45 protein-coding genes and 1 pseudogene are annotated in these 50,468 nt (G+C 35.5%); 23 read left to right on the top strand and 23 right to left on the bottom strand.

Annotated features, from left to right (window positions below; translation table 11 throughout):
- The 4 genes from I2F23_RS08220 to I2F23_RS08235 form a co-directional block, all read left to right on the top strand.
- Nucleotides 1–1,580: TonB-dependent siderophore receptor (locus tag I2F23_RS08220; RefSeq protein WP_195772116.1), on the top strand; the 1,580-nt coding region annotated here is incomplete at its 5' end.
- Between the two features lie 208 nt (nucleotides 1,581–1,788).
- On the top strand, nucleotides 1,789–3,909 hold the full coding sequence (locus tag I2F23_RS08225) for a TonB-dependent siderophore receptor (RefSeq protein WP_195772117.1): 2,121 nt from the start codon (nucleotides 1,789–1,791) through the stop codon (nucleotides 3,907–3,909).
- A 16-nt stretch (nucleotides 3,910–3,925) separates the two neighbouring features.
- Nucleotides 3,926–4,210, top strand: coding sequence for a hypothetical protein (locus I2F23_RS08230; protein ID WP_195772118.1), 285 nt, complete (start codon nucleotides 3,926–3,928; stop codon nucleotides 4,208–4,210).
- 6 nt (nucleotides 4,211–4,216) lie between these two features.
- Entirely contained in the window at nucleotides 4,217–5,752 is a 1,536-nt protein-coding gene (locus tag I2F23_RS08235; RefSeq protein ID WP_195772119.1) for a PepSY-associated TM helix domain-containing protein, read from the top strand.
- 290 nt (nucleotides 5,753–6,042) lie between these two features.
- Here the strand turns inward: I2F23_RS08235 and I2F23_RS08240 are convergent, their stop codons facing one another.
- The 3 genes from I2F23_RS08240 to I2F23_RS08250 all read right to left on the bottom strand — a co-directional run bounded on the left by I2F23_RS08240 (nucleotide 6,043) and on the right by I2F23_RS08250 (nucleotide 9,848).
- Nucleotides 6,043–8,301 carry an ATP-binding cassette domain-containing protein gene (locus I2F23_RS08240; RefSeq protein ID WP_195772120.1) on the bottom strand — a complete coding sequence of 753 codons (2,259 nt, stop codon included), beginning with the start codon at nucleotides 8,299–8,301 and terminating at the stop codon, nucleotides 6,043–6,045.
- A gap of 182 nt (nucleotides 8,302–8,483) precedes the next feature.
- Complete coding sequence (locus I2F23_RS08245; protein WP_195772158.1) at nucleotides 8,484–9,134, bottom strand: YitT family protein; 651 nt, start codon at nucleotides 9,132–9,134, stop codon at nucleotides 8,484–8,486.
- A 228-nt stretch (nucleotides 9,135–9,362) separates the two neighbouring features.
- A complete protein-coding gene (locus tag I2F23_RS08250) occupies nucleotides 9,363–9,848 on the bottom strand; it encodes an Lrp/AsnC family transcriptional regulator (RefSeq protein WP_195772121.1) in 486 nt (161 codons plus the stop codon).
- A gap of 229 nt (nucleotides 9,849–10,077) precedes the next feature.
- On the opposite strand from I2F23_RS08250, the gene I2F23_RS08255 reads away from it, so the two are divergent.
- Nucleotides 10,078–11,472: an amino acid permease gene (locus I2F23_RS08255; RefSeq protein WP_195772122.1), complete on the top strand. Its 1,395-nt coding sequence runs from the start codon at nucleotides 10,078–10,080 to the stop codon at nucleotides 11,470–11,472.
- Between the two features lie 45 nt (nucleotides 11,473–11,517).
- On the opposite strand, the gene I2F23_RS08260 is transcribed toward I2F23_RS08255, so the two are convergent.
- Nucleotides 11,518–12,147, bottom strand: a complete 630-nt coding sequence (locus I2F23_RS08260) for an alpha/beta hydrolase (RefSeq protein WP_195772123.1) — start codon at nucleotides 12,145–12,147, stop codon at nucleotides 11,518–11,520.
- Between the two features lie 127 nt (nucleotides 12,148–12,274).
- Between I2F23_RS08260 and yaaA the strand changes: the two genes are divergently transcribed.
- On the top strand, nucleotides 12,275–13,051 hold the full coding sequence (gene yaaA, locus I2F23_RS08265) for a peroxide stress protein YaaA (RefSeq protein WP_195772124.1): 777 nt from the start codon (nucleotides 12,275–12,277) through the stop codon (nucleotides 13,049–13,051).
- Between the two features lie 42 nt (nucleotides 13,052–13,093).
- On the opposite strand, the gene phrB is transcribed toward yaaA, so the two are convergent.
- From phrB to I2F23_RS08285, 4 genes are all read right to left on the bottom strand, one after another.
- Complete coding sequence (gene phrB, locus I2F23_RS08270) at nucleotides 13,094–14,509, bottom strand: deoxyribodipyrimidine photo-lyase (RefSeq protein WP_195772125.1); 1,416 nt, start codon at nucleotides 14,507–14,509, stop codon at nucleotides 13,094–13,096.
- A gap of 96 nt (nucleotides 14,510–14,605) precedes the next feature.
- Nucleotides 14,606–15,088: an FKBP-type peptidyl-prolyl cis-trans isomerase gene (locus I2F23_RS08275; protein ID WP_195772126.1), complete on the bottom strand. Its 483-nt coding sequence runs from the start codon at nucleotides 15,086–15,088 to the stop codon at nucleotides 14,606–14,608.
- Nucleotides 15,089–15,306: 218 nt separating this feature from the next.
- Complete coding sequence (locus I2F23_RS08280; protein ID WP_195772127.1) at nucleotides 15,307–16,596, bottom strand: NAD(P)/FAD-dependent oxidoreductase; 1,290 nt, start codon at nucleotides 16,594–16,596, stop codon at nucleotides 15,307–15,309.
- A gap of 91 nt (nucleotides 16,597–16,687) precedes the next feature.
- Complete coding sequence (locus I2F23_RS08285; protein WP_195772128.1) at nucleotides 16,688–17,986, bottom strand: D-alanyl-D-alanine carboxypeptidase family protein; 1,299 nt, start codon at nucleotides 17,984–17,986, stop codon at nucleotides 16,688–16,690.
- A gap of 167 nt (nucleotides 17,987–18,153) precedes the next feature.
- Between I2F23_RS08285 and I2F23_RS08290 the strand changes: the two genes are divergently transcribed.
- On the top strand, nucleotides 18,154–19,854 hold the full coding sequence (locus tag I2F23_RS08290) for a M61 family metallopeptidase (RefSeq protein WP_195772129.1): 1,701 nt from the start codon (nucleotides 18,154–18,156) through the stop codon (nucleotides 19,852–19,854).
- A 30-nt stretch (nucleotides 19,855–19,884) separates the two neighbouring features.
- On the opposite strand, the gene uraH is transcribed toward I2F23_RS08290, so the two are convergent.
- Nucleotides 19,885–20,289 carry a hydroxyisourate hydrolase gene (gene uraH / locus I2F23_RS08295; protein WP_195772130.1) on the bottom strand — a complete coding sequence of 135 codons (405 nt, stop codon included), beginning with the start codon at nucleotides 20,287–20,289 and terminating at the stop codon, nucleotides 19,885–19,887.
- 93 nt (nucleotides 20,290–20,382) lie between these two features.
- Nucleotides 20,383–21,135 (bottom strand): pseudouridine synthase, encoded by a 753-nt coding sequence (locus I2F23_RS08300; RefSeq protein ID WP_195772131.1) that lies wholly within the window; start codon nucleotides 21,133–21,135, stop codon nucleotides 20,383–20,385.
- 177 nt (nucleotides 21,136–21,312) lie between these two features.
- Between I2F23_RS08300 and icd the strand changes: the two genes are divergently transcribed.
- The 5 genes from icd to I2F23_RS08325 all read left to right on the top strand — a co-directional run bounded on the left by icd (nucleotide 21,313) and on the right by I2F23_RS08325 (nucleotide 27,501).
- Nucleotides 21,313–22,569, top strand: coding sequence for an NADP-dependent isocitrate dehydrogenase (gene icd / locus I2F23_RS08305; RefSeq protein WP_195772132.1), 1,257 nt, complete (start codon nucleotides 21,313–21,315; stop codon nucleotides 22,567–22,569).
- Between the two features lie 269 nt (nucleotides 22,570–22,838).
- Nucleotides 22,839–24,233, top strand: a complete 1,395-nt coding sequence (locus I2F23_RS08310) for an L-cystine transporter (RefSeq protein WP_195772133.1) — start codon at nucleotides 22,839–22,841, stop codon at nucleotides 24,231–24,233.
- A 64-nt stretch (nucleotides 24,234–24,297) separates the two neighbouring features.
- Entirely contained in the window at nucleotides 24,298–25,113 is an 816-nt protein-coding gene (locus I2F23_RS08315) for a PhzF family phenazine biosynthesis protein (protein ID WP_195772134.1), read from the top strand.
- An 18-nt stretch (nucleotides 25,114–25,131) separates the two neighbouring features.
- Nucleotides 25,132–25,614 carry a peptide deformylase gene (gene def / locus I2F23_RS08320; protein WP_195772135.1) on the top strand — a complete coding sequence of 161 codons (483 nt, stop codon included), beginning with the start codon at nucleotides 25,132–25,134 and terminating at the stop codon, nucleotides 25,612–25,614.
- 264 nt (nucleotides 25,615–25,878) lie between these two features.
- Complete coding sequence (locus tag I2F23_RS08325; RefSeq protein WP_195772136.1) at nucleotides 25,879–27,501, top strand: inorganic phosphate transporter; 1,623 nt, start codon at nucleotides 25,879–25,881, stop codon at nucleotides 27,499–27,501.
- Nucleotides 27,502–27,524: 23 nt separating this feature from the next.
- Here I2F23_RS08325 and I2F23_RS08330 read toward each other — a convergent pair whose 3' ends face one another.
- Nucleotides 27,525–29,009, bottom strand: a complete 1,485-nt coding sequence (locus I2F23_RS08330; protein WP_195772137.1) for a hypothetical protein — start codon at nucleotides 29,007–29,009, stop codon at nucleotides 27,525–27,527.
- Nucleotides 29,010–29,092: 83 nt separating this feature from the next.
- Complete coding sequence (locus tag I2F23_RS08335) at nucleotides 29,093–29,710, bottom strand: rhomboid family intramembrane serine protease (protein WP_195772138.1); 618 nt, start codon at nucleotides 29,708–29,710, stop codon at nucleotides 29,093–29,095.
- Between the two features lie 154 nt (nucleotides 29,711–29,864).
- Here I2F23_RS08335 and nfuA point away from each other — a divergent pair, with 154 nt between their 5' ends.
- Nucleotides 29,865–30,503: a Fe-S biogenesis protein NfuA gene (gene nfuA / locus I2F23_RS08340; protein ID WP_195772159.1), complete on the top strand. Its 639-nt coding sequence runs from the start codon at nucleotides 29,865–29,867 to the stop codon at nucleotides 30,501–30,503.
- 25 nt (nucleotides 30,504–30,528) lie between these two features.
- Here the strand turns inward: nfuA and I2F23_RS08345 are convergent, their stop codons facing one another.
- The gene (locus I2F23_RS08345) at nucleotides 30,529–31,545 is read right to left on the bottom strand and encodes a hypothetical protein (protein ID WP_195772139.1); all 1,017 of its coding nucleotides are present in this window, start codon (nucleotides 31,543–31,545) and stop codon (nucleotides 30,529–30,531) included.
- Nucleotides 31,546–31,708: 163 nt separating this feature from the next.
- On the opposite strand from I2F23_RS08345, the gene I2F23_RS08350 reads away from it, so the two are divergent.
- Nucleotides 31,709–32,323 carry a carbonic anhydrase gene (locus I2F23_RS08350; protein WP_195772140.1) on the top strand — a complete coding sequence of 205 codons (615 nt, stop codon included), beginning with the start codon at nucleotides 31,709–31,711 and terminating at the stop codon, nucleotides 32,321–32,323.
- 26 nt (nucleotides 32,324–32,349) lie between these two features.
- Here the strand turns inward: I2F23_RS08350 and I2F23_RS08355 are convergent, their stop codons facing one another.
- Nucleotides 32,350–33,144, bottom strand: coding sequence for a rhomboid family intramembrane serine protease (locus I2F23_RS08355; protein WP_195772141.1), 795 nt, complete (start codon nucleotides 33,142–33,144; stop codon nucleotides 32,350–32,352).
- A 74-nt stretch (nucleotides 33,145–33,218) separates the two neighbouring features.
- On the opposite strand from I2F23_RS08355, the gene mtgA reads away from it, so the two are divergent.
- Nucleotides 33,219–33,890 carry a monofunctional biosynthetic peptidoglycan transglycosylase gene (gene mtgA / locus I2F23_RS08360; RefSeq protein ID WP_195772142.1) on the top strand — a complete coding sequence of 224 codons (672 nt, stop codon included), beginning with the start codon at nucleotides 33,219–33,221 and terminating at the stop codon, nucleotides 33,888–33,890.
- A 115-nt stretch (nucleotides 33,891–34,005) separates the two neighbouring features.
- Nucleotides 34,006–36,105: a polyphosphate kinase 1 gene (gene ppk1 / locus I2F23_RS08365; protein WP_195772143.1), complete on the top strand. Its 2,100-nt coding sequence runs from the start codon at nucleotides 34,006–34,008 to the stop codon at nucleotides 36,103–36,105.
- Between the two features lie 46 nt (nucleotides 36,106–36,151).
- Here ppk1 and I2F23_RS08370 read toward each other — a convergent pair whose 3' ends face one another.
- The 6 genes and pseudogenes from I2F23_RS08370 to I2F23_RS08395 form a co-directional block, all read right to left on the bottom strand.
- A complete protein-coding gene (locus I2F23_RS08370; RefSeq protein ID WP_195772144.1) occupies nucleotides 36,152–37,048 on the bottom strand; it encodes a LysR substrate-binding domain-containing protein in 897 nt (298 codons plus the stop codon).
- A 17-nt stretch (nucleotides 37,049–37,065) separates the two neighbouring features.
- Complete coding sequence (gene cuyB / locus I2F23_RS08375) at nucleotides 37,066–37,758, bottom strand: cysteate racemase (RefSeq protein ID WP_195772145.1); 693 nt, start codon at nucleotides 37,756–37,758, stop codon at nucleotides 37,066–37,068.
- A gap of 183 nt (nucleotides 37,759–37,941) precedes the next feature.
- Nucleotides 37,942–39,036: an ABC transporter permease gene (locus I2F23_RS08380; RefSeq protein ID WP_195772146.1), complete on the bottom strand. Its 1,095-nt coding sequence runs from the start codon at nucleotides 39,034–39,036 to the stop codon at nucleotides 37,942–37,944.
- Nucleotides 39,033–40,152 (bottom strand): annotated as a pseudogene (locus I2F23_RS08385) (ABC transporter permease). Before I2F23_RS08385 ends, I2F23_RS08380 begins: the two are co-directional and overlap by 4 nt.
- Entirely contained in the window at nucleotides 40,152–41,219 is a 1,068-nt protein-coding gene (locus tag I2F23_RS08390; RefSeq protein ID WP_195772147.1) for an HlyD family secretion protein, read from the bottom strand. The pseudogene I2F23_RS08385 and the gene I2F23_RS08390 overlap by 1 nt, the downstream one beginning before the upstream one ends.
- 18 nt (nucleotides 41,220–41,237) lie before the next feature.
- Complete coding sequence (locus I2F23_RS08395; protein ID WP_195773993.1) at nucleotides 41,238–42,722, bottom strand: TolC family protein; 1,485 nt, start codon at nucleotides 42,720–42,722, stop codon at nucleotides 41,238–41,240.
- 194 nt (nucleotides 42,723–42,916) lie between these two features.
- Between I2F23_RS08395 and thiE the strand changes: the two genes are divergently transcribed.
- Both thiE and hemL read left to right on the top strand, forming a co-directional pair.
- On the top strand, nucleotides 42,917–43,540 hold the full coding sequence (gene thiE / locus I2F23_RS08400) for a thiamine phosphate synthase (RefSeq protein WP_195772149.1): 624 nt from the start codon (nucleotides 42,917–42,919) through the stop codon (nucleotides 43,538–43,540).
- 7 nt (nucleotides 43,541–43,547) lie between these two features.
- A complete protein-coding gene (gene hemL / locus I2F23_RS08405; RefSeq protein ID WP_195772150.1) occupies nucleotides 43,548–44,843 on the top strand; it encodes a glutamate-1-semialdehyde 2,1-aminomutase in 1,296 nt (431 codons plus the stop codon).
- Nucleotides 44,844–44,897: 54 nt separating this feature from the next.
- Here hemL and I2F23_RS08410 read toward each other — a convergent pair whose 3' ends face one another.
- Nucleotides 44,898–45,701 (bottom strand): YdcF family protein, encoded by an 804-nt coding sequence (locus I2F23_RS08410; RefSeq protein WP_195772151.1) that lies wholly within the window; start codon nucleotides 45,699–45,701, stop codon nucleotides 44,898–44,900.
- Between the two features lie 101 nt (nucleotides 45,702–45,802).
- Between I2F23_RS08410 and I2F23_RS08415 the strand changes: the two genes are divergently transcribed.
- Both I2F23_RS08415 and I2F23_RS08420 read left to right on the top strand, forming a co-directional pair.
- Nucleotides 45,803–46,741, top strand: coding sequence for a patatin-like phospholipase family protein (locus I2F23_RS08415; RefSeq protein ID WP_407648012.1), 939 nt, complete (start codon nucleotides 45,803–45,805; stop codon nucleotides 46,739–46,741).
- Nucleotides 46,742–46,804: 63 nt separating this feature from the next.
- On the top strand, nucleotides 46,805–47,512 hold the full coding sequence (locus I2F23_RS08420; protein ID WP_195772153.1) for a glycosyltransferase family 2 protein: 708 nt from the start codon (nucleotides 46,805–46,807) through the stop codon (nucleotides 47,510–47,512).
- A 21-nt stretch (nucleotides 47,513–47,533) separates the two neighbouring features.
- Here I2F23_RS08420 and I2F23_RS08425 read toward each other — a convergent pair whose 3' ends face one another.
- A complete protein-coding gene (locus I2F23_RS08425) occupies nucleotides 47,534–48,019 on the bottom strand; it encodes a hypothetical protein (RefSeq protein ID WP_195772154.1) in 486 nt (161 codons plus the stop codon).
- A 333-nt stretch (nucleotides 48,020–48,352) separates the two neighbouring features.
- On the opposite strand from I2F23_RS08425, the gene I2F23_RS08430 reads away from it, so the two are divergent.
- Complete coding sequence (locus tag I2F23_RS08430; protein WP_195772155.1) at nucleotides 48,353–48,874, top strand: acyl-CoA thioesterase; 522 nt, start codon at nucleotides 48,353–48,355, stop codon at nucleotides 48,872–48,874.
- Between the two features lie 55 nt (nucleotides 48,875–48,929).
- Here the strand turns inward: I2F23_RS08430 and I2F23_RS08435 are convergent, their stop codons facing one another.
- Nucleotides 48,930–49,187, bottom strand: a complete 258-nt coding sequence (locus I2F23_RS08435) for a hypothetical protein (protein ID WP_195772156.1) — start codon at nucleotides 49,185–49,187, stop codon at nucleotides 48,930–48,932.
- Nucleotides 49,188–49,532: 345 nt separating this feature from the next.
- Between I2F23_RS08435 and I2F23_RS08440 the strand changes: the two genes are divergently transcribed.
- Together I2F23_RS08440 and I2F23_RS08445 are read left to right on the top strand one after the other, a co-directional pair.
- Nucleotides 49,533–49,865, top strand: a complete 333-nt coding sequence (locus I2F23_RS08440) for an FKBP-type peptidyl-prolyl cis-trans isomerase (RefSeq protein ID WP_195772157.1) — start codon at nucleotides 49,533–49,535, stop codon at nucleotides 49,863–49,865.
- A gap of 405 nt (nucleotides 49,866–50,270) precedes the next feature.
- A partial coding sequence (locus I2F23_RS08445) for a hypothetical protein (RefSeq protein WP_195772160.1) occupies nucleotides 50,271–50,468 on the top strand: 198 nt, incomplete at its 3' end.

A 50,468-nucleotide genomic window follows, 5' to 3' on the forward strand; every position in this document is an offset into this window, starting at 1 on the left:
ATGTAAGATCAGAGTTTGATGTACAAAGCGCATTAAATAAAGAAGGTAATATTAGAGGTAGAGCCGTTGCAGCTTATGAGGAAGGAGATTCTTGGAAATCTTGGGGGAATTATAAAAAAGCAAATTTATATGGTGTAATTGATGGTGATATTAGTGATCAAACACATTTTTCCATAGGTGGTTTAGTCAGTCGAAATCGTAGTGATGGTTTAAGTGTCCATGGTTTGGATATGTATGGTTATGATTATTCATCTAATCCATATTCACCTAGTTTTAATGCAGCTCCACGTTGGGCATACAATCAGATTGATACGTTTAATATATTTTCTGAATTAGAGCATCATTTTAGTGAAAACTGGAAAATAAATTTACATTATGACTATTTAAAACAGAAGATAGATGCAATTTATGGAGTTATTGGAACATCTCCTAAATATAAAGCTGACTATGCTAATTTTGTATCTAATCATACTCAATCGAATCCTGAAGAAAGCTCTATAGATTTAGCATTAATCGGTTCATATCAATTATTTGGACGCCAGCATGAGTTAATGTTTGGGGCTAGCTATCAGAATATTGAAAATGATGCAAATACATATAAGGCGGTAGGAGCAGTTACTTCGGTAAAACCATCTTTATGGGATGGATATATTGCAGCACCTCAATTTATAAAAAATGGCGTACAGAATTTAAACTATAAGCAGACAGGTTATTATGTAGCCACAAGGCTAAATCCTTTAGATCATCTACATATTATTGTAGGAACAAGACTTTCTGATTATATTGCAGAATCTTATACAACATCCGCTGGTTATAATAAAACCAGTACTTATCATAAAATTATGCCTTATGCTGGTTTAACTTATGATCTTACAGATGATTTAACAGCATACGCCAGTTATACTGAAATATTCTTGCCACAGTCACAAAGAGACTATGCTTATAAACTATTAGCTCCTCAAGAAGGAAAGAGCTATGAGGCAGGTTTGAAAGCCGCCTTTTATGACAATAGACTCAATATAAGTGGTGCATATTTTCAATCTAAAATGGATCATGTTGCTTTACAATCTGGTAAATATGTAGCTTCTGATGCGCCAGTTGTTGAAGGATTAATAACAGCAGGATCTAATTATTATGCTTCTTCAAATGGCATAAAAACTCAAGGATTTGAGATAGAGCTAGGAGGAGAAGTTTTACCCAACCTAAACGTTCAAGCAGGGTATTCACATGCATCAAGTAAAAAAAGTGGACAGCGCGTAAATACACAGTTGCCAGTAGATCAGTTTAAATTATCTTCAACTTATCAGTTCTCAGGTATGCTTGATAAATTTACTGTGGGTTCAAGTATACGTTGGCAAAGCAAATTTTATTCTGTCGGTATTAATGACTTACAAAGCAAATTATATACACAAAAAGCGTATACAGTGTTAGATCTAATGGCAAAATATCAAATGACTCCCGATCTTTCTTTTACTCTAAATGTGGGTAATTTAACAAATACAAAATATCGCCTAAATTACTGGGCGAATACGTATGGGGACCCAACAAGCTACACGGGATCTCTAACGTATAAATTTTAAACTATAATACCTGTTTCCATATTGGAAGCAGATTTTTTTAATTGTGATTTAAACCTCAATTTTTATTAAATATATGATTTGATAAAATTTATGAGTAGATTTTTTTTATTTTTATTCCCGAATGTGTCTTGAAAATCCATAATTTAAACAAAAAATCTAGATATAATGATAATTATTTTCATTTGTTATAATTTTGGGTAATTTTCTGATGCAATTTATGAAGAAGCAACTGTGTGTTGCAATAGTTGGAATCTTATATATTCCATTGTCTCATGCAAATGATGCATCTTCTACAGATGTACTTTTGCCAACATTGGCGGTAAAAGCCAATAAAACATCGGCACAAGACAGTTCGGAAAAGACAAAAGCATATACAATTGAAAATACGAGTAGTGCAACCCATTTAAATTTATCTGTAAAAGAAACACCACAAACAATAAATGTGGTTACAAGACAACAATTAGATGACTTTAGTTTAAGAACAACTCGCGATATTTTAAATAATACACCGGGTGTTACGGTTACAGGCCTCGAAACTAATAGAACAACCTATACCGTTCATGGTTTTGATATTTCTAATATTTTATACGATGGTATGGGAATTCCTCAGGTCGATAGCTATAACTATAATAACTCTGATCCAGATAGTTATTTATTTGATCGTGTTGAAATTATTAAAGGCGCAGATGCACTCACGAATGGATTAGGCGATCCGGGTGCAACAATTAATTATGTACGTAAAAAACCAACCAAAGAATTTCAGGCCTCTGGTGGAATAAGTTATGGCTCATGGGATACTCAACGCTATGAAGCTGATATTTCTGGGTCACTTACCCAAGATGGTCGTGTACGTGCGCGTTTGGTCGGGTATGAAAAAGCAGGAAATTCGTATTTAGATAAATACTCAGAAGAAAAAAATGGCGTACAACTGATTGTAGATGCTGATCTTACAGATTCAACAACTGCTTCTCTAGGTTATTCAAGAACAAATCAATTAACCAATGGTTCACAGTGGGGTGCGCTACCACTGACTAACTCTGCGGGGCAACAATTAAGCTATGCACGTAGCTATAACTATGCTCCTTCATGGACTTATTATGATTGGTCAATTAACAACTATTTTGCCAGTATAGAACAAAAAATTGCTGGAGATTGGGTTGCTAAGTTTAATTATGATGAGCGTATTTCTAACCTTCAAAACCAAATGCTGTATTTGAGTGGCAATCCAAGTTCAACAGACAATACATCTGGTATTTATCTTTATCCTGAAATTTATAATCAGAAGTTTAGAGATCGCACTTTTAATTTAAATACCACGGGTACATATAGTTTGTTTGGTCGTAGACATGAAGCCAATATTGGTTATTCATGGTCGCAAAACGTCACGCAAAGCAATTATGCTTATGGCAGTAGTCTAGGTGAATATACGACAGATCTTGCAAGTTGGTCACCATCTGCGCAGACATGGGGCAATAGCTTTACTGCACCAACAACGGCTTTAATTTTACGCTCTTTATATGGTGCAACACGTTTACATTTAACGGATGATCTCAAAGTTCTATTAGGTGTGAATTATGCCGAAATTAATTCCCGAGGTAATTATACAAAAAATAAAACACTTCCTTATGCAGGTATTACTTATAACTTTACACCAACTTATACAGGATACGTAAGCTATAGCTCTATTTTTAGACCACAAACAGTTATTGATTCTTCTACAGGAAAAACAGCTGTACCTGTAGAAGGAAAAAGCTATGAAATGGGAGTTAAAAGTGCATGGTTAAACAATAAACTGACGGGTTATTTATCTATTTTTAGAACCGAACAGACTAATTTTGCTCTTTCACCAACATTTGATTTGTCAGACAATTTGTACCATTCACAACTTGGTACGGTGCGTTCTCAGGGTGTAGATATAGGGCTAGCAGGGAAAGTCACGGATGCACTTGAACTATCTGGCGGTTACACCAAATTTAGTTTGAAAAATCTAGCGAATGGAGTGAATCCACGTCAATATAATCCGACACAAACATTCAATATTCTAGCAACTTATACTATTCCGCAGTATCCAAAACTCAAAGTTGGTGGCAGTGTAAAATGGCAAAGTGCGATTCATGATCCTGAATCGGTTTCACATGCAGGCTTAATTACGCAAGATGCTTATGCACTGATTGGGTTAATGACCAGCTATGACGTCAATAAAAATCTCAGACTGCAATTAAATGTGAATAACATTACGAATGAAAAGTACCTGACGGGCTTGAAAGATGGTCAAGGCTATTATGGTGAACCGACGAATTATAACTTGTCGGTGAACTTCAAGTTTTAATGTGAGGTAAGTGGGTATGAAGGAACATGCAATGATGTATAGGCTAAGTATCACATGTCGTATATTTATTGCATGTATCTTGGGTTATGTGTGTACACGTTACGCCACATTACTTATTACAGTCGCTTTAGTTAATGTTATGCCACATGCTGAGTCTATTTTTTTAGCTGCAATGTTTGGCATTTTATTTTTTATTATTTTTTTTCTAAGTATTTTCATTTTTCAGTCAGTTAAGAAGACCATATTATGTAGTGTTGTTATTACATGCATACTCTATGGGCTTGCTCAAATTATTGTGTGATGCAGTATGTATAAATCAGTACGTCAATCAATGGCTTGGTTACACTCTTGGGTTGGATTACTCCTCGGTTGGTTGCTTTTTACAATTTTTCTTTTAGGAACATTGTCATATTATAAAGATAATATAAATTTATGGATGCAACCTGAGTTTAATCAGGCTCAGTTTACGCAAGAACAAGCCATACATACAGGATTACAATATGCCATAGCACAGGGTAGCGAAAACCAGTCTTGGTATATTCAAGTGGCATCGGATGATCATCCTGTTAACCAAATATTTATTCGAAAAAAAGTAGATGGTTTTATCTTTAAAACACTTCATCCCAAGACAGGAGAGGAAGTACAACTTGCATCTACACAAGGTGGCGAGTTTCTCTATAATTTTCATTTTCAGTTATTTGGTATTCCCATTATTATTGGGCGATTTATTGTCTGTTTTGCTGCATTTATTATGCTTATTGCCCTTATTTCAGGTGTAATTACGCATAAGAAAATATTTACCGACTTCTTTACATTACGTACCTTCAAATCTCAGCGTTCTTGGTTAGATTTTCATAATGTGGTTTCCGTCATTGCCTTACCATTTTTCCTTATGATTACTTTTACAGGGTTAGCGATATTTTTCTATTTATACTTACCGTCAGGTATTGAAAAATATTATGGAAAGAAAAAGTTAGATTTCTTTAATGAGTTGAATACACCGACAAGTCTCATTGTAAGTAAGGAAAATCCTAAGCCTTCAAATATGATAGGTATAGAAGAGATTCAGTCTAAAATTAATCAGATCTGGTCTGAGCGTCCTCCTATTGCAAGTATTGAAGTAAAGCAACCCTACACGATAGTCAGTCAGATTATTATTAAGCAAAAAGAAGATAAAAGTATTACTTTAACACCTGCACAAATCGTTTTATCTGGTGTGAACGGTGACGTACTTTCACAGACGATCCAAAAGAGTAGCGTACAAAAAATTTATGGTGGTATCTATAGTTTACATATGGCGCCTTTTGCTCAGCCCTTGGTACGTATTGCATTATTTATTTCAGGAATCTTGGGTTGTCTGATGATTGCATCGGGCTTATTACTTTGGAGTTTAAAACGCCAGTTAAAAAACAAGCACAATACCTTTCATTTTGGACACTACATGGTAAATCGTTTCAATGTGAGTGCGTTGGTTGGTTTGCCTGTTGCCATACTGGCTTATTTTTATAGTAATCGTCTTTATACATTGTCTCATATGAGTGCTCCAAATTTAGAAATATCTACGTTCTTTTATGTCTGGGCAATAACGTTGATCAGTGCATGTATTGTATCTGAGAAATATTTGTGGCAGGTATACCTCACTGTTTTTATCGTCCTTGCCATGTTTCTTCCTATTGTAAATATTGCATCATTAGTGCATGCAAGTTATATCAGTGGATGGTCTGATTATAGTCATTACGTTGGACTAGATTTAGTGGTGGTATTGATAGGATTTTTTGCATTATTTCTTTTAATGAAAATTAAATTAATTAAGCATCAAGTTTTTAAAAAGTACGCAAAATAGGAAAGAAAATTATATGACTATACTTATTGTATTTTTAGGAATATATATTGGTTTTTATTTTCTCTTTTTATTAAATCATAAAAAACAAAAACCATCATTTGCTTGGGTATATAAGTATCCTAAGGGATTTAAACTTATTTCGATTACCTTATTTCTTCTCTCTTTTTATTTACTTGTATTACGGTATGGTATTTCTGTGGCTTTTGTGAGTTGGTGGGTTTTTGCGACACCCACCATACTTTTACTTATTTTGCTTAACAATCCAATGCGAGCGAAATCACCAAAATAGTTTAGGTGTACTTCAGATATTGAGCGAGATATTGTCCTGTTAAAGATTTCGCTGTACGAATAAGATCTTTAGGATATCCTGAGAAAATGAGCTCTCCACCTTCACGGCCAGCAAATGGGCCAATATCTATAATCCAGTCTGCTTGTGTCATAATATCTAAATTATGTTCAATCGTAATTACGGTATTGCCCTGATCGACCATATAGTTAAGAAGTTCAATAAGTTTAAACGTATCTGAAGGGTGAAGCCCCGTACTTGGTTCATCGAGAATAATAATATGACCATTTTGTTTTAATTCTTTGGTAAGCTTTAAACGTTGTCTTTCACCACCAGATAATGTACTCAGACGTTGCCCAAGTGAAAGGTAATCTAGACCTAAATCAATTAAAAGCTGTAGTTTGTCTTGAATTTTTGTTTCTTGGAAAAAATGGGATGCTTCTTCAACAGTCATTTTCATAACTTCAGTAATATTCTTATTTTGATACTGGTATTTGAGCACCTCAGGTTTGTAACCTGTTCCATGGCAAACTTCACAAACAATTTCGATGTCATCTAAAAAAGCGAGTTCAACTTTTTCTATACCTAGACCTTTACAATGAGGGCATGCACCTTCGCTATTATAACTAAAGAGTTTCATGCTTACATGGTTGGCTTGTGCAAACTGATGTCTAATATGATCGGATAAATCGAGATAGGTGAGTAAATTTGAACGAATACTTGCCATGATCGCGGATTGATTAATTAATTTTGCTTCGGGATATTGTGCCAAGAGGACTTTACCAATAAGTGTACTTTTCCCTGAACCTGCAACACCTGTAACAACAGTCAGTACATTTTTAGGGATATTGACGGAAATATCTTTTAAATTAAACATATTGGCATGTTGAATAGAAATGACATCTTTAGAAACTCTTGGGTGTGCTTTTAAAGCTTTCTCTTGTGCAAAAAATTGACCAGTGAGGGTATTGGCATATTTGAGTTTTTTAAAACTACCTTCATAAACAATTTCTCCACCATGTATTCCAGATTTTGGCCCTACATCAATAATATGGTCAGCAATTTTAATTAAATCTGGATCATGTTCTACCAGTAAAATTGTATTTCCTTTATCTCTTAACTGCTTAATAATCTGAATAATATTTTCTAAGTCGTGGGGGTGAAGTCCAACACTTGGCTCGTCAAAAATATACATGAGATCGACCAAGCTATTTCCTAAATGTTTGACCATTTTCATGCGCTGGTTTTCACCACCTGACAAAGTTGTGGTGACTCTATCTAGACTGAGATAACTTAAGCCCACCAAAAGTAAATGCTGAAGTTTTTGTTTAATTTCATGAAGTAAAACATCGTATTTAGGTGCGTGAATATCATCTATAAATTGAATTAACTCTTGAATTGAAAGCGAGGTACATTCGGCAATATTTTTATGATGAATTTTACATTTTAAAGTCTGTTGTTTTAATCTTTGGCCATGACACAATGAGCAGGTTTTAGTGTCTATAATTTTATCGAGTCTTGCCTTATATCTGTTTTTTTCTTGTGCTTGACCCCTCATAAAGTTACGTTCAAAACGCGTGACTAACCCTTCATAAAGTGCCGTTTTTTTCCAGTCTTTTGTCGGATTTTTGGGTTTGTGTTGTGGCGCATATAAAAGTAAATCCCATTCATTTTTTGTATAATCTTTAAGTTTTTTATTTAAGTCAAAATAACCAGAATAGGCATATCTTTGCCACCGCCAAGCTTGAGGTTGATAGGTTGGAAACAAGATGGCATATTCATTGAGTGATTTTTCTTGGTCTAAAATTTTATAGATATCTAGGGTATTTTCTAAACCAGTTCCTTCGCATTGAGGACACATTCCATCTGGATGATTAAAAGAAAACACTTGAGAGTAACCAACAAATGGCTCTCCCAAACGAGAAAAAAGTAATCTTAAACTGGCATAAATATCTGTTGCAGTTCCTACTGTTGAACGGATACTTCCAGAGAGAGGCTTCTGATCAATAATGACAGGAACATTTAGATTTTCAATTTTATCGACATCGGCATGTCCCATATGCTTTAAACGATTTCTAGTAAAACTGTCTTGTGTCTCGTTAATCTGACGCTGTGCCTCGGCACCAATTGTTTCAAAAACAAGTGAAGACTTTCCTGAACCAGAAACACCTGTAAAAACAACAATTTGATGTTTAGGAATATTAAGTGAAATATTTTTTAAGTTATTTTGGCGAGCACCAAAGATATGAATCATTTTTTTCATAGTTCTATACGGCCAGCAAATTTATTATGATCGGTTTTTAAATATGTATTGTCGACTTTATATAAACATATTTGAGGCGTATTTTTATACAACGAATCTGTTAATTTATGCAAAATAGGTCATACTTACAACTAATTTATAGGTTGTATTACTATAAGTTAGTTGTAAGGATTGAATGTAAACTAAGCAATATAACGAGAAGGTTTATGGTTCATTGCAATGATAAAGTTCAAAACAATTGCACCAATAATTGAAATTCCAAGAAGATGCCAGTCTACGAAGAAAGCTGATGCAGCAAGAATAGAAATATCGATACCCATTTGTACTTTGCCTGCTGCAATTTTATACTGATTTTGTATAAAAAGAGCCAAAAGATTAATTCCTCCTAAGCTAGAGCGATGGCGAAATAGCATCAGAAAGCTAATACCCATAAGAATATTTGCAACGATTGTGGCATAAAATGGATTTAAGTCTTTAATATGAAAAAACTGAGGAGTAACTTCAGAGAATAAAGAGAGTAGACCTACGGCAATAAATGTTTTAACAACAAGAGCCACTCCCATTTTTTTATATGCAAAATAATAAAATGGAATATTAATTAAGAAAAATACGGTTCCAAATTTTAAACCCGTAATATAGTGAATGAGTAGAGACAAACCCGCTGTACCACCTGTCATAATTCCTGAAAACTGTAATAGGTTTAAAGCAAATGATAAAACAAATGTTCCCATAAGCATGGCAAGAATATCTTCAAACTTTGTATGCTCATCAATGGTTGATAATGGTGCATCTGTAGATGGAATATTTTGATTTGGATGAATTTCATTACTCATAATCAGCCCACTTTGAATAATAGGTAAATATAATTTTGCATATTTCATGCAAAAGTAATGCCATTTAGGGATAGTTATTCATTTTATAATAGTATTTGATTAAGTGTCCTTAGAGCTGGAAATCTGTAAATTTTATAGAAAATATTAAAATTAAGCGATGATCATGATTTATTTTGGTGCATATTAGATTATTTTGAACTATTATAGTGCAATATGGTGGTTTTTAACTTATGTATTGTGATTGTGCATAGTTTCATAGCGAATAGAATTTTCTTTTAATTTTTCTAATACAATAGATGTATTTAGATCACAAACACAGAACTCATTCGAAGAGAGTTTTGCGATTAATTGACTCATTTCATTAAAGTCTTTAACAGCAACTTTAAAAATAAAATCGTAGTGACCTGTTAATTTGTATATATCTTTGATGCTAGATGTTTTTTGTGCAAAATTAATGAAATTTTCATAATTCTCATGGTTATAGTTTGTAATTTTGACTTCAATAATACCCGTAATAGGCGTTGGATCTGCTACTGGGGATATTTGTGCATAGTATCCTGCAATAATATTTTTTTGTTCTAGTAATATTCGTCTACGAGAGCATTGAGATGTAGATAGACCAATAAGCTCAGCTAATTCTTGATTGGTTAGTCGGCCATTTTTTTGCAGATGGTGGACTATTTTACAATCATATTGGTCAAGATTGATGCTCATCGAAAACCTATTTGTAATATAGCGAAAAATTGCATTCTAGAAGATTTAAAAACCTCTTAGCAAATGATTTGATCCAAAAAGATATACTTATTTACGATTCTGTTTGTAAAATAATCAAAAAATGCTTTTTAATCCTATTTTTTAGCCACTTCAAGCAATAAATGATCATTTTTTGTCATTTTTGGCATGGTTATTGTATTTGTTAAGTAAATTAAATATGTGGGCGAATATGATGAAAAGTACTGAACATCATTTAAAAAAACGGCTAGCTAATCGGCATATTCAACTAATTGCTTTAGGTGGTGCAATTGGTACTGGTCTTTTTCTTGGAATTGGTCAAACCATTCAATTGGCAGGCCCATCTGTCATTCTTGGTTATGCCATTGCAGGCTTCATTGCTTTTTTAATCATGCGCCAACTGGGTGAAATGATAGTAGAAAATCCTGTGAGTGGATCTTTTAGTCAGTTTGCTTTTGACTATTGGGGTAAACTTCCTGGATTTATTTCGGGCTGGAATTATTGGATTTTATATATTCTGGTTGGAATGGCCGAGCTAAGTGCCATTGGCGTATTTATGAATTTCTGGTGGCCAGATTTTCCTAAATGGGCTTCTGCACTTATTTTCTTTACACTCATTAATGTCATTAATTTTGTGAGCGTTAAATTCTTCGGTGAGATGGAGTTTATTTTTTCTCTCATTAAAATTGTTGCTATTCTTTGTATGATTGTCTTTGGAATCTACTTATTGGTAAGTGGTGCAGGAGGCGAGCACGCAACAGTAACAAACTTGTGGGCATTGGGTGGGTTCTTCCCAAATGGTATGCATGGTCTGATTATGGCAATGGCAGCCATTATGTTCGCATTTGGTGGGTTAGAGTTATTAGGTATTTCAGCAGCAGAAACGGCTTCACCTGAAAAGACATTACCAAAAGCAATTAATCAAATTGTCTATCGTGTACTTATTTTTTACGTTGGTTCTATCGCTGTTTTATTAAGCTTGTACCCTTGGAATAAAGTTGCAGAGGGTGGTAGTCCGTTTGTTATGATCTTCCATTCACTAAATAGTGATCTAGTGGCAGGCATATTAAATTTTGTCGTACTTACAGCAGCAGTATCTGTTTACAACAGCTGTGTATATAGCAATAGCCGTATGCTGTTAGGATTGGCGAAACAAGGAAATGCCCCTAAAATATTAGGAAAGATTAATCGTCGTGGTATTCCAGTACAAGCTTTGGTTTTCTCATCGCTATGTACAGTGGGCTGTGTTGCAATTAATTATTTTGTTCCTGATCAGGCTTTTTCTTTACTGATGCTATTGGTTGTGGTTGCGATTATGATTAATTGGATGATGATTTCTCTAATTCATATTAAATTTCGTAAAGCAAAGGCTGCACAAAACTATACATGTAAGTTTCAGAGCTGGGGTTATCCATTTACGAACTATTTAACAATTGCTTTTATGGTAGGAATATTAGCCATTATGCTATTTTCTGATGGAATGCGTACAGCAGTAATTATGCTACCAATATGGCTGGTTGTATTATCTATTGCATATATAATAAAAGAGAAAAAGCAGAAAAGCGTTTCAAAAGAAGCAATTATTCATACAACGAATCATGATTAAAACACAAAAAAGACCAATCTTTAGATTGGTCTTTTTATATTTAAATTAAAGCTGAATGTAGCGTTGCATTGCTGTACGTATTTGTTTTAGGTAGCCTGTAAAAAAGTGGTTGGCACCTGGGAAAATCGTAATTGCATGTTTTTGCGGTTTCGCCCATACAATTGCATCTGAAAGTAAGGTTACTTCATCTGCCTCACCATGAATGAGCAGAATATCTCCACTAATTTCTGGTGTTTTATAATGTCTTAAGCCTTGAACGGTTGCTGTTGGTAGACCGCATAAAATAAGCTGTTCAGGTTTTAGAGGTAATTCTAATGCATGGTATGCTTTTGCCATAACATGTGCGCCAAAACTAAATCCACCCGCAAAGAAGCGTAGATTAGAGTATTGTTGGCGAGCATATTCAATCACTGACAAAATATCTTCTGTTTCACCAAACCCTTCATTGTGAGTGCCTTCACTTTGTCCTGAACCTCGAAAGCTTGGACGATAGACAACACAACCACGTTCTTTTAAAATTTGTGCCATAAGGGCAGGAACTTTGTGATGTGGTGTACCACCTTGTAAAGGGTGAGGATGACATACAACGGCAAATCCTTTTGCAGTACCTTCTGGATAGTCTACAAATACTTCGATTTTACCTATGGGGCCATCTAAAAAGATTGTATCTGTCATAAACTTTGTATGTGTGTTTGAAAGTAAACGCTTATGATACCGATAATTGTCATTAAAAACACAAATTAGCTTTCAAAATAACGTACTGTTATAGTTATATAAGAGAAAATAATCATTAAGGTATACTATGTTAGCGCTCGTTTCACCTGCAAAAACATTAGACTATGAAACTCCATTACCAACAGATCAGTTCACTCAACCTAGATTAATAGATCAGTCTGAGCAATTGATTGAAGTATGTCGTCAGCTTTCTGCATCGCAAATTGCAAGTTTAATGGGAGTGAGTGAGAAAATTGCTCAATTAAATGTTGCACGTTTTAATGATTGGCAAACTCACTTCGATTTTTCAAATGCACGTCAGGCTATTTTTGCATTTAAGGGTGATGTTTATACTGGGTTAGATGCTTATCACTTATCTGAAGCCGATCTTAACTTTGCACAAACGAATTTTAGAATGCTTTCGGGGCTGTATGGCTTATTACGTCCATTTGATTTAATGATGCCTTATCGCTTAGAAATGGGGACACGACTCAAAAATACACGTGGTTCTAACTTGTATCAATTTTGGGGCGATCATATTACGCAATTGATTAATCACGATCTTGAAGAATCTAATTCAAAGCTTTTATTAAATGCTGCATCGGATGAGTATTTTAAAGCAGTAAAAACAGAAAAAATAAATGCAGAAATTATTAAACCTGTATTTCTAGATCAAAAAAATGGTCAATATAAAGTAATTAGCTTTTATGCTAAAAAAGCCAGAGGTTTAATTACACGTTTTATGTTAGAGAATAAAATAGATCAAGCAGAAGGTTTAAAATCATTTAATGTCGATGGTTATTATTTCGATGCAGTGAACTCGAATCAGCATGAACTTGTATTTAAAAGAGATGAGCAGAAATAGTAAAGTGCGTGAGTAGGGCAAACGCTTTACTCACGCAATATTTTAAATATTTTTAAATGCAGCGAGTGCGCGTGCTCGACTAGACTTTAAATCTACAATAGGTCGCGGATAATTTTCTATATGTTCTTTTGGCGCATGAATTTGTTTATGATCTAGCTGTTTTAGCTCAGGTACCCATGTTCGAATATATTCACCTTGAGGATCAAAGCGTTGTGATTGGGTAACAGGGTTAAATATTCTGAAATAAGGAACAGCATCTGTTCCTGTGGAAGCTGACCACTGCCATCCACCATTGTTTGCTGCCAGATCCCCATCCAATAGGTGTTGCATAAACCACTTTTCACCAAGCCGCCAGTCAATCAGTAGGTTTTTACTGAGAAACATCGCACAAATCATGCGGACGCGATTATGCATCCAACCTGTCTGTTGCAATTGGCGCATACCTGCATCCACAATAGGAATACCAGTTTGTCCAGTTTGCCACTTCTTAAGGTCTTCTTCACTATTACGCCATTGAATCTTTTGCGTTTCTTTTTTAAAAGGAAGATGTTTGCAAATATGTGGAAAATCGACCATCACGTGTTGATAAAACTCTCTCCAGAGTAATTCATCTATCCATGTTTGTTGTCCTTTACTCTGAATAGAAAAGATATAGTCATTGTCTTTGAGTACTTCCTCTAAACATTGACGTACTGAAATGATACCGATATTTAAATAAGGCGAGAGTTGGCTTGTTCCATCTGTATTTGGTATATCTCTTGTTTGATCATAGTTGTTCATTTTAGATTTAACAAAATCTTTGAGTTTGTCCTGAGCAGTTTTTTCACCCACTTCAATTTTGAAGGCCGAATTTGATGTGTCATATTCAAACTGAGAAATAAGATCGTTCAGAGATTCGTTTTCTATATCTTTGATCACAATTGATTTTTGTTTTGATGGAGAAGGGTAAGCTCTAGGAATAGATATACTCAAGCGTTCGTAACATGTTTTTTTAAACGCAGTAAATACTTTGTATGCCTCACCTGATTTATTACGAATACTTTGTGTTGGAAAAAGTGTGCGATCTTCGAAAAGATGAATATTTTTTTTATATTTAGAGAGAGCTTCTTTGACTTGATCGTCTCTACGTTTCTCATTCGTTGCTAATTCTACATTTGCATAAATATCTTCAATTTCGAGCTTTTTACATAGTGAAGTAATGTATTCAGGAACATTACTCCAAGACTGAATCGTTTTTATAATAAGTGGAATATTTAGGTGCTTTAGATCTTCTTGAATTTCTTGAAGCTGTCTTAAATAAAAAAATATTTTACTAGGTGCATCATGGTGATGTTTCCACTGTTCTGGAGAGATAATAACTAAAGCAACACACTCTTCATTGTGTTGGGTGGCATGCCATAGCCCCACATTATCTTCTAATCTTAAGTCCTGACGAAACCAAAATAAATTTCTAGCCATTTGAGTATAATTATTTTTAAAAAGAATGCTGTCAGTTTATGCCTACTCATAAAAAAAAAGCAAAGCTTTCGCTTTGCTTTTTAACAAGAAACCAACTTAGTGTTGGTGACCGCCTGCACCGTGTACATGGCCGTGGTCAATTTCTTCTTGAGTTGCGTCACGTACGTCTGCAACTTCAACATCAAAAGTAAGATCTTGACCTGCTAGAGGGAAGTTTGCATCTACAAGTACTGTATCGCCTTCAACACCTTTTACAGTTACGATTTGTACGCCGTCATCTGTTTGTGCTTGGAATTGCATACCTGGCTCGATGTTTTCTACACCTTGGAACATTTGAGCAGGAACTTGTTGTACTAAATCTGGGTTGTATTCGCCATAACCTTCAGAAGCAGGAACAGTAATTTTGAATTTATCGCCAGCTGTTTTGCCTTCTAAAGCTTTTTCTAGACCAGGAATGATGTTACCTGCACCGTGCAAATATGTAAGTGGCTCACCTTGAGATTTATCAAGTGTTTCACCCTCAGCATTTGTTAGTGTGTAGTGGAATGAAACCACGTGGTTATTTGCAATAGCAGTCATATTGTCTATCCAATTTGTGTTTTAAGTAAATACTTCATCATAAAAAGTGAGGCAGTACAAGGTTTGTCTGCCTTTTCTTTGATGAGTTTGTATTGCTCATTTAATATAATAGTATGGGGCTGATTCATAAAAAATCAATGAAACAATGCTTTAAAAGTGTACAACCTATGTTTTTTAAAGCAATATTAAGAGCATAGGTTGCTTTTTCATCAATTATTTTAGTAAAGCTTAATCTTAGGACCTACACGGCGCGTCACAAAATCTTTGGTCATCATTAATCCAGCTTGCGTATAGCCATGAATATTGGCTTGATGGATACGGTATAAAGAAGCATACATTGAACGTGCAAGCGCACCATGTACTTTAACCTGTCCTAAAATTTGACCAATTGCTTTATGGCGACTTAATGAAACTAAAGAACCTTTGTCGGTAAAAGTGAACATAGGCAATTGAGAGCCACGTAATCGTGCAGCAAGGGCTTGGGTTAGGAAAGTCGCCTGTTGACTTGCAACTTGTGCTCTTGGCCCTAACGGTGGTTCTTTTGCATCGGGTTGGCAATGCGCACAATCACCAAAAGCAAAAATATTAGGATCAGTCATGGTTTGTAATGTTGCATAGACTTTCAGACGATTAATACGATCTTTTTCAAAGTCTGTAAACTGCTCAAGTACCTCTGGTGCTTTCACGCCAGCAGCCCATACTTTCATTGTTGCAGGGATAATTTTACCATCTGCAAAAACAATAGAATCGGAGGTAACTTCACTTACTTTATGATTGGTTAGTACTTCAATCCCCATTTTTTCTAATGTTTTTTGGGTTTGTGCAGAAATAGATTCTGAAAGTGCAGGAAGTATGCGTGGTGTAGCTTCAATGAGTGTAATTTTAACCAATTTAGGGTCTATTTTATTTAAACCATATTGATGAAAATTCTCTTTGGCATCAATAAGTTCTGCGGCAAGCTCTACACCTGTTGCTCCAGCACCAATAATGGCAATATTTAAAGCAGAGACGGTTTGATTATTTTGTGCATTTAAATAAAGATGGAAGAGGTCTTGTTGAAAAACTTCAGCTTGTTCTCTGTTATCTAAGAAGTAACAGTTATCTCTGACACCTTTAGTATTGAAGTCATTACAGCGAGATCCGATTGCCATAACGAGAGTATCGTACTCAATATCTGTATAGCCATCTTTGCAGTATTTTTCAGAAAGTTGTGGCGTGCTTATTTGAATATTTTTCTTTTCCCGATCAATTGTTTCAAATTGACCTAGAATGAATTGATAATGATGTTTTTTTGCATGAGCGAAATAGTTCGTTTCTTCAGCATGTGGATTGAGCGTACCCGCCGCAATTTCATGAAGAAGAGGCTTCCAAATATGAGATAAAGATCGATCAATTAAAGTGATCTGTGCTTTTTGGTGTTTACCAAGAGTATTTCCGAGTTGTGTTGCTAACTCTAAGCCCCCAGCTCCGCCACCAACGATAACAATACGGTGTAGCGACTTACTCATAACTTACGTTCGCCTTTATGCTTGAATGATAAAAGATGACATCTCATGTTTATTAATATGTCATCTTTTAATAAATGTAAACGATTACCGTTTATTTTATTGGATAAACGATAGCTTCCGTCGCATTATCAGAGAAAAATGGCAAAATATGCTTTAACCAATGAATAAAACGTTCAAATAAACTTGCACGTTCTAGCTCAACTTTTGCTGACAATGAAAAATCTTCAATTAGTTGATTATTTTGGAAAACTTTAACATTTGCAAGGTTCATTTCTTGATTTAATGGCGCAGTGAGTTGTTTTTGATCAAGTTGGACAGATAACTGAGTTTTTGTTTCTTGTGAAGGTGTAATTGTCTGACCATCAATTGTAATTAAGCCACTGGTATTGCTAAAGTTTTTCATATTAATAGGTGTGTTTGAGTCATATAATGATGTCGTGATAATCCTCGATTGATTGGCTTTAAGATTAAAAACATTTTGCTTGCCATTAATGACAGGAAGCTGAGCGATCATTTGATTCGCTTTAATAGCCACTTCATCACGTGTGTAGTTAAAAGCCATGTTCATGAGTTCGTAAGCGACTTGGGCACGTTTGTAAGCACTTTTTGTACCCATGACAACGACAATAAGGCGACGCTCAGGGAAATCTGGATTCATTGCTGGTCTATTTGCGGTGAGGGCAAGATTATAACCTGCTGCTGCAGTATAGCCTGTTTTTAGTCCATCTACGGTAGGATCTTGTTTTAGTAGAATATTCGTTGCATGGTGCGTACGACCATTCCATGAATAACTCGTTTGTTTGGAGTAAGAAAGGTACTGTGGGTATTGTTGAATGAGTGTGTTAGCAAGTTTGGCAAGATCTGCAGCTGACGCATAATGGCCATCCATAGTGATTCCTGCTGGATTCATAAAATGAGTATCTGTCATACCGAGTGCTTTGGCTTCGCTATTCATCATTTCTACAAAATGAGGGATATCTCCACCAAGTTTTTGTGCAAGTGTAACAGCAGCATCATTGGCGGACATGACAATAAGCCCGCTTAAAAGTTGGTCTACAGTAATTTGCTGACCTTGTCTAAGAAACATCTGAGATTCATCGGGTTGTACTACATGTACAATATCGGATGCGGTAATGGTATCTGTTGTTTTAAGCTTGCCTTCTTGAATGGCTTTTAATGTGAGATAGGCAACCATCATTTTTGTTAATGATGCTGGAGCACGCTGAGCATGACTATTATATTCTGCGATGGTTTGTTTGGACTGAGGATCGTAAATGATCCATGAAGCGGCCTCAACAGAGTCTGGATTAATTGTTAGGACACTGGCATGTGTAATTGTTGTACATAGTAATGCCAAGAAACTTGTGAGGACTAGGGTGAAACGTTTCAAAAGAGCCGCCTTAAGGATAAGCTAGAGGTCGAAAAATACTATATAAAACTTAAAATGAACTAAAATTTAAGGATGTATATAGAATCGGAGCGAAGTATGCGATCTTAGAATAAAAAAGTGCTAAGCTAAACCCTTGCTAAGCGAGATTAGGATTAGAATTCTGACTTATGTTGCACTATCAAATAGAGTTTGACGATTACCAACAGCACCTTATTCATGTAACCTTACGTTTTCTTGCGAATCCTTCACAAGTACTATGGTTGCCGACTTGGATTCCGGGAAGTTATTTGGTTCGCGAGTTTGCAAAGCATATCGAGTCGGTAAAAGCATATGATGAAGCGGGTCGTCTTCTAACAATAACAAAATTTGAAAAAAATAAATGGCGTTTACACAATACAGATCATGAACTTATTACAGTTGAATACGATGTCTATGCCTATGATTTATCTGTGCGTGGTGCATATGTAGATCAGCAACGTTTGTATGTGAATCCTGCGTGTGTATGTTTAGGTCTAGAGCAACAAGAAAATATTGCTTGTGAAGCTGAAGTTTTTGTGCCTGAAGCATTACAGCATTTTTCAATAGCGACGGGCTTGAAAACCAAAAGTCTAGTGGCAGGGCGGTATACGCTCTATGCAAAAGATTATATGCAGTTTATTGATAGTCCTTTTGAACTTGCAGTGCAAGATCGTTTTACATTTAATGTCGAGAATATTCCACATGAGTTTGTAATTTCAGGAAAGCACACAACCAATTTAACTCGCTTGCAACAAGATATTGAAAAAATTTGTCGAACTGAAATTCAAATGTTCGGTTCAGCACCATTTTCAAATTATGTATTTATGACGATTGCAACAGGTAGTAGTTATGGTGGATTAGAGCATCCTAATTCAACCAGTTTAATTACACCGCGAGATGATTTGCCCCAACTCAATGAACCTGAAGAACCATCGTCAGCATATCAACGCTTTTTAGGGCTTTGTAGTCATGAGTATTTTCACTCGTGGTTAGTTAAATATATTCGACCTGAAAATTTTGCTCATTACGATTTGAATAAAGAAGGTTATACGTCACTACTTTGGGTTTTTGAGGGCTTTACCTCGTATTATGACGACCTAATTTTGTTACGTAGTGGTGTTATCTCTAAGGCAAGTTATCTTAGTCTGCTTAAAGCACAGATTGATCGATATTTACAAAATCCAGGTCGCCGTATTCAATCGGTAACTGAATCAAGCTTTGATACATGGATTAAATTTTATAGACCTGATGAAAATACAAACAATGCAGGCACGAGTTACTATAACAAAGGTGCTTTGGTTGCACTGTGTTTGGACTTAAGTTTGAGAAATCATGGTTCTAGTTTAGATGCTTTAATGCGCTGTCTTTATGAAAATGCGCAACAAGGTAAACAAGTCAATGAAAAAACAATTTTTGAGTTATGTCAGAAATTGACAGGAGAGGACTGGACTGAGCGCTTAAGTTTTCTAATTCATACGACTGAAGAGCTGCCTATAGAGGAATTACTCTCTAGTATGGGGGGTTCTTATCAATTAAAGTCAGAGAAAAACTTACCTTTTGGTCTGAAAACAGTCGAGAAACCTGAAGGACTACTCATTCAGCAAGTTCGTCGAGAAAGCGCTGCTGCTCAAGCGGGTTTGTCTGCACATGATGTGATTATTGCGATTGATGGTATTAAAGCGACGGATCAGCAATTAACACGTTATGCTCAGAAAGAGAGTGATGTAGACATACATCTATTTAGAAGAGATGAGCTTCTTACACTTTCTTTAAAAAGTATAAATGTTGCACTCGATACGGTAGAGCTTAAAGTTATAGATGAACAAAAAATAAAGAATTGGCTGTCATAAGGAAAAAGAGGCATGAATATGCCTCTTTTTTTAATCTATAGCTTTATACGTTGAATAGCCATATTGGCTAATATTTAATGGAATTTGATAGTGGTCTGTACTGCCATCAATCACAAATATAACAGGAATTTCTGCATAAAAAGCACGCTGATTTTTGTTTTTAAACCAATCACCTGTTTTAAAGGTAACTTTATAAATTCCTTTATCTAGACTTGGTTTTGTATTCGGATAAAGTGTATCTAAACGTCCTTTTTCATCTGTTGTTCCTTCTCCAATTTTAACCCATGCGTTGTTTTGTTGTGCTTCTAATTCAACACTCATTTGGGTTGCAGGTGTACCTGTCTCGAGATTTGTAACTTGAACACCAATAGGTGCGATAGCAAAGGCAATATGAGAACAGATTAATCCTGTAACTAAAGTAATTTGTTTTTTCATTGTTATCCTCTTTATTGTACGACTTGATTCGTTATATATTTTGAAGAAAATATACAGAGATTCAAGTCGCTTATATGATGGTGCCAAGAGAAACTATTTTCTTGATCTACCTTTTTTTAGATTAGGTCGAGTGGTTCCATTGGTAATACGACGTGGTCTTTGCGCATCTGTTTTAAAAATTGCAACAAGAACTTCTTCACGTTTTTTATTTTGTTTTCTCTTTTTAGGATCTTCACGTTTACCTGAGGTTTTTTTAGGTGCCTTGAGCTTCTCTACGACTGCCTTATATTCAGGATAGAACAGTGGTTCTATAGCACGTTTTTCGCCCGGCATTAAGCCCAATTGAATGAGATCAATCGAACCAATTTGAGTGCGAATAAGGCGTAATGTTGGAAATCCAACAGCGGCAGTCATTCGACGTACTTGTCGATTACGTCCTTCAGAAATTTTAATTTCTACCCATGTAGTTGGAATACTTGCACGATAGCGAATAGGTGGATTTCTTTCCCATAACCATGTTGGCTCTTCGACTACCCTAACTTCGGCAGGTCGTGTAGGACCATCTTTAAGGACAACACCTGCTTTTAGTTTTTCAATAGCTTCTTGGCTTATTTCACCTTCAACTTGTGCTAAATATGTTTTATGCTGTTTATTTTTTGGATGTGTAATTAGCTGATTTAGGCCACCTTGGTCAGTAAGCAATAGTAGACCTTCTGAGTCATGATCGAGACGGCCAGATACACGTAAATCGGGATCCGTAATAAACTCAGCTAATGTAGGGTGTTTTTCATCCTCTCTAAACTGCGAGAGAACATTAAATGGTTTATTTAATACAGTAAGTTTCATGGGAAGATCTGCTTTAACAAATGTGACGTATTGTATTGATTTCTTAAATGTAGATTATTTCTAAGCTAAATAACATATAGTGTATATTTACTTTAGAATAGCTACACATTTAAAAAAATGAAAAATTGTCTGAAAGACAATAACGTAGTTCGCCAAATATAAAAGGGAGCCTGGCAAATGGGTTATGAAAAGATTGTTGTACCAACCAGTGGTGACAAGATTACCGTAAATGCAGACCGTTCATGGAATGTTCCGAATCATCCAATCATTCCCTTTATTGAAGGTGATGGTATTGGTGTAGATATTACACCTGCCATGAAAGAGGTAGTCGATGCCGCGGTAGAAAAGGCTTATGGTGGCGAACGCTCTATTGAATGGATGGAAGTATACTGTGGCGAGAAAGCAAATGCTAGCTACGGCACGTATATGCCAGAAGAAACCTTCGATGCAATTCGTGATTTTGTTGTTGCAATTAAAGGCCCATTAACTACACCAGTCGGTGGTGGTATTCGTTCATTAAACGTTGCATTACGCCAAGAACTTGATTTATATGTTTGTTCTCGTCCAGTACGTTGGTTTGAAGGTGTTCCTTCACCAGTGAAGCATCCAGAACAAACAGATATGGTTATTTTCCGTGAGAACTCTGAAGATATTTATGCAGGGATTGAATGGAAAGCAGATTCTGACGAAGCAAAAAAAGTAATTAAGTTCCTACAAGAAGAAATGGGTGTGAAAAAAATCCGTTTCCCAGAGGGCTGTGGTATTGGTGTTAAACCTGTATCAAAAGAAGGTACGCAACGCCTTGTACGTAAAGCAATCCAATTTGCAATTGATAATGATAAGCCATCTGTGACATTAGTACACAAAGGCAATATCATGAAATATACAGAAGGTGCTTTCAAAGAGTGGGGTTATGAGCTTGCACAACAAGAGTTTGGTGGTGAGCTGATTGACGGTGGCCCATGGGTAAGCATTAAAAATCCAAAAACTGGAAAAGAGATCATCATTAAAGATGTAATTGCAGATGCTTTCTTACAACAGATTTTAATGCGTCCTGCAGAGTATTCAGTGATCGCAACATTAAATCTAAATGGTGACTATGTTTCAGATGCATTGGCTGCGCAAGTAGGCGGTATTGGTATTGCACCAGGTGCAAACATTGGCGATGCAGTATCTGTGTATGAAGCAACACACGGCACAGCACCAAAATATGCAGGTCAAGATAAAGTAAACCCAGGTTCAATTATTTTATCTGCTGAAATGATGTTACGTGATATGGGATGGACAGAAGCCGCTGATTTAATTATTAAAGGTGTATCTGGTGCGATTTCTCATAAGACAGTGACATATGACTTTGAACGTTTGATGGACGGAGCAGAACTTCTTAGTTGTTCAGCGTTTGGTAAAGCGATTGTAAAGAATATGGACGCTTAAATAAGTTATAAATAGTTGAAAAGCCTCATCATATGATGGGGCTTTTTATTGCTTTATTAGAATTTAAACTAAGCTTATTCAGAAAAAAGAATACACTATATTTTTTTAGTAATTATATGATTTTTATTGTAAAAATAACAATATGAAAAGCAGTGCTATGGTTATCGAAAAAATGAAGAAGAGAATGGGTCTTGTTGGTTATCTATTTACTTTATAATAAACGTTAATTATATCTTATTTTTAGAATAGCCTTTGGGCTAGGAGTTGCAATGAGCATGCCACTTATCATAAACATTATCGTGTTTGTGGTTCTACTACTTGTACTTGCACAAACTCGTAAAACAAATTGGAGCCTATCCAAAAAAGTACTTTCTGGTTTGGTTCTTGGTGTGGTGTTTGGGCTAGGTTTGCACTTAGTATACAACACAGGCGATCAAGTTCTGAATGATTCAATTAGCTGGTTTAATATTGTCGGAAATGGTTATGTAAAACTTTTACAAATGGTTGTTATGCCATTGGTTTTTATTTCTATTTTAAGTGCAGTAGCAAAACTGCATTCGGCAACTTCGTCGTTAGGAAAAATTAGCTTTCTGAGCATAGGGACGTTATTGGTTACTACATTTATTGCAGCTTTAGTTGCAGTTTTTGTAACACGACTTTTTGGTTTGACTGCAGATGGTCTGGTGCAAGGTGCTGCTGAAACGGCTAGATTGAGTGCCCTTCAGTCTGATTATGTAGGAAAAGTCACAGATTTAAGTGTTCCTCAATTTATTTTGTCTTTCATTCCAACGAATCCTTTTGCTGATTTAACTGGTGCAAAACCAACGGCAATTATTAGTGTGGTTATCTTTGCAGCATTTTTGGGTGTTGCTGCACTTAAATTGCTTAAAGATGATGAAGTAAAAGGGAAGTATGTTTTAACTGCGATTGATACTGCTCAGTTATGGGTAATGAAACTTGTACGCCTTGTAATGACATTGACGCCGTATGGTGTTTTTGCCTTAATGACAAAAGTCGTTGCAAGCTCGAATATGGCAGATATTCTAAAGTTAGGTGGTTTTTTGGCGGCTTCTTATGTAGGTATTGCGATTATGTTTATTGTTCATGCCATTATTTTGGCAGGTTCAGGTATTAATCCAATACGCTTCTTTAAAAAAGTATGGCCTGTTATTACCTTTGCTTTCACGAGTCGATCTAGTGCGGCAAGTATTCCTATGAATATTGAAGCACAAACAAATCGTATTGGTGTACCAGAATCAATTGCAAGTTTTTCAGCTTCTTTTGGTACAACAATTGGACAAAATGGCTGTGCAGGTTTGTATCCTGCTATGCTTGCGGTAATGGTTGCACCAACAATGGGGGTAAATCCTCTAGATCCTCTATGGATTTTAACATTAGCTGGCATTGTCACAATGAGTTCTATTGGTGTCGCTGGTGTAGGTGGTGGTGCAACGTTTGCAGCATTAATTGTACTACCTGCTTTAGGTTTTCCAATTACATTAGCTGCACTTCTTATTTCTATTGAGCCTTTAATTGATATGGGAAGAACCGCACTAAATGTAAATGGCTCTATGACAGCAGGAACATTTACTAGTCAGGTCATGGGTCTTACCGACAAAAGTAAATTTGAGCAAGAAAATGACAAAGATCTCGTAAATAGCTGATCAATTGAAGTATATTAAAAGAGCATATGCTAAAGCATGTGCTCTTTTTTTTGAGGAAATAATAATGAAGATGTACCAAGTTGATGCATTCACAACACAATTATTTAAAGGAAATCCTGCTGCAGTTATTATTTTAGAAGACTGGTTAGATGAAGCGCTAATGCAACATATTGCATTAGAAAATAATCTTTCTGAAACTGCCTTTGTAAAGAAAAATACACTCAATAATTATGATATTCGTTGGTTTACACCAACAGATGAAGTGCCATTTTGTGGGCATGCAACGCTAGCGAGTGCGTTTATTTTATTTCAGCAGATTGAAGGCTTGGAATATATTGAATTTGAAACACAGCAATTGGGTACATTTTATATTCGACAAAAAAATGAAAAGATTGTCATGAATTTCCCAATATTAAAAGCACATCCTCTTTTAGATTATCCTAAAACATTGGAAAGTGCCTTTAATATTCCATTTAAAGCGGTTTATTTAAATGATCAGGCTTATGTCGTTGAATATGAAAACGCACAACAGGTTTTAGATGTACAACCTGATTTTTTTAAGCTGAAAGAAGTGAGTATTGATTCAAAAAGAATCTATGGCAAAACCCGAGATATTGTGATTACTGCGCCAGGAAAAGATCACTACGATTGTATTAGTCGTTATTTTGCCCCTGCTATTGGTGTAAATGAGGATCCTGTAACAGGCTCTATTCATACAGCAGTGATTCCACTTTGGTCAGAAAGACTAGAGAAGGATCTGATTACGGCTTATCAGGCTTCTTCAAGAGGTGGTTGGTTATACGGTGAAATATTACCGAATGATCGTATAGAAATTTCAGGCCAAGCTAAACTCTATATGGTTGCAGATATTCATATATAACAAAAAGGTAAAATTCTAATGGAAGATGTGGTGTTGCCAGTTGCTCAGAAAGGTGAAGAAGTTTTAAATTTAGTCGCTACGAAAGTCAGTCCAAGAGAATTTGGCTCTTTATGGCTACATCAGCTTTCTCAAGCGATGCAAACGACGATGAAATATCATCATGGTGTAGGTATTGCAGCACCACAAGTTTATGTTTCTAAAAGAATTATTATTGTTGCATCTCGTCCTAATCCACGATACCCAGATGCTCCAGATATGCCTGAGATTGTCATGGTCAACCCAGAAATTTTAACGGCATCTAATGAAAAATGTTTAGGTGAAGAAGGCTGTTTGAGTGTAAAAGGTGAGCGAGGACGAGTGCTGCGTGCGCAAAAAATTGTTGTAGAGTACTACACAGTGATGGGAGAGCGAATTCAGCAAACGTTTGTTGGTTTTCCTGCCAGAATTGTTCAACATGAAATAGACCATTTAAACGGAATCCTATTTGTGAGTTATTTATAGTTTTTTAATGATTCTGAAATATTTCTCATGCAAATTAAGCGATATGTTTTAAATAAGTGGAATGAATTGGTCTAGCTAAAATATTTTCTTTAAATAAATGAATGTTAAATTTTAAAGCTGTACTTATTGTAGTGCACTTTTTGCTCTAAAAAGAAGCAAAAGGTGGGCTTTTTTTCGCATAATAAATGTTGTGTCATATAACTGTCATAATTAAATTAAACAATATGGACACCTAAAAGTATCATCATAGATGGCAGCATGAAAATGAATACATCTTCTAAACAAGAGCCAATACCTCCTGGTGCCGTAGAAGGTAAAAATGTAAATGTTCCTACACCGAAATTTTTTATGCCGGTGTTTCTTACAATTATTATTTCTACACTTGTTTATATTGGATTCCAGCTAAATGCTGATCTTGCGAATGTTCCACCTTTAAGCCTTTATTCAGTAATTTTGCTTTCTACAGCACTATTCATTGCTTTAGGTTTTGAATTTGTGAATGGTTTTCATGACACAGCAAATGCAGTTGCAACGGTTATTTATACCAATGCACTTCCAGCACCTATTGCAGTCATGTGGGCAGGTTTTTGTAATTTTCTCGGTGTACTATTAGCAAGTGGTGCTGTTGCATACGGCATTATTGCATTATTACCTGTAGAAATGATTATGAATGTAGGAAGCAGTGCAGGTTTTGCAATGGTATTTGCATTGCTCATTGCAGCCATTCTATGGAACTTAGGCACATGGTTCTTTGGTATTCCTGCTTCAAGTTCACATACTATGATTGGTTCTATTTTAGGTATTGGTATTATGAACCATATCTTAAATACTGCTGCTGAAGCGGGAACCAGTGGTATTGATATGGAGCAAGTCATTAAAGTTGGTAAAGCATTACTGTTTTCCCCACTTATTGGTTTTGCATTTGCTGCCGTTGTATTCTTATTGGTGAAATTTTTATTTAGAAAGCAACTCGAGCTCTTTAAAGCACCTGAAGGAAATAAACCACCGCCATTGGTGATTCGTGCCTTGCTTATTTTTACATGTACAGGTGTAAGCTTTGCACATGGTTCGAATGATGGTCAAAAAGGAATGGGGCTAATTATGCTTATTCTGATTGGTCTTGTTCCTTTAGCATATTCACTTAACAAGAATATAGACAGTAATCAATTACAGTCTTTCAAAGGTTTGTCGCAAGAAGCAGCTGTAGTAATTTCTGCAGAAAATACACAAAAATATAATCGTGTAGAAGCTAAAGAGATTTTAACGCGTTACATTCAAGAGAAGAAAGTAACCCCAGAAGTACTTCCTGCATTAGCTAGTATGACATATGGTTTAAGCCAAGAATTGGCACCGTATTCTTCTTTGAAAAATATTCCTGAACAAAGTGTTAGTGATATTCGAAATGAAATGTATTTAAGTACAGCGACATTTAAAGCATTAGGTAAGCAAAAAGCATTACCGACTTGGAATGAAGCTGAACAAAAAACGATTAAATCTTATCAAAAAGGTTTAGATGGTTTCTTACAATATATTCCAAACTGGGTGAAAGTTGCTGTTGCATTGGCATTAGGCCTAGGTACTATGGTTGGTTGGAAGCGTATTGTTGTGACTGTAGGTGAACGAATTGGTAAAGATCATATGACGTATGGTCAAGGCTTATCTGCCGAGCTTGTTGCAATGACAACCATTGCTGCAGCCGATGGACTTGGAATGCCAGTATCAACTACACATGTTTTAAATAGTGCAGTGGCAGGGACAATGGTTGCCAATAAGTCTGGGTTACAGTGGTCAACAATTAAAAGCATTATCTCGGCTTGGGTGCTCACACTTCCAGTGACAATTGCTCTTTCGGGTGGGTTGTATTGGCTGTTCTTACATATATTTTAATTATAAATTAAACAAAAAAGGGCTTAATAAATAGCCCTTTTTTTATTTTTGAAATTGCCATAAAGGGCAGCCATAGGTAATACGGTACGTGTTGTATAGTTAGTACGCCATAACCCACCATGATTTGCTCCTGATGAGATTAAATCTAATGGATGAGTCAGTGTAATATTTGGTTGAGAGACAGCCTTAGGGTAGCGTAAATCATGTACCCACATTGCTGCCATAATTGCATTTGTTGTTTCTGGTGCAAAAGCCTCTACGCCAAACAAAGAAGCACCATTGAAAGCAGATTGGAGTAGGGGATTTTTAATTACAGATTGTGTTGTCGTTGATGGAGAAACATTAATAGAAACACATTGCCCTTGGTGTCTTGCCACCAAAGCACGCCATTGTTGAAGCCTTTTTGCCAAGGCGTAGTTAGGGCCTTGCTGTAGTACTAATCCGTCATAAATCGTATATTTTTCTGAATAATCTGTAAAAATTGTCTTGTGTAGTATTTTTTTACATGAAAATTGGCTAATAAGTTGAGTCATTGATTTTTCTAAAAATGAGCGTTGGCGTTGTTGTTGTTCTATTTCTTTTTTAAATGATATAGGCAGTGCGTATATATCTGTTGGTGTGCTCATAAACATGAGAGATGTATTTTTATTCTTCTCGCTGACGGATTGCATAATTGCATCCATGGCAAGTGCAACTCGTACATGTTTTTCTCCATCTAAATAAGCCAGTGCAGCAATATCTAGGTTTTGATTAAACTGATTTAGCCACTTCACAATTTCTGGTGTTTGCGTTAGTAAGTCTGCACCTAATTCTTTATTATTTTCTAAAAAGGGTGCATATAACGTCGCATTACCTTTTTCAATGGTTTGACGAATCAGTGTCCATTTAGGCAGATGAGCGATATCGATGGCAATAATGTTTGCCTTCCACTTGGCAAGCCAAGAAAGTGGTCCAATCTCTGCACCCGCACCTAAAAGCACCATTGTTCTATCTGAGAGATCAAGCCATTCTGGGTGCTCATAAACCTTCCGTAAAGCCTCGGCATGCGAAGGTTCTATAATCTTTTTTTCTTGCCATAGCTGAATTTGGTTAAGTAAGCTTTGGCCTTTTAATTGTTTACCTTTATAAGGGATATACCACTCTGGAAGGCTATTACTTTTCCCAATAATTTGATGGGTTTGTAGCTTCTCAAAAGGCTGTGAAATTGCATTTTTAAAAGAAGTACTTAAACCATGACGATAAAATCTAAAATGTTCATGGGCAGTTTTAAGACCACTTTGGGCAATAGTAATCGTATCCTTTGTATTTTTTAAACTTAACTCAAGTGTCTTTTTAATATGGATAGGGTAGTTTTTTCGCCAAGTGGTTTCATTACGCATGATCTCTGCACAATGAGGGTCTATCGATTGAATGGCACTGCTTAAGATATACTTCGCACTTGCTGTGGTACTTATTTTTTTTGTAGATGCTACGATCGGAAACTGTATACCTTTAATGATATCTGACATAGAGAATATCCTTTCGTGGTTTTAAACTGAAATAGATATAATCTCTATGACAGATGTAATGTATTTACTAAGAGTGAATAAAATTAAAAAGGTAATTTAGTTAACTGATTTAAAAAGTGAGGAATAATTTTAGGTTCCACAATAATAGTCATTAAAATACCATAAGCTGCACCCCACAGATGGGCACTATGATTAATATTGCCTACGCTACGTTTATTTGACCAAATGGTGTATCCAATATAGAGAATTGCAAAAATAATGGCAGGTACGGGTATAAAGAAAACGAAGATAAGATTCCACGGTTTAAAGAGAATATAAGCAAATAGCACAGCCGATACAGCACCGGACGCGCCTAGGCTTGCCCATTGAAAGTCATTTTTATGTTTTAGATAACTTGGTAAAATAGAAATAATGAGGCCGCCTAAGTAAAATAGAACAAATCCCATATTGAACGCATATTGTCTATAAAAAGTCTCAATCGCACTCCCGAAGAAGAACAACGTGATCATATTAAATAGAAGATGAGCACCATCTGCATGCACAAATCCGTGGGTAATAAAACGGTCGAATTGCCCTTTTTGCATGGCTGGTGGCCAAAAGATTAAGCGATTCATTACTTTTTGATTTGAAAAAGCAATGAGTGAAACAATAACAGTAATAATAATAAGTGTAATACTATGATTAAATGGCAGGTCTAGCATAATATGACAAAGTAATAAAAAATAAACTTTATCATGACATAAAATGAAGAAGATAGAAAAATAAATAAATCTGACAAAATAAGTTGATTTTTGGCAATTACCCCATATCTTCAGTTAAACTAGGTACTTCAGGTTGAGGAAAGATACGATGTCTATGGAAAACGACAACATGACTCAGACAGCAAATGAAGAGATGCCGAATCTCTTAATCACTCCGTCTGCGCAAGAGTACTTGGGTGAATTATTGGCTAAGCAAAATACGCCTGGTATTGGGGTTCGTGTATTTGTAGAAAATGCAGGAACACCGCGCGCTGAATGTTGTATGGCATATAGTGCTCCTGATGAAGTTGTAGAAACGGATTATCGACAAGAATACCCAGATTTTCCAGCATTTATTGATTCGCCATCTATTCCATATTTAAGAGATGCGGTCATTGACTATAATAAAGACCGTTTTGGTGGGCAACTTACCTTTCGCGCACCGAACTCTAAAGTGCCTCGTGTTGGGCCAGATGCTTCAATGGAAGAGCGTATTACTTACGTACTACAATCGGAAATTAATCCAGGTTTGGCAAGTCATGGGGGTAATTGTAGTCTCGTAGCTGTTAAAGACGATGAAACACATGGTCTAACTGCAATCTTGAAATTTGGTGGCGGTTGTCAAGGATGTTCGGCAATTGATGTCACTTTGAAGCAAGGTGTTGAAACGACACTACGTGAATATATTCCAGAATTGCAACGTGTGATTGATGAGACTGACCATTCACAAGCTGAAGGTGCATACTATAAATAAGAAAAAGGCGCATAAAGCGCCTTTTTTATTGAATTTGTTTTAGACATGCTTGTACATCATCTTGTGCATAAAAAGCCTCCAAAATAGGGTAGAGGCGTGATTTTAAATAGCCATCGTTAATTAATTTTCCGATGACTGGTGTAAAAAGCATGATTATTTCGGTCTGTATAGCTTGATGGTTTAACCCTAAAAGGTTAAAAAAATACTCTAATTTTTGTGTTTTATGTAGTTCATACCATTGGTAGATATGATCAGAGATGACTGTATTGAAATAGTTTGTTTCGCGTAGACCATTCCAAAAATCATTGATGATAGAAATCAGTTCAGGATAATCGTTCGAATTTAAGAATTCATTTAACTCAACTAATTTTTTTTCTTTTATTTGGTGCCATAATTCAGCTTGTAAATGATAAACACGTTCATTCGTCAAGTGGTTAACAAGTACGTATTCACTTAATTGCCTAATTTTAGGAATATTTTTTTCTATATATTGCGTAATCGTTTTTTCGAAAGTTGCATCGGTCATATTTTCAAACATAGATTTCCCCATTTTCATAAACCGATTTACATGAGAAGGGGCTTTTGAAGCCAATGTTTCTTCAAAATAATTTTGAATGGCGTGGTTGAGAAGCTCAGACATAATTGTTGAAAATGACTGATGATGAACCATAAAGTGAATAATGGATGATCTTAGGTGTGTTTGTTCTGCAATAAAAGACGCTAAACGGTCAATAGCCATGACTTGAATAACTTCTTGGATTTGAGACTCTTCATTGAGTGTATGTGTTGCACATAATTGCATTTGCTTTGCAAAATGCATTAACAGATTATGAGGAATAGGATTTTTTAAAAAACACTCTCGAATATAACGAATAATTTGCTCATCAGTTAAAAAATCTTGCAGTTGCTTTTGTGACAACCATTGATATAAGTGTTCACCTTCTGTTTGAATTGAACTGTGATTTTTACAGAATTGCTCTAAAAAAAGAATTTGCGATTGAATAAGCTGTTCAATCATAGGATGTTTAGGAGATTGCTTCATATCGCTATTTTGTTGTAAAGACCATGTATAGAAGTATACATGAGGCAAGAAAATATTTTTTTAATTGAATTTACTATGGCGACGTTTTTAGTCAGTGACAAGTTTCATAGTGCGCCCTAGAATACAAATCATTAATTATTTTGATAACGAAATAGGAAAAATCATGCTTACAGCTCAAGAAGCATTGGACCGTTTAAGACAAGGGAATCAGCGTTTTGCAAATGGTAAGTCATCTATTCCAGATTTAATTTCTCAAGAACATCGCTCTCAATTAACAGCAGACCAAAATCCATTTGCAATTGTACTTGGCTGTTCTGACTCACGAGTACCTGCAGAAATCATTTTTGACCAAGGGTTAGGAGATCTTTTTGTAATTCGTGTTGCAGGAAATATTGTAGCGCCATCTCAGGTAGGCAGCGTAGAGTTTGCAGCAGAACGTTACGACTGTGCAGTGGTTGTTGTTTTAGGTCATAGTCATTGTGGTGCAATTAAAGCAACGATTGATACTTTACGTAATCCAAATCAGCCACCATCTAATAACTTAATGTCTATTGTAAATCGTGTTCGTCCATCTGTTGAAATTTTGATGCAAACAGAATTAAAAGATGATTTACCAAAGCTATGCGAACATGCCGTGCGTTCTAATGTATTTGCATCGGTTAATCAATTGCGCCATGGTTCTTCAGTACTAGAGCATTTAATTGCCCAAGGTAAATTAAAAGTTATTGGTGCAGAGTATTCTTTAGAGACGGGTGAAGTCACATTCTTTGATTTTTAGTAAATTAAATCACTAAATTTTATAATTTATTGAAATGGGTGGTTATTTAAAATATCCATCCATAATAAATAGATATCCTTTAACTTATATTCACAATATAAATAAATCATTAAATTAAGTAATATTCCAAATATAATACCTATAATAAGTTTTAATGAGGTGTTTTTTCTCTGAGAAAAATACCAGATGAGACTGAGTATAACCCCCATAAGAATTCCACCAATATGTGCCATGTTGTTAATATTTGGGGTAATAAAACCTACCGATAAATTAATGAGCATGACCCAAAGTAATACTTTTTTACTCAGAATAAATGGTTGCTGAGGAGCAGGAGGAAAAAAAGAAAGAATAGTAAGTGCGCCTCCAAGACCCATAATTGCACCCGATGCACCACCATTAACTGTAGGTAATAAATCGACAGAGAACACATGTAGCAGATGGTAGCTATTTTCTATAGTTATCCAGTTACTTAGTAAACTGCCTGTCAGCCCAGCAAGAAGATATAAACAAATATAATAAAAACGACCATAAATTTGTTCTGCAATTTTTCCAAAAATATAAAGCGACCACATGTTTAAAGCCAAATGAATGAAGCCAAAATGAAAAAACATGCATGTAAATAGGCGATAGGGTTCATAAATTAAGGTTAGCGGTGGATAATCAGCACCCCATCTAATCGCATCTAACAAACTTGGGTTGCTACTATTTACACCTGCTGTAATTTGTAGAAGATATAAACCGACATTGACGATAATGATAAATGCGGTTGCCCACCAAAGTTGTAGATCTAATTTACTTTTGTAAAATAAAGGTTGTTGCATTTTAGACGTGCTATTCTTGGAAAATTTTTCAATATCAGCTTAACAGAACCTGTGGTTTGGAGAAAGTTACATTCATGAAACGTATCTTATCGCGTATGCTTAAACTCTTGTTTGTTCTTTTCTTTTTAATACAGATTTGTGTGTTTGCTGCATTATTTTGGTGGAAATTCAATCCTGTAGAAACCACGATGTTAATGATTGTAAATTCTTGGCAAAATACTGAAGAAGCACAACATGAATGGGTGAATTATAAAAATATGAGCCCTTATATAAAGCAAGCTGTCATCGCGGGTGAAGATGGTAAATTTCTTGAACATCATGGTTTTGATTGGGACGGTATGCAATATGCGCTTGAGCGCAATGAAAAGAATGAAACTATTGTTGCAGGTGGTTCAACGATTTCTCAGCAGTTGGCAAAGAATTTATTTTTATTTAATCAGCGTTCTTATGTGAGAAAATTTGAAGAAGCTATTATTACAGTAATGATGGAAAGCCTTTGGTCAAAGCAACGTATATTAGAAGTATATTTGAACTCTGTAGAGTTTGGTGAAAATATATATGGTATTGAAGCTGCATCACAATATTATTTTCATAAAAACAGTCGTAATTTAACGAAACAGCAAGCAATTTTTCTAGCAGCTTTATTACCTAATCCAAAATATTTTCAAAATCATCCAAACCATCCAAGACTACATTTTAGAGAACGTTTTATTCGAAAATATATTGACTCAAGTCCAATACCATAATAAATAAAATAGATGTATTATTTGTTTAGGAATTATGCATTTATTTATCAAATTGCCATAATTATAAAGGACAATTGAATAAGAACATCGCATAATGTTTGTTATGGAATAATGTATGAATATAGAGGCGCATGCAGTGGACGGTCACGCAGAAGATACGAATCTCCCTGAATATACGTATAATGAACGATATATTAATCGTGAATTATCCATTTTAGATTTTCATTTACGGGTCTTAGAACAGGCTGTTGATCCGCTTCATCCGCTTTTAGAAAGATTAAATTTCTTACTTATTTTTTCTCGCAATATGGATGAATTTTTCGAAATTCGTGTTGCAGGTGTGATGGAGCAGTTAACCTTAGGAAATGACAGCTATACACCAGATGGTCTTACACCAAAACAAGTCTTAGAACAAATTTCTAAGACAGCGCATGAAGCGATTGAGCGTCAGTATAGAATTCTAAATCAGGAAATCTTACCTAAACTTAGAGAAGAGGATATTTGTTTTTTACGCCGTGGAGAGTTGTCACCTGCACAAACTGCATGGGTAAAGAAATATTTCCATGATCAAGTTGCACCTGTTTTAACACCGATTAGTTTAGATCCTGCACATCCATTTCCACGATTGGTGAACAAAAGCTTAAACTTTATTGTGACATTAGAAGGCAAAGATGCTTTTGGTCGGCAAATTGATTTAGCTGTTGTTCCTGCACCAAGGTCTTTACCACGTGTCGTACGATTACCTGATGAATTGACAGATGGAAAAGAGCATCATGTGATGCTGTCTGCGATTATTCATGAGCATGTTTCTGATTTATTTCCTGGTATGACGGCAACCGGTTGCTATCAATTCAGAGTTACACGAAATGCCGATTTAGAGCTTAATGAAGATGTTGAAGACCTCGCAATTGCATTAAAAGGCGAGCTTAGTTCTCGTCGCTTTGGTCGTGCTGTACGTTTAGAAGTAACACAAAGCTGTCCAAAGCATATTTATCAGTATTTACTGAATGAATTTGAGCTACATGAAGAGCAATTATATAAAGTTGATGGTCCTGTAAACTTGGCACGCTTGGTTTCAAACTTTAAACGCCCTCATTTGAAATATGCGGCATATACACCAGTGATCCCAAAAGTTCTTCGCAAGTCGGAAAATATTTTTTCTGCTATGAAGAAGCAAGATATTTTACTTCATCATCCTTTTGAGTCTTTTGCACCTGTAATTACATTGCTTCGAGAAGCTGCACGTGATCCAAAAGTATTGGCTATTAAGCAAACATTATATCGAAGTGGTCCTGATTCTGAAATTGTACAGTTGCTCGCTGAAGCCGCTAGAAATGGTAAAGAAGTAACGGCTGTTATTGAGTTAAGAGCACGCTTTGACGAAGAGTCGAATATTGCGGTAGCAAATGTTTTACAAGAAGCGGGTGCTGTGGTGGTGTATGGTATTGTGGGTTATAAGACACATGCCAAAATGATTTTAGTGATCCGCCGTGAGAATAATAAACTTGCACGTTATGCACACTTAGGTACGGGAAATTACCATGCAGGTAATGCACGTATGTATACAGACTATGGTCTGTTAACAACAGGCAAAGAGTTATGTGAAGATGTACATCGTATATTCCAAGAGCTGACAGGTATGGGGAAAATGGCAAAGCTTAAAAAGTTATTGCATGCACCGTTTACCTTGCATAGTCATTTACTTGGCTTTATTGACGATGAAATTGCACATGCTCGAGCAGGCAAAGATGCGCATATTATTGTTAAAGTGAATGCACTGACCGAAGTTCAACTTATTAATAAGTTATATGAAGCATCTCAAGCAGGTGTAAAAATTGATTTAATTATTCGTTCGATCTGTTGCTTACGCCCAGGATTACCAGGTTTATCTGAAAATATTAACGTACGTTCTATTGTTGGTCGTTTCTTGGAGCATACACGTGTATTTTATTTCAGCAACGACGGTCATCCACGGGTATATGGGTCTAGTGCGGACTGGATGAATCGTAATCTATTTAATCGTGTTGAAGCATGTTTTCCAATTGAAGACCCGACTTTAAGAAAATATATTTATCAACAAGGTCTGTTAAATTATCTCAAGGACAATGAGCGTGCTTGGGTGTTAAGTGGGGATGGATCTTGGACACGCGTACAGAGACCTGAAAATGAGCTTCCACATAATGCTCAGCAAGTCCTAATTGAATCATTTCGTTAAATAATTCAGCTCTATGCATCAACTGCTTTTTAAAAAGCAGTTGATTTTATTCAATGTCCCAGTCTATCAGTTTTATAAAATTCCAAAAATTTTCTAGCTCTATATTTAGTCTCGTATTATGCCGATAGAGGTAAATCTCTACAGGAAGTACAGCATTTTTTAGTGGAAGAATTGAGAGGGTGTGATGTTTTAATTCCTCTTGAATACTATAATTGGGTAACCAACCTACGCCGTATCCATGTTTTATCATGTCTTTGAGTAAGGTACTCATGGACGATACAAAATTGGTGTCGAAGTGATGAGTTTGCTGTGTTTGTAAAAACTGATTAACTTGCTTGCCCATGTAACTCTCATCTGTATAACTCATAAAAGGAAAACTTTCGTCTTCTAAAGAAAATTTGGGAAAACCAGATGTATCTGTACCTGTAACGAGGTAGAGCTTTGCAGAAAATAATTGATGACATAAAAAGTTTGAGTTCATTAAACTCGGGTCATAAAATGACATAATAAAATCACACGTTCCATTTTTTAAATAATCCACTGTTTGATTCACATCAATCGCTTCTACATAAAATGTTTTATCTGTATAGTTCTTTAAATTTTTCAATATCTTGGGAAATAAATGACCCGATAACGAATGTGCTGAAGCAATTTTAATTTTACTTCGAAGGTCACTGGTTCCTTTAATTTTCTCAATATTGTATTCAAAATCACTGAGTAAATTTCTTACATTTAAAATAAATAATTTACCTTCTTCAGTAAGTTGTAGAGGAGAAGTCTGCCTATCAAAGATATGAAAACCCAACGATTTTTCTAATGTCTGAATTCGTCTACTCAGCGATGATTGTGAGACATGTCTAAGATCTGCTGCAAGCGTAAAGTTGCGATGTTTTTCTAGCGTCAATACGTCATATAACCACTTTAATTCAATATTTTGTATCATGTTTTAACCATTACGGATTATTGATTTTGATAGAATTGAATTGCATTTTTAACTAATATGTCTGTAGTGTCGACAAAAGATTTTGGTTTTTCTAACATGATTTCTTCTAATATAAGAGGTATCTCTGTGCAAGCCAGTAAAAACTTTTCACCTTCTGATATTGCGTAATGCTGGATAATTTCCTTCATATTTTGCTTAACGAGATCATGCTGTCCTGACTTATATTGGTAAATATTTTTCATAATTTTTTGCTGAACTTCTTCCGAAGGAACTTCATATTCAATGTGCTGTTCGGCCAATTTTTTCTGATAGAGCTGCGCGTGAATGGTTGCTGAAGTTGCCAAAATATATACTTTCTTGGTGTTGGTATTTTTTAAATGAGTAATCGTGGCTTCTATAATACTAATCATTTTAATAAGTGTTTGTTTTTGAAGATCGTCAAACCAAAAGTGTGCAGTATTACACGGAATAATAATACAACCTACATGCGTGGCTTCTAAAATTTTTAGATAAGAAATCATTTTTTCTAAAGGCTTATTGTTTTTTAAAAAGATAGATTCTGTACGATCTGGAATATCGGGAATTGATACTGTAATTGTAGGAATATGCTCTTGGTCACAATGAGCAGAAGTATTTTTAATGATTTTATTGATTGTATCGACAGTCGCTTGAGGGCCCATACCGCCAAGAATTCCAATAGCTGGTTTCATTACTAAATCCTCTAAACTGTAAAAGATGATTTAGTATGGGTAAGTTTTAAGTCTACGAAATGCAAAAAATAGATAATATATTTGTATTAGGCATAGCTAAAAATAGTTTATACACCGAAATACTATAGAGGCATGCTTTAACGTTATTTTTCTGCATCATTTATGCAATTTTTGCATCGTATATTATCTTTTATGCAGTCTAATATAGGCCAGTATTAATAATAAAACACCCGTTACACTTAAAAATAAAAGCTTAGGGATTACAATTGCAACAGGTACCCCCATTTGATTGAGTTGAACAAACATTTGAATCGCATGTGTTGAAGGTAGGCAAAGACTAAACCATTGCAAAAAGAGTGGCATAGATTGAAGTGGCCAAGATGTACCACTTAATAAAAAAAGTACAATAGATGTAGGAACAAGCACATGACCAACACGCTCAGGCATATCGAAAAACGTGGCAATAAACATGCTTAACCCAATGACACACGTTATAAATATAGGTACAGCAATCAGCATACCTAAAAAATTACCACCTCTTGGATAGTCGTATAGCCAAAATATAAAACCAAATAAATAAAAGCATGCCAAACAACCAATCGTGAAAATTGCTGTAAAGAAACCAAAAAACTCACTTGGTCGGGGTTTCCAAATAAACTTTTCTCTGTAGCCTGCTATAAGCATACCTACACCGAGTAAAATAGTTTGATGGATAATTAAAGGCGCTACCGAAGGAAAAATATAACTTCCATAACCTGAAAGTGTATTAAATAACGGAATTTGATGGATAGGCAATTCAAGGCGGAAATGACTAATTTTGCCAAACTGTTCTATATGGTTTTGTATGACATCTTCTAAAGAGACAGCTAATCCTGATGCAATTTGCTTTACACGAATTAAATATGCCGAACTAAGATATAGGCCGATGCCAGTACTTTTAGGATTTGCCAATAAATCGGAAGATAGCTTTTCTGGAAGAAGTAAAATTGCATCTGCTTTTTGAGCTTGAACATGTTGCTGTGCTTCTAAAAAGTTGGAGGTCACTTCAGTAATTTGAATATTAGGATTAGAGCGGATCGTACTAATAATTTGATTTGTTAAGACACTCTGATCTTGATCTACAACGATAATCGGTAAATTTTCAGCCTGTTGCGCTTTATATGCTGTTGGATAGAAGAAACCGTATAATATTGAACCAAGCACCAATGTTGTAAACACGGCAGAGAAGCCTTTTATATCTTTAAACGTTTTAAAAAAGTAAAAAATAAATGACTTCATATTTCAGCCTGCTTGCTTATTTTTTTTAAGCAGAATAAAGAGAGTATATAGCCGATAAGACAAAAAAGAATAAGTAGTAAAAAGGGAGGGATGGACACTTGTATAGGGCTACCAACAACCCATTGTTCGGTTTGTAATTTTACGTATGGTGTATAGGGAATTAAATTTGACCAAAATTGCGTAAAGAGTGGTGCATTATTTAGAGGGAGGGTAACACCAGCAAAACTTAAAGAAGATCCTCCATAAATTGCAATCAGGCCAAATGTGCGTGTTAAATCTTTTAAGATGAGTGTTACTGCAGTAATAACGAGTGCATAACTCAAATAAAGCACATAATAAAAGTAATACATTACCAGCAATAAACCAGCCACGAATAACGGTAAGCCAGAATAACCAAACGAGTGACCAAGCAAATAAAATGATGGTATGGACAAGAGATTTAGCAAAAATGGCTTGGCTCAGTGAGGTTTGATCTAACCATTGTTTTATGGTTTTAAACTTCATCTCTTGTCCTACAGAAAATGCAATAGAGCAACAGATAATAAGGTGAAGAAGTGCAGGAATAAGAAAAGGTTCTAAAAACAACTCATAATTTAATGTTGGGTTAAATAGGGGAGAAATTTTAATATGAGGTGCAGAAATATCTAAGTAAGGAATATTGTTTCTAAGATGATTATTTTTAAGAAAATCTAGGCTTGCCTCAGCTGTAGATTGAAGCATTGCCGATGATATAGTATTTCCAATACTAAAAAAAGACTGATTATAAGTGATGGCAATCTGGGCATCTTGTCCTTGTACTAAACGCTTTTCTGCACCATCTGGAATAAGAACATAGCCCCACACCTGTGTTTTATTTAGTGCATCTTCAGCTTCATTTTGGTCGTTTGTTTCTAGTTGTATATGCAGTGAATGATTTAATGCTAAATAATCTGTAATTTTTCTGCTCAGTTGACTATGATCTTGATCAATAATTGCAATAGGGAGGTGCTCTGGCTTACCTTCCATAAGCATACTGCTAAAAATGATAATAATAAGCAGGGGTGCAATGGTTAGCATTGAGAGATCCCACGGGTGGGTCTTTAGATAAAACAGCTCTCTCCAAATTGCTTTAAACATTAGTGACCCTCTTGTACTTTAAAGATTACACTCATGCCTTCTTTGAGAGGAATATCACGATTTTCAGGGATGAGATGAAGTTTAAAGCTACGAATATCGTACCCACCTGTTTGGCGCGTTGTCTTAATCGTTGCAAAGTTACCTTGAGGATCTATATTTTCAATTTTAAAGCTCATGTTTTGGTTAAGAGCGGGTACATATCCTTCAATATTATTTTTTTTATAAATATTTGAATATTGATCTTCACGGATATTTAAACTTACCCAAAGGTGAGCAGTATCTATGATATCAATGACAGGGACACCTGTAGCAACAAGTTCAGAGGCATTGCCATAAATATTTGAAATTGTTCCACGAATGGGAGAGCGTAACTGAGTTTCAGATTCTAACGCATTAACTTCATTGACAGCAGCTTGAGCAATTTCAACTTGTGCATCTGCCATTGATTTCTGTTCAGTTGTACTGCCGTCTTTTGCACGCTTATATTGTTGATAGGCAGCTTCAGTCATTTGTGCAGATGATTGCTGTGCAGCATACATTTCATCTCGACGCTGTCTAGAAATAACACCTTCTTTATAAAGGTTTGCACCACGTTCATAAGTCGTGTGTGCAAGTTGTTGTTGAGCTTTTAAACTTTGCCAGTTTGCATATAGGCTAGCTAGATTTTCTTCGCGTGTGCCACGATTTGTAGTGGCCTGTAAGGCCAAAGCAGATTGTAAAGATGCCATTGCTTGCTGTTTTTTTGCATCAATTTCTGGACTATGTAAACGGGCAAGAGGTTGGTCTTTTTCTACGACTTGACCTTCAGAAACATAAATCTCATCAATACGGCTAATTAATTTTGTACTGACATGAATCACTTCTGCTTGTACACGACCTTGAACGGAAACCTGTTCAGGTTGATAAGCTTTCCATAAACCAAAGCCAATAAGTATTAAAAGGAGTAAGATAATAATAATTAAAATAAATATCTTGAGTAATTTTTTAGATTGCTTTGTTTCTTTTGCAGGTTTCTCTTCTGACCTGTGCTCAGTCGGAGCATTCTTCTCATTGTATTGTTGGCTCATGAAATTCTCTTAAATATATTAATGAATAAACATCGTATTTGATTGATTGATATATTGGGGAAACTGCTGAATAGAGCCATTCGCTTGTAAAAGTGCCGCAAGTGCCAAAATATATTTATAAGCATTCATTGCAGATTCTGCTTGCATGGCATGATAGATATTTTCTGCATCGACCACTTGGGTAGCAGTTCCCATATTTTCTTTAAAAGATAGTGTTTGAATACGCAGATTTTCTTGAGCGGCCTGCATGTTTTCTTGTATTAAACGGTGCGTATGTTGTGCACCTTCCATGGTAGTATATGCTTTAAAAATTAAACTCTGTAATTCTTGCTTAGCGCGTTCTGTTGCAAGTGTGCTTGCATCTCTTTGCAGCGCTGCTGCTTGAACTTGTTTTTTATGGTCTATGCCTGAAAAGAGATTATATTTTGCTGCAATACCAACGACCCAGTTTTCTTTATTGTCAATAACGTACTCTCCAAAAGCATAAAGGGTTGGTTTTTGTGAGGCACGTTGAATTTTAATATTTTGATCAGCCAGTTGGGTATCCATTTGCATTTTTTTGAGTAAAGTAGATTTCTGTTCAAGTTGATTATATAAAACGGTTAATGGTTGACTCATTGAACTATTGATAAAAAGTGGTGTAGTTAAATGAAAAGATTGTGTATTTTGAAGAAGTTGTTGTAATGCAAAATGACTTTGTTTAAGTTGAATTTCTAAATTATCTAATGTTCTTAATGAATTATTATATGCCACTTCAAATTGCATGCGTTGTCCTTTACTAATAAACCCTTGCTGCTCAAGTTTTATTGCATTGTTAACGTGTTTTTGCATCGCATCTGCATTAAATTGTGCAATATCGACTAATTTTTCTTGTAATTGAACATTAAAATAATTTTGTATAATTTCGAATCGTTGATTGTCTTCTTGCTGTTGTACAGTAATCTCCCCACGTGTTGCTTGCAAAGCCGCTAAATTCTTAGTCGCTGAGATGAGGCCACCTGTATACAGTGGCATAATGATAGAAATGGTTGGGCGAATATCATGATCTTTTACCACAAGGTTGGTTTGATCAGGAATGAGGTTATTTATTCCATCGGAGATATTCTGGTCTGCAGTTTGGCTAATTTGTGCAATCGCGTCTTGATTTATTCCAAGTTGTGAGCCAACTGTCGAAATTTGGCTATTTAAATTTTGAGAAATACTTTGATTAATATTGTTTTTAAGCGTCGTCAAAGGAATATTTTGTTCAGCACGAAAAGCATAAGCGCGTACGTTGAAGTTAATATTTGGTAGTCCAGCATGTTTAACTGCTTCAGCATTTAGTTGCGAAGCGTGCTGTAAATTCTGGCTTGCTTGTGTAGTATAACTTTCATGCAATATTTGTTGTTCAGCTTGTTGATAGCTTAAGTCATAAGCAAAACCATGCTGTAAATACGTTACTCCTAAAGCAAATAAAAAATATTTAGAAATCTTGTGGCCTAAGTCTGTTTTATTTTTTGGCATAAATTTTAAGAAATAGAAATTTTGCATAGGGTCATAGGTCTTTAGTTTTGATCGTTATTTTCCTGTTGTAGCAGAGAGTATAGTACATTCACTTGTGAAGTGAACAAAGTTTATTATGGTAAGTGAGAACATTGGAAATTTAAAATTGAAGTGCGTAAAATCGAACTTCGTTACCATTTGCACCTGAGGCATGTATGCGAGGACTTTATCTTATTACCAATGATGATCCTTTTCCTATTCTTTTTGAAAAACTAAAAATTGCTTTAGCAACAGGTCAAATTGCAATTTTACAATATCGACGTAAAAAAGTAAGTTTTGAAATACAACTTGAAGAAGTTGAAAGAATTAAAATATTGTGTGAGCAGTATCAAACCCCATTTGTTATTAATGATAATCTTGCCCTCGCTGTAAAATTTGATTTAGGCGTACATTTAGGGCAAGGAGATGGAGAAATTGTTGATGCTGTTCGACAGTTACCAAAGCATCAAATTATCGGTAGAACGTGCAAAAACTCTTTAGATTTTGCAGAATCTGCAATTGCTGAAGGTGCTACCTATGTGGCTTTTGGCGCTATTTTTGCGACAGCGACAAAACCCGAAGCAGGGAATTTTGGTATTGAGATTGTAAGACAGGCACGAAAAATATTTGATATACCTATTTGTGCAATTGGTGGTTTGACTGTAGAAAATGCACAACCTGTGATTGATGCAGGTGCGGATCTATGCGCTGTCATTAGCGATGTATTGGGAAGAAATATTCAAGATATTCCTGCACGTATTGATGCATGGACAAAACGATTTCATATTGAGGAAAAGTGAGCAAAAAATGGGACTTTCTACGAAACAAGTACAACTCTTTGAACAAGCAAGTAAACATATTCCAGGTGGTGTAAATTCCCCTGTACGTGCTTTTAATGGTGTGGGTGGTACACCTGTATTTATTGAGAAAGCAAAAGGTGCATATCTTTGGGATGTCGATGGTAAAAAATATGTCGACTATATCGGTTCTTGGGGACCAATGATTTTAGGGCATGCACATCCAGACATTATTCATGCTGTACAAACAGCAGCAGAAGATGGTTTAAGTTTTGGTGCACCGACAGTGCATGAAACAACACTTGCAGACATCATTTGTGAAGTCGTACCTTCAATTGAAATGGTACGTATGACAAACTCTGGTACAGAAGCAACAATGTCTGCAATTCGTCTTGCACGTGGCTATACTGGGCGCGACAAAATCGTAAAATTTGAAGGTTGCTATCATGGTCACTCAGACTCATTATTGGTGAAAGCAGGCTCAGGCTTACTAACATTGGGCGAGCCAACATCGAAAGGCGTGCCAGCCGACTTTGCAAAGCACACAATTACACTACCTTATAATGATATTGAAGCACTTCATGCATGTTTTAAGGAATATGGTTCAGAAATTGCTGGGGTTATTGTTGAGCCTGTTGCAGGAAACATGAACTTAGTTAAACCGATTGCGGGCTTCTTAGAAGCCATTCGTGAAGTATGCGATACATATCATTCAGTATTTATTATTGATGAAGTCATGACAGGTTTTCGTGTCTCTTTAGGAGGTGCACAGGCATATTATGGTGTAACACCAGATTTAACCACACTTGGAAAAATTATTGGTGCAGGCCTGCCTGTGGGAGCGTTTGGTGGTAAACGTGAAATTATGGAGTGTATTGCACCTTTAGGTGGTGTATACCAAGCAGGTACGCTTTCTGGAAACCCGCTTGCAATGCGTGCAGGAATTACCATGTTTAAGCATCTACGTGAACCTAACTTTTATAAAAATTTGACTGAAAAACTCACTCAGTTATTAAAAGGTTTACAGCAAGTTGCAGATGAAGTAGGCATACCGTTTAAGACTGAACAGGCGGGTGCAATGTTTGGACTTTACTTCACCAATCAATCTGAAATTACAAGTTTTGATGATATTCTGAAATGTGATGCTGAAGCATTCAAAGTATTTTTCCATGGCATGCTAGATCGTGGTGTAAATCTTGCGCCGTCGGCATTTGAAGCTGGTTTTATTTCTGCTGCCCACACAGATGAAGATATCGACTTTACAGTAAAAATGGCGAAAGAAGTCTTTTTAGAAATGAATAAATAAGTGGGATATAGTTAGGTGAGGGTAGTCTAGCTATCCTCACCTATAAAAAAGAATTTAAAACTCTTTAAGTAGTTTTGCATGAATTGTTGCGAAATACTCTCTAAACCAAAGGTTATATCTTGTAAGTAAGGGGGTTGAGGCACTGACCATATACAGGTTCGTGTAACCTTGTTTTTCTCCAATTGCTTTTGAGCGAGGTACATGAAACTCGCTAGTCACCACAGCTAAAGACATTTCTTTTGTAATATGGTGTTTTTCCATCACAATCGCACTATTTTTAAAATTTGTAAAAGTACTCGTACTCTCATTTTCTAAGATCATACGATTATCTGGAATATGATAATTCTCTTTTAAGTACGCAGCCATCACTTGTGCTTCACTATAACTTGGATCTGTTGTGTATCCACCTGTGAGGATAATATGTGTATGAGGCTGTTGTATGGCAATCGCTGCTGCACGGTCTAACCGTTGTTGTAATGTTGGGGTAGGTTTACCATTCATAGCGCCACAGCCCAAAATCATAATGTTTTCTACATGTGGTACATGTTTTGTTGCCGATACATTTTGCTGTATTTTCCAAAAAAATATACCTAATGTAATAAGCCAAACGAAAAAGAAAAGCCATGCAAGTCGCCATGCTCTTTTTGCATAAGGGTGCTTTGCAAGAAAGGTTTGTATGGGCTCCCAGACAATACTTAATATAATAAATACCACTCCTAAAATGAATGGTGCAAGAATACTTAGATCTCGTTTCTGTAGAGAAAGGAGATAGCTATTTGCTGTAACCAATACAACACCTGCAAGCATTAGAGGAATTTGGCTATAGATTAGGTTTGATTGTTTTTTGAAAATTTTCATTAGTTTGAACAATTTTGTAAAGAAAAAGAATAAACATAAAACGGTGAAAACAGTAGAATACTTTATCAAATTTTTTAAAGAATGTTCTGTAGTTATTTTATATGAAAATATGGATGCTGATATCGACGTACTTATTGCTATTTTCTACAGTGGCTTATACTCAAGTGGTGCCTACAGATCATACTCAACAGATTGAAAATGCTGAAGATCGACCGAGTTTTTACAATTTCTTTGATGAAAAAGAGAAGACGCATAAGCCAGTTGTTGCCCTTGTTTTGGGAAGTGGTGGGGCTAGAGGCTATGCACATATTGGTGCAATTGAAGCTTTAGAACATCAGGGAATTCGACCTGATTTTATTGTGGGCACCAGTGCAGGGAGTATAGTTGGTGCAATGTATGCAAGTGGCAAAAGTCCTGAAGAAATTAAAAATATTGCGTTAAATATGAAGGTGAATGATGTACGTGAAATTACCTTTACGAAAAAAGGTTTTTTAGATGGTGAGAAAATTTCCAATTTTGTAAATAAGCAAATAGATAACTTACCTTTAGAGCAAATGAAAATTCCTTTATATATTGTTGCAACTGAGTTGAAAACAGGTCAAAAAACAGTATTTAATTACGGAAATGTAGGTCAGGCAGTTCAAGCATCAATTGCTATTCCTAGTATGTTTATCCCTGCTAAAATTGCAGGCAAAGAATATGTAGATGGGGGGTTAGTGAGTCCTGTACCGGTTGAGGTTGCACGCCATTTAGGTGCAGATGTAATTATTGCAGTGGATATTTTGCAACAACCCCAATATACGGAAACAACAAATATGTGGGGGCTTTTTAATCAAAATATTAACATCATGCAACAGCACTTATCTCAGAATGAATTAAAAAATGCAGATGTTGTTATACAGCCTGATATTCGTGAAAAAGCACATATTTTTGATGTTAAAGCACGTGATAGCACTATCTATGCGGGTTTAATTGCTGCCCAAGCTAAGATGAATTTGCTTAAAAATATCATTCAAGAAAAGACATTGATGTTAAAATAATAAACCAATTGGAGAAATTAAAAGCAAGGGCTGAGCGAAAACAATAATTCGTTCAATAATATAATGATGAGAGTTGCTGTAATTACGCCGTATTATAAAGAGCCATTGGAACAATTGATACGCTGTCATCAAAGTGTATTAATTCAAAAGGCAAATGTTACACACTTTTTAGTTTCAGATGGTTATCCAAAAGCTGTATTAGATCAATGGGATTGCGAACATATTCGATTGAGTCATCATAATGATTATGGGGATACACCTAGAGGTATTGGTGCAGCATCTGCATCTGCTCAAGGTTTTGATGCAATTTGCTTTTTAGATGCAGATAATTGGTATGAACCTCATCATTTAGAAACAATGATTTCAACTTTCAAGCGTTATAGAATACCTGTAGTGACAACATCACGAGCTTTATATACAAACGATGGCCAATATTTAGGTCAATGCAAAGAGTCTGACGGCATACACTTTGTCGATACCAATTGTTATTTTTTTCATAAATCAGCTTTTGAATTATGTTCAGCATGGTTATTTAAACCTAAAGGTCAAAGCATTGTTGGAGATAGAATACTTTGGAAAAGAGTTCAAGATGCTAAAGTTCCGTATGTACATCATAGGGGTATAACTGTAAATTATGTCACTGACTTTGCAGTGCACTATCAAATGTTTAATTTAACTCCTCCTTCGCAGAGTCGAGTATATTGTAAAAATCAGTGTAAATTTATCTCCTATAAGAGGTTTGTAGAGCAATCCTATTCTACTGAATACTAGTTTGCTCTACATTAACAGGTTCTACTTATAATTTGATGGTAGCTGAATAATTAACTCAGCACCCTTTTTTAAATTGTAATAAGGGGCAGCGCCTTGACCAAATACTTGTACAGGTGGTTTATTTACTTTGATAATAATTTGATTTGCTTTCTTAATAAAAGGTAGTTCGATATCTAGACCAAGATAGTTGTTAAATATATTGGCCATTTGGCGTTTGGTATCAATAGTTATTGCAGTGGTACTTATGGCTTTTTGCTGTTTATGTGTTACCTTGTCATAGATGTTTATCTTGGTATTTCTTAGAAGAATTTCCTTATCACCTGTATTTTTTATAGTGCAACTTTTTGCATTAACAGCAGTTAAAGCAGCTTTGTTAACAGGATATCCACCTGGTTCACGATCAACTATAAAGTTATGAAAAGTTGCTTTACAATTTTGAGTAGGAGCAGCGAGAACCAAAGATGGTAGAAATAATGCTGTGAATGCAATAGATTTTAGGCTGAGCATATTTTTTCCTTAAGAAGTAGTGTGTGAATATTCCATATTCTCTATATAAATAATATTTTCTATTGGATGAAATTACATATATTTTGTAGTGGCTTAGTTAGTCATCTTTAAGTTACTGGCTGACAAAGTGATCCAACCTGTGACAGAGTAAGAATTATTTATATATCTAAACGTATAGAAGAAATTTTCTATAAAATAAAAAAATGAAAGACTTAGATTGAATCTGTGTTTTTTGCACTGATCTGTAGGTTAAGCGATCTGTGGTTAGGCATTTAATTATGTAAAAGATCATATATAATAAAAGCGAAGCTACTTTAGTCAAGGATGGAGAGCATGCCCCAATTAGATGAGAAAATTGTACCTTCATCAGAAGATCAGTCTGAACTGACAATGACCGTTTTAATGACGCCAGATATGGCTAACTTTTCTGGAAACGTTCATGGTGGAACAATTTTAAAGCTATTGGACCAAGTTGCTTATGCATGTGCAAGCAGATACTCAGGAAGCTACGTGGTTACTCTTTCAGTAGACCAAGTAACATTTAAAGAACCTATACACGTTGGTGAGTTGGTCACTTTCCTTGCTTCCGTAAATCATGTGGGTAGAACCTCTATGGAAATAGGTATTAGGGTTGAAGCTCAAAATATTCGTACACGTGCACAACGACATACAAACAGCTGTTATTTTACAATGGTTGCTGTAGATGAGGCTGGAAAACCTCAAATTGTGCCTCAATTAAATATTGAGAATGATTGGCAGCGTTGTCGATTTGAGGCGGCTCAAGAACGCAAGAAAATGCGTTTGCACCATCATAAAAAGAAATCATGTAGCCTGACATACAAAGATAAAGACTAGTATGACAGAGGCTATTTATTAAGGAGCGTATAAATAGCCTGAATTATGCGATGCATCAATAATGAATTGTTTGAGTTTTGGGTAAATAACCTCTTGGATCTATTCCATGCGAAGCACCATTTAGATGATATTGTATTGCTTTGGGATCTGGCGTAATGACATGCGGAAAATCGATCGATGAATCATGATCATGAGCGGTTGTAGATATAATTGGATGAGGTACTTCTGTACGATATGTTAAGTATTGATGTGCGAGTGCATTCATGGCTGAAAATGTTGAAGGAGTTGCAAATATATCTTTTACTTGTTTCATATGATCTCTCCAAAACTATTCGGACAAATACGTGCTTTAAAGCCGTAATCTATAATTCATACTAATCATTAAAATGATTTTTTTTGAATTTCTGACAAAAGAAAACGGTTAATTAACCTTCAATGTACGTAGTGGATTCTTTTGTACTTCTGCTGTGAAAGAAGATATCTTCGATGTAAGAGAGCATATCTGGTGTGTTAATATTTAGTGCAAATTTTAACCAATTGGTTTACATTTAATTTACACTCCATAGACTGAAGTAGAAATTTACTTGTATGAGATATCTAAAATATCTGAATTCCTTTATCATATAGCAACTTGAAAATCACTTGGGTAAATTTGTAAATGCTTGAAATTATAGATATTAAGTTGGGAGGTGGTAAAGAAGCTGTGAAAGGCGCTTTAATTACAACACATTATACTGGTTGGTTAGCAGATGGAACAAAATTCGATTCCTCTATCGATCGTGGTCAATATTTTGAATGTGTGATTGGAACAGGTCGTGTCATTAAAGGATGGGATCAAGGAATAATGGGAATGAGAGTAGGCGGGAAAAGGAAATTGGTTGTACCTGCTCATTTAGCTTATGGGGAAAGGAAAATTGGAAAGATTATTCCTGCCCATGCAGATCTAACGTTTGAAATAGAATTATTTGATGTAAAAACAAGAGATGATTGAAAAAATACGTTTGTATAATGTAAGTCTCTATACACTTTTCACTACTTTAGTGAAGCAAAGTAGTGGAGTCGTGTAATCTCATATTGTAAGTTATTTTAATCGCAAATATATTATCTAACGGTAGATTAATTTATGTACTTTTAATCGATATTAAAGATAAAAAAAGTATAGATAAAGTTTATATTTTCCTAGCTTATTCACATAAATTCGTTACAATCTCGCCTACCATACGATCATGAACTGGAGATGGAGGTTATCGCCATTTTAAGCTCAAATTCAGTTTAGCTTTTGACAATATATTAAGATGGCTGATTAAAAAAACATGTCCAATCCCGACATTATATATAAACGCATTTTTGTGCGTATCTCCTCATCAGTATTATGAAAATTTTCAATGGAACTCATATGCTTACTCGTTTTTTAGGTTCAGTCGTTGCCGGCTGTGTTAGTTTAGCCATGTTAGGCATTTCTCCGTCGTTGTATGCAGCGAAGAAACCTCACATTCAGCCAACAACCCTCACGGTCATTGGATATCATGAGGTAACCAACCAAGCAAATGATGCATTAATTCCATTTTATGCGGTAACCACAGAAAACTTTGAA

The organism is Acinetobacter pollinis (assembly GCF_015627175.1).
Lineage (GTDB): Bacteria > Pseudomonadota > Gammaproteobacteria > Pseudomonadales > Moraxellaceae > Acinetobacter > Acinetobacter pollinis.

Bases quoted from the DNA above. Each gene is read 5' to 3' on its own strand.
- def (WP_195772135.1), top strand. From the start codon at position 25,132: ATGGAAGATGTGGTGTTGCCAGTTGCTCAGAAAGGTGAAGAAGTTTTA.
- I2F23_RS08250 (WP_195772121.1), bottom strand. From the start codon at position 9,848: ATGAGCATCAATCTTGACCAATATGATTGTAAAATAGTCCACCATCTG.
- I2F23_RS08315 (WP_195772134.1), top strand. From the start codon at position 24,298: ATGAAGATGTACCAAGTTGATGCATTCACAACACAATTATTTAAAGGA.
- hemL (WP_195772150.1), top strand. From the start codon at position 43,548: ATGGGACTTTCTACGAAACAAGTACAACTCTTTGAACAAGCAAGTAAA.
- I2F23_RS08355 (WP_195772141.1), bottom strand. From the start codon at position 33,144: ATGCAACAACCTTTATTTTACAAAAGTAAATTAGATCTACAACTTTGG.
- I2F23_RS08435 (WP_195772156.1), bottom strand. From the start codon at position 49,187: ATGAAACAAGTAAAAGATATATTTGCAACTCCTTCAACATTTTCAGCC.
- uraH (WP_195772130.1), bottom strand. From the start codon at position 20,289: ATGAAAAAACAAATTACTTTAGTTACAGGATTAATCTGTTCTCATATT.
- mtgA (WP_195772142.1), top strand. From the start codon at position 33,219: ATGAAACGTATCTTATCGCGTATGCTTAAACTCTTGTTTGTTCTTTTC.
- I2F23_RS08345 (WP_195772139.1), bottom strand. From the start codon at position 31,545: ATGAAGCAATCTCCTAAACATCCTATGATTGAACAGCTTATTCAATCG.
- I2F23_RS08275 (WP_195772126.1), bottom strand. From the start codon at position 15,088: ATGACTGCTATTGCAAATAACCACGTGGTTTCATTCCACTACACACTA.
- cuyB (WP_195772145.1), bottom strand. From the start codon at position 37,758: ATGAAACCAGCTATTGGAATTCTTGGCGGTATGGGCCCTCAAGCGACT.
- thiE (WP_195772149.1), top strand. From the start codon at position 42,917: ATGCGAGGACTTTATCTTATTACCAATGATGATCCTTTTCCTATTCTT.
- I2F23_RS08335 (WP_195772138.1), bottom strand. From the start codon at position 29,710: ATGCTAGACCTGCCATTTAATCATAGTATTACACTTATTATTATTACT.
- I2F23_RS08280 (WP_195772127.1), bottom strand. From the start codon at position 16,596: ATGAGTAAGTCGCTACACCGTATTGTTATCGTTGGTGGCGGAGCTGGG.
- I2F23_RS08260 (WP_195772123.1), bottom strand. From the start codon at position 12,147: ATGACAGATACAATCTTTTTAGATGGCCCCATAGGTAAAATCGAAGTA.
- I2F23_RS08325 (WP_195772136.1), top strand. From the start codon at position 25,879: ATGAATACATCTTCTAAACAAGAGCCAATACCTCCTGGTGCCGTAGAA.
- I2F23_RS08370 (WP_195772144.1), bottom strand. From the start codon at position 37,048: ATGATACAAAATATTGAATTAAAGTGGTTATATGACGTATTGACGCTA.
- I2F23_RS08235 (WP_195772119.1), top strand. From the start codon at position 4,217: ATGTATAAATCAGTACGTCAATCAATGGCTTGGTTACACTCTTGGGTT.
- I2F23_RS08225 (WP_195772117.1), top strand. From the start codon at position 1,789: ATGCAATTTATGAAGAAGCAACTGTGTGTTGCAATAGTTGGAATCTTA.
- ppk1 (WP_195772143.1), top strand. From the start codon at position 34,006: ATGAATATAGAGGCGCATGCAGTGGACGGTCACGCAGAAGATACGAAT.
- I2F23_RS08300 (WP_195772131.1), bottom strand. From the start codon at position 21,135: ATGAAACTTACTGTATTAAATAAACCATTTAATGTTCTCTCGCAGTTT.
- I2F23_RS08395 (WP_195773993.1), bottom strand. From the start codon at position 42,722: ATGCCAAAAAATAAAACAGACTTAGGCCACAAGATTTCTAAATATTTT.
- I2F23_RS08440 (WP_195772157.1), top strand. From the start codon at position 49,533: ATGCTTGAAATTATAGATATTAAGTTGGGAGGTGGTAAAGAAGCTGTG.
- yaaA (WP_195772124.1), top strand. From the start codon at position 12,275: ATGTTAGCGCTCGTTTCACCTGCAAAAACATTAGACTATGAAACTCCA.
- nfuA (WP_195772159.1), top strand. From the start codon at position 29,865: ATGGAAAACGACAACATGACTCAGACAGCAAATGAAGAGATGCCGAAT.
- I2F23_RS08240 (WP_195772120.1), bottom strand. From the start codon at position 8,301: ATGAAAAAAATGATTCATATCTTTGGTGCTCGCCAAAATAACTTAAAA.
- I2F23_RS08245 (WP_195772158.1), bottom strand. From the start codon at position 9,134: ATGAGTAATGAAATTCATCCAAATCAAAATATTCCATCTACAGATGCA.
- I2F23_RS08430 (WP_195772155.1), top strand. From the start codon at position 48,353: ATGCCCCAATTAGATGAGAAAATTGTACCTTCATCAGAAGATCAGTCT.
- I2F23_RS08255 (WP_195772122.1), top strand. From the start codon at position 10,078: ATGATGAAAAGTACTGAACATCATTTAAAAAAACGGCTAGCTAATCGG.
- I2F23_RS08380 (WP_195772146.1), bottom strand. From the start codon at position 39,036: ATGAAGTCATTTATTTTTTACTTTTTTAAAACGTTTAAAGATATAAAA.
- I2F23_RS08230 (WP_195772118.1), top strand. From the start codon at position 3,926: ATGAAGGAACATGCAATGATGTATAGGCTAAGTATCACATGTCGTATA.
- I2F23_RS08410 (WP_195772151.1), bottom strand. From the start codon at position 45,701: ATGAAAATTTTCAAAAAACAATCAAACCTAATCTATAGCCAAATTCCT.
- I2F23_RS08390 (WP_195772147.1), bottom strand. From the start codon at position 41,219: ATGAGCCAACAATACAATGAGAAGAATGCTCCGACTGAGCACAGGTCA.
- icd (WP_195772132.1), top strand. From the start codon at position 21,313: ATGGGTTATGAAAAGATTGTTGTACCAACCAGTGGTGACAAGATTACC.
- I2F23_RS08350 (WP_195772140.1), top strand. From the start codon at position 31,709: ATGCTTACAGCTCAAGAAGCATTGGACCGTTTAAGACAAGGGAATCAG.
- I2F23_RS08290 (WP_195772129.1), top strand. From the start codon at position 18,154: ATGTTGCACTATCAAATAGAGTTTGACGATTACCAACAGCACCTTATT.
- I2F23_RS08425 (WP_195772154.1), bottom strand. From the start codon at position 48,019: ATGCTCAGCCTAAAATCTATTGCATTCACAGCATTATTTCTACCATCT.
- I2F23_RS08330 (WP_195772137.1), bottom strand. From the start codon at position 29,009: ATGTCAGATATCATTAAAGGTATACAGTTTCCGATCGTAGCATCTACA.
- I2F23_RS08310 (WP_195772133.1), top strand. From the start codon at position 22,839: ATGAGCATGCCACTTATCATAAACATTATCGTGTTTGTGGTTCTACTA.
- phrB (WP_195772125.1), bottom strand. From the start codon at position 14,509: ATGGCTAGAAATTTATTTTGGTTTCGTCAGGACTTAAGATTAGAAGAT.
- I2F23_RS08420 (WP_195772153.1), top strand. From the start codon at position 46,805: ATGATGAGAGTTGCTGTAATTACGCCGTATTATAAAGAGCCATTGGAA.
- I2F23_RS08415 (WP_407648012.1), top strand. From the start codon at position 45,803: ATGAAAATATGGATGCTGATATCGACGTACTTATTGCTATTTTCTACA.